Here is a 41,038-nt window from a genome sequence, read left to right as displayed (position 1 = left end):
GACAACGTGACCATGGACGTCGTGCTGATCGTGCCGGTGGCCATGGAAGAGAAGCTGCGCTTCGCCATCCGCGAGGGTGGACGCACCGTCGGTGCCGGCGTCGTCGCCGCCATCAACGACTAACCGCCACCGCAAGGCATCATCGTCAGGGGACGTAAGAGGGGCGGGCCCTCGCGCCCGCTCCGCAACGTTTCCGCCGAGGTCAGGTCATGAACGGTCAGAACATCCGCATTCGCCTCAAGGCGTTCGATCACCGCATCCTCGATGCGTCGACCAAGGAGATCGTCTCCACGGCGCGTCGCACCGGGGCGCAGATCCGGGGCCCGATCCCGCTGCCGACCCATATCGAGAAGTTCACGGTCAACCGCTCGCCCCACATCGACAAGAAGTCGCGCGAGCAGTTCGAGATGCGCACGCACAAGCGGGTGCTGGATATCGTCGACCCGACGCCGCAGACCGTGGACGCGCTGATGAAGCTCGACCTCGCCGCTGGCGTGGACGTGGAGATCAAGCTCTGAGCCCGCGTGGGGCTTAGAGCTTACCGTTTCATCGCGCGAGGAGAGTGACCTATGCGCTCAGGCGTCATCGCACGGAAGGTCGGCATGACCCGCGTCTTTACGGACGCTGGGGAACACGTGCCCGTGACCGTGCTCCAGATCGATCAGTGCCAGGTTGTGGCACACCGCACCACCGAGAAGGACGGCTACGTCGCCCTCCAGGTGGGCGTCGGCAAGGCCAAGGTGAAGAACGTGTCGGCCGCCGAGCGCGGTCGCTTCGCGGTCGCCAAGGTCGAGCCCAAGAAGAAGCTCGCCGAGTTCCGCGTGTCCGAGGACGCGCTGATCCCGGTGGGTGCCGAGATCACCGCGGACCACTTCATCCCGGGCCAGTTCGTCGACGTGACGGGCACCAGCTCGGGTAAGGGCTTCGCCGGCGGCATGAAGCGCTGGAATTTCGGCGGCCTGCGCGCCACCCACGGCGTGTCGATCTCGCACCGTTCGATCGGTTCGACCGGCGGCCGTCAGGATCCGGGCAAGACCTTCAAGAACAAGAAGATGCCGGGCCATATGGGCGTCGAGCGCGTCACGACCCAGAACCTCAAGGTCGTCCGCACCGATCCGGAGCGCGGTCTGATCCTGGTCGAGGGCGCCGTCCCCGGCGTCGCCGGCGGCTGGATCCAGATTCGCGATGCCGTCAAGCGCAAGCTGCCGGCCGAGGTGCCGCTGCCGGGCAAGTTCCGCGAGAACGGCTCCGCGAACGGATCGGCCCAGACCGAAGCGCCGGCTGAGGCTCCTGCGTCCGAGGAGAACGCGTGATGAAACTCGATATCACCACGCTCGACGGCGGCACCGCCGGCTCGGTCGAGCTCAACGAGGCGATCTACGGCCTCGAGCCGCGCGCCGACATCCTGCACCGCATGGTGCGCTACCAGCTCGCCAAGCGGCGCGCCGGCACGCACGCGGTGAAGAACCGCTCGGACGTCGATCGCACCTCGAAGAAGCTGTACAAGCAGAAGGGCACCGGCAACGCCCGCCACGGCGCCGCTTCCGCCCCGCAGTTCCGCGGCGGCGGCCGGGCCTTCGGTCCGGTGGTGCGCGACCACGGCCACGATCTTCCCAAGAAGGTCCGGGCCCTGGCGCTCAAGCACGCGCTCTCGGCCAAGGCCAAGGCGTCGACCCTGATCGTCGTGGACGACATCAAGATCGACAGCCACAAGACCAAGGCCATGGTCGAGCGGCTGGGCAAGCTCGGCTGGTCGAGCGCGCTGATCATCGGCGGCCCGGAGGTCGATGAGAATTTCGGCCGCGCCGCCCGCTCCGTTCCGAAGATCGACGTGCTGCCCGTCCAGGGCATCAACGTCTACGACATCCTGCGCCGCGACACGCTTGTGCTCACGCGCGCTGCCGTCGATGCGCTGGAGGAGCGTTTCAAATGAGTGCCGATCCGCGCCACTACGACGTGATCGTCTCCCCGGTCATCACCGAGAAGGCGACCAACCTCACCGAGCAGAACAAGGTCGTCTTCCGGGTCGCCCCGAAGGCCACCAAGCCGCAGATCAAGGAAGCGGTTGAGCGTCTGTTCGACGTCAAGGTCAAGGGCGTCAACACGCTCACGACCAAGGGCAAGAAGAAGTTCTTCCGCGGGCAGCGCGGGCAGCGTTCGGACGTGAAGAAGGCGATCGTGACCCTCGCCGAGGGTGATTCGATCGACGTCACGACCGGCCTCTGAGACTTGAAGCGTTAGGATCAAGCCGATGGCCTTGAAGACATTCAAACCGGTCACGCCGAGCCTGCGCCAGCTCGTGCTCGTCGACCGCCGTGAGCTCTACAAGGGCAAGCCGGTGAAGGCGCTGACCGAGGGCAAGAGCTCCTCGGGCGGCCGCAACAACCTGGGCCGCATCACCGTCCGCTTCCGCGGCGGCGGTCACAAGCGGGTCCTGCGCAACGTCGACTTCAAGCGTCGCGAGAACCTCAACGTGGCGGCGACGGTCGAGCGGATCGAGTACGATCCGAACCGCACGGCCTTCATCGCCCTCATCACCTTCCCGGAGGGCAAGCAGAGCTACATCCTGGCTCCGCAGCGCCTCTCCCCGGGCGACAAGGTGGTGGCCGGCGAGAGCGTCGACATCAAGCCGGGCAATGCCGGCCCGATCGGATCGATGCCGGTGGGCACCATCGTCCACAACGTCGAGCTGAAGATCGGCAAGGGCGGCGCGATCGCCCGCTCGGCGGGCAACTACGCCCAGATCGTCGGCCGCGATCAGGGCTACGTGACGCTGCGCCTGAACTCGGGCGAGCAGCGCCTCGTGCACGGTCAGTGCTTCGCGAGCGTCGGTGCGGTCTCGAACCCGGACCACATGAACATCTCGCTCGGCAAGGCCGGTCGCAACCGCTGGCTCGGTAAGCGCCCGCATGTCCGCGGCGTCGCGATGAACCCGGTCGACCATCCGCACGGCGGCGGCGAGGGTCGCACCTCGGGCGGCCGGAACCCGGTCACGCCCTGGGGCGTGCCCACCAAGGGGAAGAAGACCCGGTCCAACAAGCGGACCGACACCTTCATCCTGTCCAGCCGCCATAACCGCAAGAAGTAACAGCCATGGCACGTTCCCTCTGGAAAGGGCCGTTCGTCGACGGCTACCTCCTCAAGAAGGCCGACGCCGCCCGCGGCGGCAGCCGCAACGAGGTCGTCAAGATCTGGAGCCGCCGCTCCACGATCCTTCCGCAGTTCGTGGGCATCACCTTCGGTGTGCACAACGGACACAAGCATATCCCGGTCTACGTCACCGAAGAGATGGTCGGTCACAAGTTCGGCGAGTTCTCGCCGACCCGCACCTTCCCCGGTCACGCGGCCGACAAGAAGGCGAAGAGGCGCTGAGATGGGCAAAGCTGCCACCCCCCGCGCGCTCCCCGAGAACGAGGCGAAGGCCGTCGCGCGGATGCTCCGCGTGTCGCCCCAGAAGCTCAACCTCGTGGCGGCGCTGATCCGCGGCAAGAAGGTCGAGTCGGCGCTCGCCGACCTCGAGTTCTCCCGCAAGCGCATCGCCCGCGATGTGAAGAAGTGCCTCGAGAGCGCGATCGCCAACGCCGAGAACAACCACGACCTCGACGTGGACGATCTCGTCGTCTCCCAGGCCTTCGTCGGCAAGGCGCTGGTGCTCAAGCGCTTCCACGCCCGTGCCCGCGGTCGCGGCGCGCGCATCCTGAAGCCCTTCTCGAACCTCACGATCGTGGTTCGCGAAGTGCGCGCTGAAGCGGCCTGAGGAGTATCCCCATGGGTCAGAAGATCAATCCGATCGGCCTGCGTCTCGGCATCAACCGGACCTGGGATTCCCGCTGGTTCGCCGAGAAGGGCGAGTATGCCAAGCTGATGCACGAGGACGTGGCGATCCGCGCCGCCCTCATGAAGCAGCTCAAGCAGGCCGCCGTCTCCAAGATCGTCATCGAGCGCCCGCACCGGAAGTGCCGCGTCACCATCCACTCGGGCCGTCCGGGCGTGGTGATCGGCAAGAAGGGCGCGGACATCGAGAAGCTGCGCAAGCTCGTCGGCACGATGACCAAGGCCGACGTGACCATCAACATCGTCGAGGTGCGCAAGCCCGAGGTCGATGCCACGCTGGTCGCGGAGTCCATCGCGCAGCAGCTCGAGCGCCGTGTCGCCTTCCGTCGCGCCATGAAGCGCGCCGTGCAGTCGGCCATGCGCCTGGGCGCCGAGGGCATCCGCATCAACTGCGCGGGCCGTCTCGGCGGTGCCGAGATCGCGCGGACCGAATGGTACCGCGAGGGTCGCGTTCCGCTGCACACCCTGCGTGCGGACGTCGATTACGGCACCGCCACCGCCTTCACGACCTACGGCACCTGCGGCATCAAGGTGTGGGTGTTCAAGGGCGAGATCCTCGAGCACGACCCGATGGCTCAGGACAAGAAGGCCCAGGAAGAGGGCGGCCGTTCCGGCGGGCGCCGCGAGCGTGACGGCGACGACCGCGGGGGCCGTGGCCGCCGCGATCACGCCAACGCGTGACCCGGCCACCCGGAGGAATTGAGAGGCTGCCATGCTGCAACCCAAGAAGACCAAGTTCCGTAAGCAGTTCAAGGGGCGCATCCATGGCGCGGCCAAGGGCGGCTTTGAGCTGAACTTCGGCCAGTTCGGCCTCAAGTGCCTGGAGCCCGAGCGGATCACCGCGCGGCAGATCGAGGCGGCCCGCCGCGCGATCACCCGCGAGATGAAGCGTCAGGGCCGCGTGTGGATCCGGGTGTTCCCGGATCTGCCCGTGACCGCGAAGCCCACCGAAGTCCGCATGGGCTCCGGCAAGGGTGCCCCCGAGTTCTGGGCGGCCCGCGTGCATCCGGGCCGCATCATGTTCGAGGTCGACGGTGTCGCCGAGGACATCGCCCGCGAGGCCCTGCGCCTCGGTGCCGCGAAGCTGCCGGTGCGCACCCGCGTCATCCAGCGCATCGCTGATTGATAGGAAGAGATCATGAAGTCCGAACAGAGACTGTCTGATCTGCGCGCTCTGTCGGCGGATCAGCTTTCCGACGAGCTCGTCAACCTGAAGAAGGAGCAGTTCAACCTGCGCTTCCAGGGCGCGACGGGCCAGCTCGAGAACGTCGCCCGCGTCCGTGAGGTTCGCCGCGACATCGCCCGTGTCCGCACGCTGCAGCGTCAGAAGACGCTCGGCGCGGCCAAGGCCTGAAGGAGTAACTCATGCCCAAGCGCGTCCTTCAGGGTGTCGTCGTCAGCGACAAGACCGACAAGACCATCGTCGTGAAGGTGGAGCGTCGCTTCACCCACCCGGTGATGAAAAAGACGGTTCGCCGCTCGAAGAACTACCATGCCCATGACGAGGCCAATGCGGCCAAGATCGGGCAGACGGTGTTCATCGAGGAGTCCCGCCCCTATTCCAAGACCAAGACCTGGAAGCTGGTCGAGGATCAGGCGGCTGCGGCGGAAGCCGCCGGCACCGGCGTCGAGGCCTGAGGCCTCCGCACCGACCCCTCCGTTCGATCCGATCCACGCGGCGCGGGCCCTCCCGCGCCGCGTCGTCGTTTGGGCGCCTGCTTTTTCGGCCCGGTCCCGGCGTCCGCCGCCTCAGGCGAGGGCCGCGCGGATCGCGTCGAACCCGTCCGTGAGCGCCGCCGGCCCCGGCTGCAGGATGAGCGGCGACTTGATCTCGTGGATGCGCCCCTCAGCCACCGCCGGGATCGCCTCCCAGCCCGGCCGGGCGCGGATGCGCGCCACGTTGACCCGCTTGCCGCACCAGGAGGCGAGGATCACCTCGGGGGCGGCGGCGATCACCTGCTCGGGCGTGACGATGCGGCCCGCCGCGCCCTGCGCCCGGCTCACCGCCGCGAACACGTCCTCGCCGCCGGCATAGCCGATCAGGTCGGAGACCCAGCCGATCCCGGCGATCATCGGCGTGTCCCATTCCTCGAAATACACCCGCGTCCGCTGGTGGCCCGCGCCGGCGGCGGCCGCCGCGGCGAGGCGGGACTCGTAGGAGCAGGCGAGGGCCTCGGCCCGCGCCCCGGCGCCGACCAGGGCCCCCAGCGTGCGGATCATCGCGAGGCAGCCGGCCACGTCGCGCTGGTTGAACAGGTGGACGGCGATTCCGGCCCGGGCGAGATCGGCGACGATGCCGGCCTGGAGGTCGGAGAAGGCGAGCACGAGGTCGGGGGCGAGCGCCAGGATCTTCGGCAGGTCAGCGCTCGTGAAGGCCGAGACCCGCGGCTTCTCCCGCCGGACCTGGGGCGGGCGCACCGCGTAGCCCGAGACCCCGACGATGCGGTGGTCCTCGCCCAGCAGATACAGGGTCTCGACCGTCTCCTCCGTCAGGCAGACGATCCGCTCGGGCGGGAAGCGACGCATGCCGGGCGCGTTGGTGTCAGTGCTTGAGCCAGGCCAGCAGCCCCGCGCCGGGGGCCAGCATCACGAAGGCCCAGACGAAGGCGGAAGACCAGTTGGCGATCTGGAAGGGGAGGCGGTTGACGCCGAACGAGCCGGCCACCAGCGGGACCACCGCGCGGGCCGGACCGATGAACCGCCCGATCGCCACGGCGCCCGCGCCCCAGCGCCGAAGGAAGTCCTCGGCCCGGTCGGTCATCTCGGGATAGCGGCGCATCGGCCAGAAGCGTCGCACGTCGTTCTTGAAATAGTGGCCGGCCTCGTAGGAGACCCAATCGCCCAGACCCGCGCCGATGCCCGCCCCGATCACCATGGGCCAGAACGGCAGGTCGCTGGAGCCGATCAGCGCGCCGATCCCGAGCAGGATGAAGGTCGCCGGCACGAGCAGCGACAGGAAGGCGAGGGATTCGCAGAATGCGATCACCCCCGTCACCAGGGGCGCCCAGGCCCGGTGCGCCTCGATGAAGGCCAGCACGGACTGCTTGATCGTCTCGAAATCCATGCTGTCTCCGGAAGCGGCGATGCCTCATCTGGCGAAGAGGGCCTATGGCGGCAAGGGTGCGGGATGCGCGGCCCGGCCGATGCGGTATGAAAGCGGGGCACGCGGACATCCGGGAGCGTCATGAAGGTCCTGTCGATCCAGTCGCATGTCGCCTACGGCCATGTCGGTAACGCCTCCGCGGTCTTCCCGATGCAACGGCTCGGGGTCGAGGTCTGGCCGGTGCACACCGTGCAGTTCTCCAACCACACCGGCTACGGGACGTGGCGCGGCCGGGTCTTCGACGGGCCGGCGGTCGAGGAGGTGGTGCAGGGCGTGGCCGAGCGCGGTGCGCTCCGAGACTGCGACGCGGTGCTCTCCGGCTATATGGGCTCGGCCGATATCGGCACGGCGATCCTGCGGGCGGTCGCGGCGGTGCGGGCGGCCAACGCCGCGGCGGTCTATTGCTGCGACCCCGTCATCGGCGACACCCATGCGGGCGTCTATGTGCGCCCCGGCATCGCCGATTTCATGCGCGCCCAGGCGGTGCCCGCGGCCGACATCCTCACCCCGAACCAGTTCGAGCTGGATCTGATCGCCGGCCGGGCGACCGACACGCTGGAGGGCGCCAAGGCCGCCGTCGCGGCGGTGCAGGCGCTGGGGCCGCGGGTCGTGCTCGTCACCTCGCTGGCCACCGCCGAGACGCCTTCTGACGCCATCGACATGCTGGCCGGGGAGGGGGGCACGTTCTGGCGGGTGCGCACGCCGCGCCTCGACCTGAAGGCGGTCTCGGGGGCGGGCGATGCGGTCGCCGCGCTCTACCTCGTGCATTACCTGCGCACCCGCTCGGCGGCCCTGGCGCTGGGCATGGCCGCCGCCTCGATCCACGGCCTCCTGCGCCGCACGGCGGAGGCCGGCGCGGAGGAATTGCTGACCGTGGCGGCGCAGGAGGAGTTCGTCGCTCCGACCCGCGCCTTCCCGGTCGAGGCCGTCTGACCCAGAGCCCGAGACACCCGCTCCCCTCGTCCGGAAAGGAAGCCCGATGCCGCAACGCCGCTTCGCGACCCTCGACGTGTTCACCGACACGGCGCTCGCCGGAAACCCGCTCGCCGTCGTGCTCGACGCCGACGGGCTCGACGACGCGGCGATGCAGGCCATCGCCCGGGAGTTCAACCTCTCCGAGACCGTGTTCGTGGCCCCCCCGGCGGAGAGCCGACACCGGGCGGCCTTGCGGATCTTCACCCCGGCCCGCGAATTGCCGTTTGCCGGCCATCCGACGATCGGCACGGCCATCCTCCTGGCCCTGCACGACCGGGCGGCGGCGGAGCGGGCGGAGCGGGGCCTCGCCGACGCCGTCGCCTTCGGGCTGGAGGAGCGGATCGGCATCGTGGCCTGCGCGGTCGAGATCGGGGCGGACGGGCGCTCGGGCCACGCCCGGTTCAAGCTGCCGGTGATGCCGACCTATCTCGGCGCGGCGCCGGAGGCCGGGGCACTCGCCGAGGCGCTGGGCCTCAAGCCCCAGGAGATCGGCTTCCACCGTCACCAGCCGAGCCGGCACGGGGTGGGCCCGGCCTTCACCTTCGTGCCGCTGGCGAGCCGCGACGCCCTCGACCGGGCGCGGCTCGACGATGCGGGGCTGAGCCGGCTCTTCCCCCCGGAGACCTTCGAGGCGGCCGACGCGCTCTACCTCTATGCCCTCGATCCCGAGGGGCTCGGGCGGCAGTACCAGGCCAGGATGTTCGCCCCGCGGCTCGGCATGCCCGAGGATCCGGCCACCGGCGGCGCGGCGGCGGCCTTCGCGGGCGTCCTGATGCAGTTCGAGCCGCTGGGCAACGGCGAGCACGACGTGCTGATCCGGCAGGGTGTCGCCATGGGCCGACCGAGCGCGATCAGCCTCCAGCTCGTCGTCGCCGAAGGGGCGTTGCGCTCTGTCGAGATCGGCGGGGCCGCCGTGCGGGTGAGCGAGGGCGTGCTGCATGTCGATTGAGGCGGCCGACATCCTGTCGGCGCCGGGCTTCGCGCGGATTGCGCTCGGGCGGATCACCGCCCGGCTGGTGAGCCACGATTGGGCCTGGGCGCGGGACCATGCGGAGGCCATCGAGCGCCACTGGCAGCGGCGGCGCGCACGGACCCCGGGCCTGTTCGACGGCCCGGTCTACCTCGCCTCCGGCTGCCGCGTCGCGGACGCGGCCTGCGAGGCCGAGCTGTTCGAGGTGCGCTACTCGCGCTTCCTCGCGTTTCGCGACGCGGGCGGGCCCGATGCCGGCGTGGCCAACGCCTTCGCGGCGATCGTGCCGCACAGCGCCGACGGCGCGGTGGTGCTCGGCGTGATGGGCCCGCACACCGCCAATGCCGGCCAGATCTACTTCCCCTGCGGCACGCCCGATCCGGGCGATCTGCGCGCCGACGGCACCATCGACCTCCCCGGCAGCGCCGTCCGCGAATTTCACGAGGAGACCGGCCTGTCCCTGCCGGAGGGGGCGGCGGAGGAATGGGTCCTGCTGCGCGGCGACGGCCAGCTCGCCTTCCTGCGCCCGGTCCGCTTCGACCGCGACGCCGCCGATCTCAAGGCCCGCATCGAAGTGCACCGGGGCCATGACGACGCGCCGGAACTCGCCCGCAGCGTCGTCGTCCGCTCCCGCGCCGAGATCGACCCGAGCCGGATGCCGGGCTTCGTGCAGGCCTATCTGGCGAGCGTCTTCGCGGCGTGAGGGGCCGCGCCGCGCGGCCTCAGCGGTAGCCGTAGCGGCTCTTGGCGGCGGCGAGCAGGCGCAGAGCCTCGGCCCCGCGGCCGGCGGCGCAGGCGGCGGAGGCCTTGTCGAGATCGGCGCCGAAGCGCTTGCCCACCGCCTCCGAGAGGTCGCCGGTCCGCACGTCGCCCTCGACGATGGTCTGCATCTGCTCGATGGTCGGACCACAGCCGGCACCGGCCGGCGGGGCCGCGACGGCGGCGGCGGGCATCAGGAGCAGGGCGGCGGCGAGGAGGGCGAATCGGCAGGTCACGGGCAGGGTCTCCGGGGAGCCGGCGGCACTGGGGGCTTCGCGCAACGGCGAAGCTTGCCGCCGGTTTGTGCGATGCGAACCGCGTTCGGTCAATCCGGGCGCCCGGTCGGTCGTGTCGCGCCCCGGCACGTTCGCCGCCGCTGCGCGTTGCCCGCGGGCATGATCCGCGCCCTCGCCGCCCTTCTCCTCCTGTCGCTGCCCGCCGGGGCCGCCGAGCCGCTCGGGCCACCGGGGGCGCCGGCCGAACGCTTCCCGAAGCCCGACCGGCCGGTGGCCGAGATCGTGGCGGCGCAATGGGCGGACGACCGGATGCGGGACCGGGCCGACGAGGTCGGGCAGGTCGTCCGCCTGATGCGGATCGCGCCGGGCCAGACGGTGGCGGATATCGGCGCGGGCAACGGCTACTCCGTGCTCCGCCTCAGCCCCCGCGTCGGCGCGCAGGGCCGCATCCTCGCCCAGGACATCACGCCGGACTACCTCGCCGACCTGGAGGCGCGGGTGCGGGCGAAGGGGCTCGCCAACGTCACCGTGGTGCGGGGCGAGGCGCACGACCCGCGGCTGCCGCCGCGCGCCCTCGACGCGGCCGTGCTGGTCCACATGTATCACGAGATCGCCCAGCCCTTCGGCCTGCTGTGGAATCTCGCCGGCGCGATGAAGCCCGGCGGACGGGTCGGCATCGTGGACGCCGACGCGATTCCCTCGCGCCACGGCACCCCGCCGACACTCCTGCGCTGCGAACTCGCCGCCGTCGGCTACCGCGAGATCTCGATGACCCCGCTGAAGGGCGGCGTCGGCTATCTCGCGGTGTTCGAGGCGCCCGATCCCGACCGCCGGCCGGCCCCCGAGGCGATCCGCCCCTGCCGGGACGCGGCGACGCGGGGCGGGCGGTGAGGGGCCTTTACCGAATCGGAGGGGTTGGTCCCACAGGCTGAGCCCGCGCGTCCTTCTGCCGGTCGGTCCCCTCAATGATCCTCGGATTCTGGCTCGAACAGCCGGTCTGGCTGATGTTTGCCCTGCTGACCGCGGGCTTCCTCGGCGTCTGCCTCGTGCTGAGCCTGCTGGCCAACCTGCCGGGGACGCGAGCGGCCGGGCGTGTCCTCGCCACCGGAATCGTACCGCCTTACATCGGCGTCGTCGCGGTGCTCCTCGCGCTGCTGACGGGCTTCGTCGCCAACGATGCCTGGGAGCGCCAGCGTCAGGCCGGCCGGGTGGTGCAGAGCGAGCGCGCCCACGCGCTTGCCGTCTACGATCTCAGCATCGCCTCGACCCCGGACATGAGCGCCCTGCGCGGTCTGCTCGCGGCCTATCTCGACGCCGTGGTGCGGGAGGAATGGCCGTCCATGGCGGAGACGGGCGCCTCCTCCTCCGTGGCCGGCCGCGCCCTCGGGCAATTGCTCCAGGCGGCGGCGGACCCGCGCATCGCCGTGGAGGCCGGGCAGGCGACCCATGCGGCCCTGCTGGAGGCGGTGATGCAGCTCCGCTCGGCCCGGAGCGAACGCCTCGCCCTCAGCGCCTCCCACAGCGACGAGAGCAAGTGGTTGACCCTGATGGCGCTGGCCGTGCTGACGCTGATCTCGATCGCCCTGGTCCATTGGGAGCGCCCGCCCGCCCAGGCGGCGACGCTGGTGCTGTTCTCCACGGCGATGATCGTCACCTTCGGGGTGATCGGCCTGCACGAGCGCCCCTTCGACGGCCCCCTGGCGATGTCGTCCGAACCGATCCGGCTGGCCCGCATCGCCATGGTGTCCGGGGAGCGCTGAGGCCCCGCGCCGCGGCGGGGTCCGGCGTCTGCGGCCGCTCAGCCCGGATCGTCGGTGGGTTTCGGCCCCGGTGGAGCGAACAGATCCTCCGGCGGGTCGGCGACGACCTTGCCGCCAGCGATGTCCAGATTTGGCACGAAGGCCTTGGTGAAGGGCAGCAACGCCGTCGGACCGCCGGCGGCGGGCCGGACCTCGAGCAGGTCGCCACCGCCGTAATTCGGGACCGCGACGATGGTGCCGATCAACGTCCCGGCCGCGTCCTCGACGGACAGGCCGATGAGGTCGGTCAGGAAGAACTCGTCCTCGTCCGCGGCCTCGCCGAGGCGCGCGCGGGAGACCGCGAGGGTGAGGCGGTTCAGCGCTTCCACGCCGGTGCGGTCGGCGACGCCCTTGACCCGCACGATCAGCACGTCGGGCGCGCTGCCGGGGGCCGGCCGGGCCTCCTCGAGCTCGACCATGCGTCCGTCGGACAGGCGCAGCGGCCCGTACTCCGCGATGGCGGTGGGCTGTCCGGTATAGGATTTCAGGCGGATCTCGCCGTGCAGGCCGTGCGGACGGCCGAATTCGCCGAGCACAACGAGGTCGGGATCGGGGGAGGCGGGCGGGGCCGCCTTGGCCGTGGCGGGTTTGCGCGCCGAGGTCACGGCCTCGCGTCCCAACGGCTCGGGCCGGGCGGGTCCGCGGAAGGAGGCGCCGGGGCGGCGGGCCATAGGGAATGCCTCGACAGGAAGACCGCGGAAAAATCCCTCTCCCTCCGGCAAGCCGGAGGGGGAGGGGCGTTCGTGGCGCTTAGGCCGCGGCGTCCTCGGCCGGGGCGGCGGCCTTCTCGGCGCGCTTGGCGGCGCGCTCCTTGGACTTCTCGCCGGGCTCGGCCTTCTGCGGGTTGTTGCGCACGGTACGCTTGGCGAGGCCGGCGGCGTCGAGGAAGCGCAGGACGCGGTCCGTCGGCTGCGCGCCCTTGGCGAGCCAGGACTGGATCTTCTCGTTGTCGAGCACGATGCGGGCCGGATCGTCCTTGGCCTTCATCGGGTCGTAGGCGCCGACCTTGTCGATGAAGCGGCCGTCGCGCGGGGCGCGGGCATCGGCGACGACGATGCGGTAATAGGGGCGCTTCTTGGCGCCGCCGCGGGTGAGGCGGATCTTGAGGGACATCAGTCGTTCCTTTCGGTGTCGTGTGCGAGATCGGCGTTTTGCGCGATCGTCTGGTGGTGCCGGATCACTTCCTTGACCACGAAGGCCAAAAACTTCTCGGCGAAATCGGGGTCGAGCTTGGCCTCGACCGCGAGATTCCTCAGGCGTTTGACCTGACGCGCCTCCCGGTCCGGATCGGAGGGAGGCAGGCCCTTGCGGGCCTTCAGCTCGCCGACCCGCTGCGTGCAGCGGAAGCGCTCGGCGAGCAGATGGATCAGCGCGGCATCGAAATTGTCGATGCTATCGCGCAGGCGCGCGAGCTCGGGATCGACGCCCTGGGCGGACAAGATCGTCATTTCTTCCGGCCCGGCAGGAAGCCGCCGAGGCCCGGCAGCTTGGGTCCGCCGAGGCCCGGCAGGCCCGGCATCTTCCCGCCCCCCGCGGCGGGGGGCATCGGCGGCAGCTTGCCGCCGAATTGCTTCTCGATCTGCGCGATCTGCTCCGGCGTCGGCTCGGGCATGCCCGGCGGCAGGTTCATGCCCCCCGGCATTCCCCCCGGCATCCCGCCGCCCAGCCCGAACATGTTGCCGAGCGCCTGGCCGATGCCGCCGCGCTTGCCCGAGCCCAACGACTTCATCATGTCGGCCATGGTCCGGTGCATCTTGAGGAGCTTGTTGATCTCCTCGACCTTGACGCCGGCGCCCGCCGCAATGCGCTTCTTGCGCGAGTTCTTGAGGATGTCGGGGTTCTTGCGCTCCTGGGCCGTCATCGACGAGATGATCGCCCGCTGGCGCTTGAACATCTTCTCGTCGAGATTGGCGCCCTCGACCTGCTTCTTGATCTGCCCCATGCCGGGCAGCATCCCCATCAGGCCGCCGATGCCGCCCAACTTCTCCATCTGGGCGAGCTGCATCGACAGGTCTTCGAGGTCGAACTTGCCCTTCCGCATCTTCTCGGCGGTGCGCAGGGCCTGCTCGTGATCGATCGTCTCCGCGGCCTTCTCGACCAGCGAGACGATGTCGCCCATGCCGAGGATGCGGTTGGCCACCCGCTGGGGGTGGAACTCCTCGAGCGCGTCGACCTTCTCGCCGACGCCGACGAGCTTGATCGGCTTGCCCGTCACGGCGCGCATGGAGAGCGCCGCGCCGCCGCGGGAATCGCCGTCCATGCGGGTCAGCACGATGCCGGTGACGCCGAGGCGCTCGTCGAAGGCCCGGGCCGTGTTCACGGCGTCCTGGCCGGTGAGGGCGTCGGCCACCAGCAGGACTTCGTGGGGGTTGGTCGCCGCCTTCACCTCGGCGGCCTCGGTCATCAGGCCCTCGTCGACCGTGGTGCGGCCGGCGGTGTCGAGCATCACGACGTCGAAGCCGCCCAGCCGCGCCGCCTCCATGGCCCGCCGGGCGATCTGCACCGCCGACTGGCCGGCCACGATCGGCAGGCTCTCGACCTCGACCTGCTTGGCGAGGATCGCGAGCTGCTCCATCGCCGCCGGGCGGCGCGTGTCGAGGGAGGCGAGGAGCACGCGGCGCTTGTCGCGCTGGCTCAAGCGCCGGGCGATCTTGGCGGTGGTGGTCGTCTTGCCCGAGCCCTGGAGGCCGACCATCAGGATGGCGACCGGAGCGGGCGCGTTGAGGTCGACGACGCCGGCATCGGTGCCGAGCATCGCGATGAGCTCGTCGTTGACGATCTTCACGACCATCTGGCCGGGCGTCACCGACTTGAGCACGACGGCGCCCACCGCCTTCTCGCGCACCCGGTCGGTGAAGGAGCGCACCACCTCCAGGGCCACGTCCGCTTCGAGCAGCGCGCGGCGCACCTCGCGCAGGGCGGCGGTGACGTCCGCCTCGGTCAGCGCGCCACGGCGCGTCAGCCCGGAGAGAATGCCGGAGAGGCGATCGGAAAGGCCTTCGAACATGCGTCCCGTCAGCCCGTGCTACTGGTGGAGGCCGGCATTGGCCACGCGGCGCGCCCGGAGCGCGTCCTCGAAACTCGCGATCGCCCGCGCGAATTGGTCCCGGCACGCGGGATCGCAGAAGCCGACCACCGCGCCGTTGTAGAGCGTCAACGCGTCGGCCACGATCGGCTTGCCCGACCAGGGGCAGAGATCGTTGACCGCATCCTCGATGCGGAGGGGCGTCTCGTTCGCGGGCGCCATGGCAAAAGGCTCGCAAGGCAGTGGCTTCGGCGCATTCACGGCAACGACGAGCGCGCCCGAGGGCGCAGACGCGCTGTCGGACGTTGACCTCCGGCCTCTCGGACCGGTCGGCGGCTCTTCGCGACGATCGAAACGTCGAAATGGAGCCGCGGGCGATAGGCCCGATGGCGCGCCAAGTCAATCCCGGCCGAGGGCGCCCGTGCCGAAGGAGGACGGTGTTCGAACGGTTAAACTTTACCGTTCATTAAGCATGACAGGTCCAGATGAGCGCTCACGCACCGCATCAGGTGCCCGAGGACTGCTCCGATGTCGGAACCCGCGCGACAGACCCCGTCCCACGACTCCGCCCTCCGGACGCCCGGCCCTGCTGCCCCCCTGCGCGACTGGCTCGCCACGATGCTCGCCGCCGAAGCCCGGACGGTCGAGCCGCCGGTCGCAGCGCCGGTGGCTCCTGTGGCGCCCGAGCCCGAGATCCGCACCTGGGCGCCCCGCCTCGTCACCGCGGCGAAGCCGAGCGAGGATGCCGAGGACGAGCTGTCCGAGATCATGGCCGAGAACATGATGCTGAAGGCCCGGCTCCGGCTCGAGTCCGACCGGCGCGACGAGCTTCAGATCATCCTGGCCCAGGAAATCCGCGAGCTGCGGTCCCACATCGCCGAAGAGGTCGGCAAGATGGAAGACCTGCGGGCCGAGCGCGACCTGTGGCGTGCCCGTTGCGAGGCGTTGGCCGCCCCCCTGTTCCAGACCGCCACGCGCTGAGCGCGCGGGCCCGGTCCACACTCCGGGAAAAAGCGAAGGGCCGCTCCCTCGGGGGGAGCGGCCCTTCCATTGTCGAACCGGTCAGCTCGACGAAACCTGTCGTGATCCCGCGAATGCGTCAGACGCACACGCCGGAGGCAACGGTCCAGGTCTTGGTCGTCGGCGACGGCTGATGACAATGAGACACTGGATCACCTCCTTTCGTTGATGGCTGGGATCCCCAAGGTAGGGACGTTTTTCGGGCCGCGAAAGCCCCCGGCGGGATCATCGGCTGCGTTGTCTCGCCGCGGCGCACAAACAGGCGCGTCGCCGCCCGCTGGCACGCCGCGACCGGAGGGCCTAAACAGAGCGCCCGCCGCAACCGGGTGCTCCCGAAGCCATGTCCTCCGCCGCCGCCCCGCGCGCCTCCGACGACGTCCTCGACCCCAAAGCGATGCGCGAGCCGCTGTCCAACGCGTGGTACTGCGTGGGCCAAGCCGCCAGCATCGCGGGCGGCAGGATGCGCGCCGTGGCGCTCAACGGCGAGCAGGTGGTGGTGGGCCGGGGCCAGGACGGCGCCCTGTTCGCGCTGCGCGACCGCTGCCCCCATCGCGGCATGGCGCTCTCCAAGGGCATGTTCGACGGCGACACCCTGATGTGCCCGTTCCACGGCTGGCGCTTCGGCACCGACGGGCGCTGCCGCGACGTCCCGACCCTGTCCGAGCACGATGCCTCGGACTTCTCGCGCATCGTCGTCCAGCGCTTTCCCATTCGTGAGAGCGCAGGCTTCCTCTGGGTCAATCCGCATCTCGGCCCCTCCGACCCGGCCGCGGTGCCGGAGGTGCCCGCCCTGACCTTCGAGCCCGCGGGCTGCCTCGTGGTGGAATTGGAGGTCGAGGCCTCGTTCGATCTCACGACGCTCAGCCTCGTCGATCCCGGCCACGTGGCCTTCGTGCACGATTCCTGGTGGTTCCGCCCCTCGAAGGAGCTGCGCGAGAAGGTGAAGACCTTTCATCCGGTGCCGCACGGCTTCGTCATGTCGAGCCACGCGACGACGAAGAGTTCGCCGGTCTACCGGCTGCTCGGCGGGGTGCCGGAGGTCGAGATCGAGTTCCGCCTGCCGGGCGTGCGGCTGGAGCGGATCGCGGCGGGCGAGAAGCGGGTGGCGAACTACACCTACGCGACCCCGATGGGGGCCAACCGCACGATGCTGACCAACGCGCTCTACTGGAGCATGCCGGTCCTCAACCTGCTGAAGCCGCTCGCCCGGCCGCTGATGCGCCAGTTCCTGACCCAGGACCAGCAGGTGCTCCAGCACGCGCAGGACGGGCTCGACCGCAAGCCGACCATGGTCCTGCTCGGCCAGGGCGACCTGCCCTCGCAATGGTATTTCCGCTTGAAGCGCGAGGCGCTCGAAGCGGCCCGCGAGGGCCGGCCCTTCGCCAACCCGCTGACCCGGCAGGAACTGCGCTGGCGCTCGTGATCCGGGCGGACCGGCCGCCGCGTCATCGGGTCCGCGCGGCTTGACCGGGGACCGGTTCGGACCAATCTCGGCCATATGAAGAAGCGGGGCCTGCTCACGGTCGCCAGCGCGGCCACGATGATGACGCTGGGCGGCGTCGGCTACGCCGCGCGGCGGCGCGGCCGCAATCCCTATTACCAGGGCCCCAAGAGCGACCATTTCGACGGCTTGCGCTTCCACGCCCCGAATCAGCCGCCCGACAAGAACCTCTCGGATGTCGCCCGCTGGCGCATGACGGCGAAGCGGGAGGCATGGCCCGGCCGTGTCGCCAGCCCCTTTCCCGCCGACAAGCCGCCGGAGCGGGTCGATTGCCTGCGCGTCGTCCTGATCGGGCATGCGAGCTACCTGTTCCAGGTGGCCGGCCGCAACCTCCTGGTCGATCCGGTCTTCTCCCGGCGGGCGAGCCCGTTCCGCTTCGCGGGCCCCAAGCGCGTCAACCCGCCCGGGATCCGCTACGCCGACCTGCCGCCGATCGATGCGGTGCTGATCACCCACAACCATTACGACCATCTCGACGGGCCGAGCATGGCCCGGCTCTGGCAGGACCATCAGCCGCTGATCGTCGCCCCCCTGGGCAACGACGTGATCCTGCGCGGCTATGACGACACCATGCATGTCGAGACCCGCGACTGGGGCGAGTCGGTCGATCTCGGCGCGGGCATCACCGCCCACCTGACCCCCGCCCGGCACTGGTCGGCCCGCGGCCTCAACGACCGGCGCATGGCGCTCTGGTGCGCCTATCTGCTCACCACGCCCCGGGGCGTGCATTACCATGTCGGCGATACCGGCCTCGGCGACGGCGCGATCTTCCGCGAGATCCGCGCCCGGTTCGGCCCGCCGCGCCTCGCCACGCTGCCGATCGGCGCCTACGAGCCGCGCTGGTTCATGCAGCCCCAGCACATGAACCCGGCGGACGCGGTCGAGGCGTTCGGCCTGCTCGGCGCGGAGCGGGCCCTCGGCCATCACTGGGGCACCTTCCAGCTCACCGACGAGGGCGTCGAGCGGCCCGCCGAGGCCCTGGCCGCGGCGCTCGACGCGGCCGGGCTGCCCCCGGAGCGGTTCCTGGCCGTGCGGCCCGGTCAGGTCTGGGAAGGATAGGGGGTGGACCGGGGGCCGGCCGTCGCCTCGGCGCGACGCCGCGGCGCAGGGGGAGGGGGCCCCGTTCTCCTTTCAGGGCCAATCTCGGCGGCATTCGTCTTGGCCGGACTTGTCTTGGTGGCACTCGTCTTGGTGGCACTCGTCTTGGCCGAACCCGCCCGGGCCTTCGGCGGGCCGGGCGCGACCGTGGGGCTCCCCCTCGGCTCCCCCGACCCGTTCGGTGCCCTGACGGGACGCGCTCCGCCCGAGGCTGCGGCCGCCGGCCCCCCGGTGGCTGGGCCCGAGGTCGCCCCGCCTCAGCGCCACGTCCTGCGGAGGCCTCCGCCCGGCACGCGTGCCGTGACACGCCCCATGACACGCCCCATGACACGCCCCGCGACGCGACCGATGAAGAGCCCAGGCGCCGTGAGCGGGTGCGGACGCCGCCGTTGACCGTCTCGCCCCGCCCCGCCATCAAGCGGCATGCATGACGCCGCCGCTCCCGGCACGGTGGCCCCCTGGCGGGCCACCGTCCTGACCCTCTACCCCGAGATGTTCCCCGGACCCCTCGGCCTGTCCCTGTCGGGGGATGCCCTGGCGCGCGGCGCCTGGAGCCTGGAGGCGCGCAACATTCGCGCCCACGGCCTCGGCCGCCACCGCAGCGTCGACGACACCCCGGCCGGCGGCGGGGCCGGCATGGTCCTGCGCTGCGACGTGCTGGCGGCCGCGATCGACGCGGCCACGCCCGAACCGGATCACCGTCCCCGCCTGCTCATGTCCCCGCGCGGAACGCCGCTGACGCAGGCGCGGGTGCGGGCGCTGAGCGCCGGGCCGGGTGCCGTGATCGTCTGCGGCCGGTTCGAGGGGGTGGACGAGCGGGTGATCGCCGGGCGCGGCCTGGAGGAGGTCTCCATCGGCGACTACGTGCTCTCCGGCGGCGAGATCGCCGCCCTCGTCCTGATCGATGCCTGCGTACGCCTGCTCCCGGGCGTGATGGGCAAGCCGCAATCGGGCGTCGAGGAGAGCTTCGAGGGCGGCCGGCTGGAATACCCGCACTACACCCGGCCCCGGGACTGGGAGGGCCGGGCGATTCCCGACGTGCTGATGGGCGGCAACCACGCCGCCATCGCCCGCTGGCGGGCGGAGCGCAGCCTTGCGCTGACGCGGGCGCGGCGGCCGGACCTGCTGACGGAGCGCGAGGACCCGTAGCGCCGGGGCGTCACCCGCGCGACACGCCGTTCATCATGTCACGCATCGCCGCTTGTGTCGGAGCCCGACTTCGGTCATCCCCATCGGCGGGCCACCTCCCCCCAACGGGAGGCACCCATCTGGAAGGATGGACGACATGACGACACCCAAGCCTGCCGCGCGTCCGCGCGTGCCTTATTTCTCGTCCGGCCCCACGACCAAGCGTCCCGGCTGGACCCTCGACGCCCTCGCCGGCGCTCCCCTCGGCCGCTCGCACCGCTCCGCCGCCGGCAAGGCCAAGCTCGCCGAAGCCATCGAGCGGACCCGCACGATCCTGCGCGTTCCCGACGATTACCGCATCGGCATCGTGCCCGGCTCCGATACCGGCGCCGTCGAGATGGCGATGTGGTCGATGCTGGGCCCCAAGACCGTCGAGGTCATGGCCTGGGATTCCTTCGGTGCCGAATGGGTCACCGACGCCCTGAAGGAACTGAAGATCGATCCGATCGTGCGCACCACCGAGCACGGCGTGCTCCCGGCGCTCGACGCGATCGACACGCGGACCAACGACGTCGTCTTCACCTGGAACGGCACCACCGCCGGCGTGAAGATCCCGCATGCGGACTGGATCGCCGACGACCGCGCGGGCGTGACGATCTGCGACGCCACCTCGGCCGCCTTCGCGATGCCGCTGCCGTGGGACAAGCTCGATGTCGTGACCTATTCCTGGCAGAAGGTGATGGGCGGCGAGGCCGCGCACGGCATGCTGATCCTCTCGCCGCGCGCCGTCGCCCGGCTGGAGAGCCACAAGCCGGCCTGGCCGATCCCGAAGGTGTTCCGCCTGACCAAGGGCGGGCGGCTCATCGAGGGCATCTTCAAGGGCGACACGATCAACACCCCCTCCATGCTGGCGGTCGAGGACTACATCGACACCCTGAAATGGGCCGAGAGCCTCGGCGGGCTCGACGCACTGTTCGCCCGGGCCGACCGCAACGCGCGGGTGATCCACGACTGGGTGGCGCGCACGCCCTGGATCGGCCATCTCGCGGTGGACCCGGCGACCTACTCCAACACCGGCGTCTGCCTCGTGATCACCGATCCGGACGTGCTCGCCAAGGGCGACGCGGCGGTCAAGCGCCTCGCCGCCAACATCGTGGCCCGCCTGGAGCACGAGGGTGTCGCCTTCGACTTCGGCGCCTACCGCGACGCGCCGGCCGGCCTGCGGATCTGGTGCGGGGCCACTGTCGAGGCCTCCGACCTCGAGGCGCTCACGCCCTGGCTCGACTGGGCCTTCGCCCAGGAGAAGGCGGCCCTCGCCGCCGCCGCGGCCTGATCCTCCGCTGAGCCCCACGGCCGGTCATGTGACCGGCCGTTTCCTTATCAGCCCTGCGCGTTCAGCGATCCCGGCTCTTCGGCCGGCGATCCCGCACGCCTGCGCCACGGGTGCTCCCATGCCTCATCCGCCCAAAGTCCTCATCTCCGACGCCCTCTCCGACGCCGCCGTCCAGATCTTTCGCGATCGCGGGATCGCGGTCGATTTCCGCCCGGAGCTCGGGCGGGACAAGGACGCGCTCCTCGACGCCATCGGCGACTATGACGGCCTCGCCATCCGCTCCGCCACGAAGGTCACCGCCAAGCTGCTGGCGCAGGCCTCCCGCCTCAAGGTGATCGGCCGGGCCGGCATCGGCGTCGACAACGTCGACGTGCCGGCTGCCACGGCCAAAGGCGTGATCGTGATGAACACGCCCTTCGGCAACGCGATCACGACCGCCGAGCACGCCATCGCCATGATGTTCGCGCTCGCCCGGCAGATCCCGCAGGCCGACGCCTCCACCCAGGCGGGCAAGTGGGAGAAGAACCGCTTCATGGGGGTCGAGCTGACGGGCAAGACGCTCGGCGTGATCGGGTGCGGCAACATCGGCGCCGTGGTCGCCGACCGGGCGATCGGGCTGAAGCTGAAGGTCGTGGCCTACGATCCCTTCCTGACGCCCGAGCGCGCCTTCGAACTCGGCGTCGAGAAGGTGGAGCTCGACGCGCTGCTGGCGCGGGCCGACATCCTGACGCTGCACGTGCCGGTGACGGAGCGAACCCGCAACCTGCTCTCGGCCGAGACCCTCGCGAAGACCAAGCCGGGTGTGCGCATCATCAACTGCGCCCGCGGCGGCCTCGTCGACGAGGCGGCGCTCCGCGCGCTGCTCGAATCCGGCCACGTGGCGGGGGCCGCCTTCGACGTCTTCGCCACCGAGCCCGCGACCGAGAACCCGCTCTTCGGCCACCCCGACGTCGTCTGCACGCCCCATCTCGGCGCCGCGACCGCCGAGGCCCAGGCGAACGTGGCGCTTCAGGTCGCCGAGCAGATGGCGGATTACCTCGTCACCGGCGCCATCGCCAACGCGGTCAACGTCCCGGCGATCTCGGCGGAGGAGGCGCCGCGGCTCAAGCCTTTCGTCGCACTCTCCGAAAAACTCGGCTCGTTCCTCGGCCAGCTCACCGACGCGCCGATCCGGGGCATCCGCATCACCTACGAGGGCGCGGTCGCCGGCATGAACACCCGGGCGCTCACCGCCGCGGCGGTGACCGGCGTACTGCGTCCGATCCTCGCCGACGTGAACATGGTCTCGGCGCCGGCGATCGCCCGGGAGCGGGGCATCGTGGTGGAGGAGGTCAAGCGCGAGGGCGGCGCGAGCGACTACGAATCGGTGGTGCGCATCGCCGTGGACGCCGAGGATCTCGTCCGCGACGCCGCCGGCACGGTGTTCCACGACGGCAAGCCGCGGGTGATCGAGATTCGCGGCATCGGCATCGACGCGGTGCTGAGCCCGCACATGCTCTACGTGCCCAACCACGACCGCCCGGGCTTCGTCGGGAGCTTCGGCACGGTGCTCGGCGAGGCCGGGGTGAACATGGCGACCTTCGCCCTCGGTCGGGCGGAGAAGGGCGGCGACGCGATCGCCTTCGTGGCGGTGGACGGTCCCGTCTCCGCCGAGGTGCTGGAGGCCATCGCCGCGATCCCGCAGGTGAAGCGTGTCCGACCCGTCCGCTTCTGACCCCGCCGCCCTCCCGCCGGCCTCTGAGGGCGCGGACCGTCCCGCGCCGTCCCCCATCCCCACCCCCGTCAAGGATCGGATCATGTCGTCCCGCATCGTCATCCGCTGCGACTGGAACAAGGCGGCCGGCGTCTACTTCGTCTGCGGCTCGCCGGTGCCCGGCCTCGTCACCACCGCCCCGACCATGCCGGCGTTGCTGTGCAAATTGCCCGGCACGATCCGCGCCCTGCTGGGGCTGGAGGCGGACGCCTATCTCGACATCTACGTCGAGCGGGTGGCCCGCTGAGCCGGGCGCCGCAGCGCCGGCTTTCCCGCCGCCGCCATCGGCGCGCCGGCCCGCCATCCTCGGGATCAGGCTCCGGCGCGGGCATCGTCCCGAGCGGTGGCGTCCGACTTGTCAGCAAAAGACGCTGCGGGACAACAACCTAGAGACGCGTCAGGGATCCGCGATCCAAGACGCGTCTCGGGAACGGCCGCGCGGGTCGCATTCGGCTGCAGGAACATCGGTGCGCGCGGGCGGAAGATCTGTCGGTTGGCCTCGCGACCGGCTGCAAGAATTGAGCAGTCGAAAAACATTTGACGGATTCCCGCGGGCCGCTCCTCCTTTGTATTATTTTCGGTCGGGTTCAATCGACCGCGTTGGGAACGGTACAGGATTGTCCAGCGCCGCGACTTGTAGAGAGCATGTTCAGAATTTCTGAGGCATGAGTGACCGGAGTGTCGGGATGGATCGCTAGGGGGCGCGAACGATGGGCATGCCGGCAGGTCTTGCCGCTTGTATTCGGTCGACCTGGGTCTGGATCGCGCTCGGCATCGTGGCCAGCCTTGGGATGGCCGCCGTCTCCGTCGTGATGCTGCTCGAGTTGCGCCGGGACGCCTGGGAGAAGGCGGCCCAGACCTCCAGGAATCTGCTCCAGGTGATCGAGCGCGACGTCGCCCGCAATTTCGAGATCATCGACCTCGCGCTTCTCGGCATCGCCGACAATCTCAAGATGCCGAGCCTGTCGGCGATGAGCCCCGAAATCCGCCAGCTCGTGCTGTTCGACCGGGCCGTCAACGCCAAGGATCTCGGCGTGATGCTCGTCCTCGATGAGGACGGCAACACCGTCTACGACCTTGCCGGCTGGCCGCCCCGGCGGATCAACGGTGCCGCGCGCCCCTATTTCAAGCTCCACGAGGCCGATCCCCACCTCGGGCTCGCCATCAGCCAGCCCTTGATCTCGCGGTTGAACGGCCAAAGCATCGTCGTGCTGAGCCGCAGGATCGAGAAGCCCGACGGTTCGTTCGGCGGGGTTGTGCTCGGCAGCCTGTCGCTCGCCTATTTCCAGCGCCTGTTCGACCGGATCGAGCTCGGCCATGCGGGCACGATCAACCTGTTCCACGAGGACGGCACGCGCATCGTGCGCTACCCCCAGGCCGATCCCGTTCCGGCCCCGAACTTCGCGGAGGCGGAGAACTTCCAGCGCTTCCTGCACGAGGGCCAGGGCAGCTTCGTCGCGCCCACCACGAGCGACGGGATCGAGCGCGTCTACCGGTTCACCCGGGTCGCCGGCCTGCCCCTCGTCCTCAACGTCGCCCTGAGCACGCGGGAGATCGAGGCGGAGTGGCGCGCCAAGGCCGCGGTGATCGGCGGCATCGTGCTCGCCCTGTGCAGCCTGACGATCGGGCTGTCGCTGCTGTGCGGATGGGAACTCGGCCGCCGCGCGGCGGCGGAGAAGGAGCTGGCCCGGCTCTCGCGCACCGACGCTCTGACCGGGCTCTCGAACCGCCGCTGCTTCGAGGAGACGTTCGCGCAGGCCTGGGCGCAGGCCCACCGGAGCGGCGATCCCCTCTGTCTGCTGATCGTCGATGCCGACCACTTCAAGCGCTACAACGACCGCCACGGCCACGCCGCGGGCGACGCCGTTCTGCGGCGGCTGGCGGAGGCGCTGTCGGAGAGCGTGCGCCGGCCGAGCGATCGCGTCGCCCGCATCGGCGGCGAGGAATTCGCCATCCTCCTGCCGGGCACCGATCTCGCGGGCGGCGCCCATGTCGCGCAGCGAGTCCATGCCGCCGCCGCGCGCCTCGCCCTCGCGGTGGAGGGCGCCGAGATCGGGCCGGTCACGGTGAGCATCGGGCTCGCCGGGGCCGTTCCGATCCAGGGCGGCACCCTGGAGGCGCTCTACCGCCAGGCCGACGGGGCCCTGTATCGGGCCAAATCCGAGGGGCGGAACCGGACCTGCCAAGCGCCCCCCGGCCTGGAGCCTCCGCAGGCGCAAAAGCTCCAGAGGGTGGGCGGCGGGCGCTGACCGCCGCGCCGCCGGGACTGGCCGGCCGGCGCGCTTCGTGCGACAGGTCGGCCCCATGAAGATCGACGGCCGACACTACCGCACCATCTTCCCCGATGCCGACGGCCGCGCCGTCCTCGTCATCGACCAGACACGGCTGCCCTTCGCCTTCGACTTGAAGCGGCTCGCGAGCCTGACCGACGCGGCGGTGGCGATCCGCACCATGGTGGTGCGCGGCGCGCCGCTGATCGGCGTCACCGCCGCCTACGGGCTGGCTCTGGCGATGGCCGAGGATGCGAGCGAGGCCGGGATCGACCGGGCCTGCGCCACCCTCGCGGCCACCCGCCCGACCGCGATCAACCTGCGCTGGGCCCTCGACCGCGCGGCGGCCGTGCTACGCCGCGCACCGCAGGCGGACCGGGACGAGCTCGCCTTCGCCGAGGCCGCCCGCATCGCCGACGAGGACGTGGCGAGCTGCCGCGCCATCGGCGAGCACGGGGCCGCGATCCTCGCCGACATCGCCGCGAGGAAGGGCGGGACCGTCAACGTCCTGACCCATTGCAACGCCGGCTGGCTCGCCACGGTCGATTGGGGCACGGCGCTGGCCCCGATCTACGTGGCCCACGATGCCGGGGTGCCGGTGCACGTCTATGTCGACGAGACCCGGCCGCGAAACCAGGGCGCGGCGCTGACCGCCTTCGAACTCCACGCCCATGGCGTGCCCCACACCGTGATCGCCGACAATGCGGGCGGTCACCTGATGCAGCACGGGGAGGTCGATTGCTGCATCGTCGGCTCGGACCGCACCACGGCCTCGGGCGACGTCTGCAACAAGATCGGCACCTACCTCAAGGCGCTGGCGGCGTCCGACAACCGCGTGCCGTTCTACGCGGCCCTGCCGTTCTCGACGATCGACTGGACGCTCGAGGACGGGGTGCGCGACATCCCGATCGAGGAGCGCGACGCCCGCGAGGTCACGCATCTCACCGGCCGCACGGAAACCGGCGCGATCGCCACGGTGCAGGTGGTCTCCCCCGGCAGCCCGGTGGCCAACCCCGCCTTCGACGTGACGCCGGCGCGGCTCGTCACCGGAATCATCACCGAGCGGGGCGTGTGCGCGGCGAGCCCGGAGGGGCTGGCCGGACTCTATCCGGAGCGCCGGCGGGCGGCCTAGGCTTTACGGGCGCGCATCGGCCCGAGCGGTGGGCGGCCGGAGGCGACGCGGCCTCCGCACGGAAAGAGCCGTCCTGGCGACGATCGCCCGGGCGATGGGCTGACCCCCCCGGGAGACTCGGCGACAGCGCCCGAGGGTCAAACCCCTCTCCCCTCGGCCGCTTTGGCGCTCACCGCTCGGTCTCTCGGGCCCGCCTGGACGAGTTCCCGACTAATCCTTCAGCGGGTCGTGGCCCCAGTTCATCAGGGACAGCCGCCAGGGCGAGTCCTTCCGCTGCGCCGGGTCCTCCGGGCCGCCCTGCTTGAGGTGGCGGTGGACGTAGCCGACGACCTTCGTCATGTGCGCGTAATCGTCGTCCGAGAGGTCGGCCTTCTTCGTGTGGAGGATCGCGACGATCCGCCGGCCCTCCTTGTGGCCGGTCGCCTCGCCGCCGCTCGTCTTCTGGCCGACCGAGCGGCTCGCGTCGCTTTCCAAAAATGTTTCCAGCTCGGCGGCGGTCATGTTCACCGCCTCCTTGAACCCGCTCCAGATCGCCGCGTGGTCGTCCTTGTCCGCCATGTCGTCCTGCCGCTGCCTGGGGGAATGCGCCATCGGAACCGGAGGGTCGGCGGGCGGTTCCGCTCAGCCCGAAGCTGCGCCGAACGGACGCGGCGCCCGGCTCAGCCGCAGCCAGCGAGCGACGAGCAGGAGCGAAACGGCGAGCAGCCCGGCGCAGAAGCCCGCCCAGATGCCCTGGCCGCCCCAGCCCGCGCCCCAGGCGAGACTTGCGCCGAGGGGGACGCCGAGGCCCCAGTAGCCGGCGAGGGCGATCAGCATCGGCACCCGCGTGTCCTGGAGACCGCGCAGGGCCCCGAGCGCCACCGACTGGACGCCGTCCGAGACCGCGAACAGCGCCGAGAAGGCCAGGAGGCCGATGGCCACCGGCCGCACCGCGGCGGCGCCGGGCGCCTCGGCATCGAGGAAGAGACCGATCAGCGTGCCCGGCATGCCGAGTTGAAGGAGCGCGCAGGCCACCATGACGCCGAAGCCGAGCCCCAGGGCCACGGCGCCGGCCCGGCGCAACCCGTCACGGTCGCCCGCGCCGAAGGTCCGCCCGACCCGCACGGTGGCCGCCTGTCCGATGCCGTTGGGGACCATGAAGCAGGTCGCCGCGATCTGCAGCGTCACCGCGTGGGCGGCGAGCGGCACGGTGCCGAAGGTGCCCATCGCGACGGTGGCGGCCTCGAACAAACCGGCCTCGGCCACGCCCGCGACGCCCATCGGGGCGCCGAGGCGCACGAGGCGGCCGAGCGTTTCGGAGTCGAAGCGCCAGAGGCCGGCGAACATCCGGTGGCGGCGCAAGGCCGGATCGCGCCCGATCACGATCACCAGCGCGGCGAGGGCCAGGCTTTCCGTGAGGACGGTGGCAAGGGCCACGCCGACGAGGCCGAGTTCCGGCGGCCCGAAGGCCAGGAACGCGCCCAGCCCGATATTGAGCGGCAGCGCCGCGAGGCTGACGGCGAGCGGCGGGCCCGGCCGCTGCAGGGCGGCGAGCGCGCCTTTCAGCACCATGAAGGCGAGCGCGGGAAGCATCCACCATTGCAGCACCCGCATATAGGCGCCGGCCTCGCGCAGAACCGCCGGGTCCTGGCCGAGCGGGGCGAGCAGGCTCTCGGTGTGCCACAGGAGCGGCATCAGCCCGGCGGCCAGCAGCAGGCCGAGCCACAAACCGGCCCGGACGATGCCCCGCACCGCCCCCGCGTCGGATCGACCGCCGCCCGCCGCCGCCGCCACCAGGGGCGCCACCGCCGAGGTGAGGCCGATGCCGCCGATGTAGAGCAGCAGGTAGAGGCTGGTGGCGAGCGCGCCCGCCGCGACCGGCTCGGCGCCGAGCCGGCCGAGCAGGACCGCGTTCGAGGCGATCAGCCCGTGCTGGGCGAGGTTGATGAGGACCAGCGGCGCGGAGAGCGTCAGCGTCGCCCGCACCTCGTCCTGCCAGGGCGTGGCGCGGCGCGGGCCCGTCGCCGCGAGGCCTGATGTCCGGTTCACGCGTCTGGTCCCTTGTCCGGGGTCAAGGAACCGGCGCCGGCGCCCGATCTCCCAAAAAGCCGCCGGACTGGCGGCGCCAGAGGTCGGCGTAGAGGCCGCCGCGGCGGATCAGCTCGGCGTGGCTGCCCTCTTCGACGATGCGCCCGCCATCGATCACGATCAGCCGGTCCAAGGCCGCGATGGTCGAGAGGCGGTGGGCGATGGCGAGCACGGTCTTGTCCGCCATCAGCGTGTCGAGCGCCTCTTGGATCGCCGCCTCGACCTGACTGTCGAGGGCGCTCGTGGCCTCGTCGAGGATGAGGATCGGCGCGTCCTTGAGGATGACGCGGGCGATCGCGATGCGCTGGCGCTGGCCGCCGGAGAGCTTCACGCCGCGCTCGCCGACATGGGCGTCGTAGCCGCGCCGGCCGTGATGGTCGACGAGGTCGAGGATGAAATCGTGGGCATGCGCGAGCCGCGCCGCCCGCTCGATCTCGCCCGGCGTGGCGCCGGGGCGGCCATAGGCGATGTTGTCGCCGATCGAGCGATGCAGGAGCGAGGTGTCCTGGCTCACCATGGCGATGTGTTCGCGCAGCGAATCCTGCGTGACGCGGGCGATGTCCTGCCCGTCGATCAGGATGCGCCCGCCCTCGACGTCGTGCAGCCGCAGCAGCAGCGAGACGATGGTGCTCTTGCCCGCCCCGCTGACGCCGACGAGGCCGACCTTTTCCCCCGGGCGGATGCGGAAGGAGAGCGCCTCGATGATGCTGGCGTCCCCCCGGCCGTAATGGAAATCCACCGCCTCGAAGCGGATCTCGCCGCCCGTCACCGCGAGCCGTCCGGCATCCGGCGCGTCCACGAGCCCGTGGGGCCGCGCGATGGTCTGCATGCTCTCCTGGATCACGCCGACATTCTCGAACACGCCGCGGACGGTCTGCATCACCCAGCCCGACATCGCCATCAGGCGCAGGATCAAGGCGAGGCCGGCGGACGCCTCGCCGGTCGTCATCGCGCCCCGCTGCCACAGCATCAGGCAGGCGGCGGCGGTGGCCAGGATCAGCAGGCTGTTGAGGCCCCCGAGCAGGGTCGTGGTCAGGGTGGTGAGGCGGAACTGGTGGAGATAGGCGCCGTTATGGGCGCTCACCGCGTCCCGCACCGCGGCCCGCTCCTCGCGGTCGCGGGCGAACAGCTTCACGGTGAGGATGTTGGTGTAGCTGTCGACCACCCGTCCGATCAGGGTCGAGCGGGTCTCGGCGGTGCGGTGCGAGCGCTTGCGGGCGCGGGGCACGAACCACGCCGTGAGCCCGGCATAGGCCGCGACCCAGACGATCACGGGCAGCGCCAGCCACGGCGAGATCGACGAGAACAGGCCGATGGCGGTGATCGCGTAGATCGCGACGTAGAGCAGCGTGTCGATGAACACGACGGCGAGCTCGCGCACCGCCGGCCCGACCTGCACGACCCGGTTGGCGAGCCGGCCCGCGAAGTCGGCCTGGAAATAGGAGAGGGAATGGCCGAGCGTGTAGAGATGGGTGCGCCAGCGGATCTGGTTGGTCGCCTGCGGCACGATGAGCTGGTTCGAGGCGATCTCGTGCAGCCAGATCGAGATCGGGCGCACCACGAGGAGGAGCCCGGCGGCGAGCCCCAGCGGCAGACCGTGATCGGTGAGCAGGCTGGCCCGGTCGGCGGTGCTCATCAGGTCGATGAACCAGCGCATCAGCAGATAGAGCGAAGCCTCGATGCTGCCCGCGACCACCGCGATGAGGAACAGGAACAGGAGCGCGCCGCGGATCGGGCGCAGGTAGAACGCCGCGAAGCCGAGCACGGTCTTGGGCGGCCCGCGCCGCTCGTCGAAGGGCGCGAACGGGTCGATGCGGCGCTCGAGCCAGTCGAGGAACATTGTGTCTCTGGGAGCGGGAAGCGGGGAGGGGGGAGGCGCGGACGGGACGGGATTGAGGTAAGCCTCCGCGGCGACGGGCCAACCCCGCAGCCCTGCGGCACGGCCGCCCCAGCCCTGCACCGCCCGACCTCCCTCAATGCTGCGCCTCGCTCTCTACCAGCCCGATATCCCGCAGAACACCGGCACCCTGCTGCGCATGGCGGCCTGCCTCGGGCTCGCCGTCGAGATCGTCGAGCCCGCGGGCTTCGACGTGTCCGACCGGCACCTGCGCCGCTCCGGCCTCGATTACCTCGACCAGGTCCCGATCACCCGGCACCGCTCCTGGGCCGCGTTCCAGGCGTGGCGCCAGGCGGAGGGCATCCGCCTCGTGCTCGCGACCACGGCGGGGGCGCTGCCCTACACCCAGCACGCCTTCCGCGACGGCGATTGCCTAATGATGGGCCGCGAATCGGCCGGCGTGCCCGAGGCGGTCCATGCCGCCGCCGACATCCGGGTCGCGGTGCCGATGCGGTCCGGGATGCGCTCCCTCAACGTCGCGGTCTGCGCCGCGATGATCGTCGGCGAGGCGATCCGGCAGGTCGGGTGAGGGATCGGCGGGCCGCGTCCGCGTGCTCTCCCGCACCCGGCTTGCGCCGTCCGGTCGGTCCGCGCCACCCGAGGGTTGCGCGCGTCTTGAAAACACCGATTCGGTGTTTTAGCCTCGATTCGTGCCCAGATCCGGAACGCTCCCCTCTCGTCTGACCTACCGGCTCCTGCCCGGGCCGGGAGATCTCGACGCGGTGCGCGCCCTGCTCGGGGCCTACCGGCGGATGCTCGCCATCCTCGAGGAGGTCCGGCGGGAGCACGGGCTGCGGGCCAACGTCGTCGCCCTGATCGAGCACGGTTACGGGCGCGTGCGCGACGAGACCGGGCTGCCGGCCCGCCTCGTCACCCTCGGCATCCGCGATTTCGCCCAGCAGGCCGCCGGCCTCGACCCGGAGCGCGTCGTGTCGATGCCCCTGGACGACAAGCTCTTCAGCGTGAAGAGCGCCTCGGAGATCGCCCTCTCCACCCTCTGCGGCCGGCGCACCATGCCCTACCGCGTCGAGGGCTATGACGGTCCCTGGGGCGAACTCTCCAGCGCCCGCCTCACGCTCGCGGGCGACGCCCTCACCATCCAGGTGGGCGTCACCGTCACCGCCCCCGCCCCGAAAGAGGAGACCCGCATGTCCGAGACCATCCTGACCCGCGTCGGCCGGATCATCGGCGGCCTGTCCAACGCCGCCCTCGAGGCGGTGGAGGACCGCAACGGCCTCGCGGTCGCCGAGCAGGCCCTGCGCGAGATCGATGCGGTGATCGACGAGGCCCGGCGCGACCTCGGCCGGATCAGGGCGGAGGAGCACCGCCTCACCGCCCGCCGCGGCCAGCTCGACGGCGAGCGCACGGCGCTGCCGGAAAAGCTGGCCCTGGCGCTGTCGAGCGGGCGCGAGGATCTGGCCCGGGCCGGCATCAGCCGGCAACTCGACCTGGAAAGCCAGATCGAGGCGATCGATTCGAGCCTCGCCGACGTGGCCGAGCGGCACGGGGCGGCCGCCAAGGCGATGCAGGCGGCCACCGCCGCCCGGCGGGACGCCGAGCACCGGATCGCGCTCCTGCGCAATCCCCCGCCCAAGGCCACCGACCCGCTCACCGGCTATGGCGGCGAGGATGCCCAGCGCGCGCGCCAGCTCGAACACTCCTTGCGCACCATCGACCGGATCACCGGCACGACGTCCGCCGCCGCCGATCCGTCGGTCGAGGAGCTGGACCGGCTGCACCGCGACGACGCCATCGAGCGGCGGCTGGCCGCCCTGAAGCAGGGCCGCCCGTGATGAGCGGCCTCGTCGGCCCCGCGCTGTTTCCCTTCACCCTGGCGGCGGCGGTGATGGCCGGCTTCGTCCTGGTGGAGGCTCTCTCCCTCCTCGTCGGGCAATCCCTGTCGGGCCTCGTCGACGGCGCGATGGGCCACGAGGCCGCGGGCGGCGACCTCGCGACGGCGGCGGATGCGCAAGCGGGCGCCTCTCCGGCCGCGCTGATGTCGTGGATCAATCTCGGCCGCGTGCCCTTCCTGATCCTGCTGATCCTCGGGCTCGCCGCCTTCGCGCTCGCCGGCTTCGTCCTGCAGGGCCTCGCCGCCGCCCTCGTGGCGCCGCTGCCGGCCGCCCTCGCGGTGCTGCTCGCCGGGGCCGCGACGGTGCCGGCGCTGCGCGTCTCGACCCGGGCCGTCGCCCGCCTGATCCCCCGCGACGAGAGCTACGTCGTCAGCGCCGATGACCTGATCGGGGTCACCGCGGAGGTCACCCTCGGGCCGCTCGACCAGGGGCTTCCGGGGCAGGTGCGGGCGGTGGACCGCCACGGCAACACCCACTTCCTGCGCGCCCGTGCGGCTCCGGACGCGCCGGCCATGGAATCCGGCGCCCGCGTCCTGATCGTGGACCGGGCGGAGGCCGTCTACGTCGCGGTTCCCGCCGGGCCGGACCTCTGATCTCCCTGACACGAAGGGTCACGCCCGATGGATATGGTCGAATCCGGTCTCTTCAGCCTGCTGGTGATCGCCGGCATCATCGTCGTCGCGCTGCTCGGCATCGGCTTCGTCTTCAGCCGGCTCTACCGGCGCACCACGCGCGACACCGCCTTCGTCCGCACCGGGCTCGGCGGGCGCAAGGTCGTGGTCGACGGGGGCGCGGTGCTGCTGCCGGTCTTCCACTCCATCGCCATGGTGAACCTCAACACCCTGCGGCTGGAGGTGAAGCGCTCGGGCAACGAATCGCTGATCACCAAGGACCGGCTGCGGGCCGACATCACGGTCGAGTTCTACGTCCGGGTCGAGCCGAAGGAGGAATCGATCGCCCTGGCCGCCCAGACGCTCGGCGACCGCACCAACGACGCCATGCTGCTGCGCGAGCTGATCGAGGCGAAGTTCGTCGATGCCCTGCGTTCGGTCGCCGCCGGCATGACCCTGCCCGACCTGCAGGAGAAGCGCGCCGCCTTCGTGAAGGGCGTGCAGGAGGCGGTCTCGGGCGATCTGCGCCACAACGGCCTCGAACTCGAATCCGCCTCCCTGACGCGCCTCGACCAGACCTCGATCGAGCATTTCAATCCCGACAATTCCTTCGACGCGGAAGGGTTGGCCCGCCTGAAGGAGATCACCGAGCAGCGGCGCAAGGAGCGCAACGCCACCGAGCGCGACGCCGAGGTGGCGGTCGCCGAGAAGGACCGCGAGACCGCGCTCAAGCAGCTCGAGATCAAGCGCACCACCCGCGAGGCGGAACTCGCCCAGGAGCGCGACATCGCTAACAAGACCGCCGAGACCCGGGCCGAGACGGCGCAGGCCGAGCAGCGCGCCCAGCAGAGCGAGGAGACCGCGCGGATCGAGCGCGAGCAGGCGGTGCGCCTGCGCGAGGCCGAGGCGCGCAAGAATTCCGAGAGCGCCCGGATCGAGGCGGATCTCGCCATCGCCCAGCGCAACGCGGAGGCCGAGCGCGAACGCCAGCTCATCCTGCAGGACAACGCCATCAAGATCGCCGAACGCTCGCAGAAGGAATCGGAGGCGCGGGCCGCCGCCAAGGCCGCCGAGGCGCTCGCCGTCGCGGCCGAGGAACGGGTGGCGACGGCGCAGGCGAAGGAGATCGCCGAGCGCGAGCGCGAGGTCACCGTCATCGCCGCCAAGCGCGAGGCGGAGCGGGAGGCCACCGGCATCACCGTGACCGCGGAGGCCGAGCGCCGCGCGGCCGAGGACCGGGCCAACGCCATCACCACGCTCGCCGAGGCCGAGGCGACCGCCGCCGCCTCCAAGGCGGAGGCCATCGCCAAGCTCGGTCGGGCGGAGGCCGAGCGCGAGCGCGTCATGAACGAGGCCCGCAACGCCCTCTCGCCCGAGGCCCGCACCTTCGAGACCGGCCTGAAGCGGCTCGGCATCATCCCGGATGCCCTGCGCGAGAGCATGCGGGCGGTGGAGAAGATCGATTCGATCCGCATCTTCGACGCGGGCGGGATGATGGGCGGCGGCACCGGCACCGGCGTCTCGGCGAGCCTCGGCGACACCCTGTCGGGCCACCTGCTGCGCTATCAGTACAACAGCCCGATTCTCGGGGCGATCCTGAGCGAGGCGGGCTTTGCCGAGGGCCGGACCAGCCTCGACACCCTGGTCGGCGGCCTGCGGGACGGGGCGGCGACGCCCGTCGCAGACGGGGCGAACGCGGGGGCGAAGGCGGGGGCGACGGCGGCCCCCGGCGCCTGAGGCGCACGCGCCGAATTGACGGATCGCGGCGCGGGTGGGAAAGCCTGACACCATGAGCGACGCGACGGCTGCCCCGAACCCCGCCCCCCCGGCGACCTCCCTGCCGTCTCCCGACGACCTCGCCGCGCTGAAGGGCGAGGCGCAGGCCTGGTTCGCGACCCTGCGCGACCGGATCGTCGCGGCGCTGGAGACGCTCGAGGATCAGGCCGCCGGCCCGTTCCACCCGGACGCGCCGACGGAGGCGGGCACCTTCGTCAAGACGCCGTGGCAGCGCACGGATCACAGCGGCGTGCCGGGCGGCGGCGGCACCATGGCGATGCTGAAGGGCCGCGTCTTCGAGAAGGCGGGCGTCCACATCTCCACCGTCCATGGCGAGTTCGCCCCCGAATTCCGGGCGCAGATGCCGGGCGCCGCGGAGGATCCGCGCTTCTTCGCCACCGGCCTCTCGCTCATCGTCCATCCCTGGAACCCGAACGTGCCGACGGTGCACATGAACACCCGCTTCGTCGTGACGACGAAGGCGTGGTTCGGCGGCGGGGCCGACCTCACCCCGGTGCTCGACCGGCGCCGCACCCAGGACGACCCGGACACGCAGCATTTCCATGCCTGCCTGCGCGAGGCCTGCGAGGCGCATGCGCCGGCGGCGGACTACGACAAGTACAAGGCGTGGTGCGACGAGTATTTCCATCTCAAGCACCGCAACGAGCCCCGCGGCATCGGCGGCATCTTCTACGATTATCACTGGACCGGGGACCCGAAGGCCGATCTCGCCTTCACCCGCGATGTCGGCGAGGCCTTCCTGAAGGCCTATCCCGAGATCGTCTGGCGCAACTTGAGCCAGCCCTGGACCGAAGCCGACCGGGAGGAGCAGCAGGTGCGGCGCGGGCGCTACGTCGAATTCAACCTGCTCTACGACCGCGGCACCATCTTCGGCCTCAAGACCGGCGGCAACGTCGCCTCGATCCTGTCCTCGCTGCCGCCGACGGTGCGCTGGCCGTAGGCGCGCGGCCCGCGCGTCCCATGGCCGATTCCGTTCCCACCCGGTTCGCCCCGCAGCAGGACGAGGCGCTGAGCGCCATCGCCCGCTGGCGCAAGGAGGGCGGCGCCCAGGTGTTCCGCCTGTTCGGCTATGCCGGAACCGGCAAGACCACCCTGGCCCGCCGCATCGCCGACGACATCGACGGACCCGTCGTCTACGGCGCCTTCACCGGCAAGGCGGCCTCGGTCATGCGCCAGAAGGGCTGCCACGACGCGGCGACGATCCACTCGCTGATCTACCGGACCAAGGAGGGCGACGAGGGCGGCCCGACCTTCACCCTCAACCGCTCGGGCCCCGCGGCCAAGGCCGACCTCATCGTCATCGACGAGTGCTCGATGGTCGATTCGGACCTCGGCAACGATCTGCTCTCCTTCGACAAGCCGGTGCTGGTGCTGGGCGATCCCGCCCAGCTGCCCCCCGTGCGCGGCGGCGGCTTCTTCACGGAAGGCCAGCCCGACGTGATGCTCACCGACGTGCATCGTCAGGCCGCCGACGACCCGATCGTGCGCATGGCCATGACGATCCGCGAGGGCGGCCGGCTGGAGGCGGGCGTGTACGGCGAGAGCCGGGTGGTCCGCCGCCGCGACCTCGACCCGGCCGAGGTGCTCGACTGCGATCAGGTGCTGGTCGGCCTCAACCGGACGCGGCGCCTCTACAATAACCGCCTGCGCCAGCTCGCCGGCCACACCGATCCGATGCCGTCCGTGGGCGAGAAGCTCGTCTGCCTCCGCAACGACCGCACCAAGGGGCTCCTCAACGGCTCGACCTGGACGGTGCAGGCGCTCCGCGCGGCCCCGCGCCCCGACACGGTCCGCCTGGAGGTGGTGCCCGAGGACGATCCGTCGGTGCGCCGCCGGGCCGTCGACATCAAGGTGCTGCGGCAGGTGATCGAGGGGTCGGAGGAGGAGATCCCGCTCTTCCTGCGCCGCGAGACCGACGAGTTCACCTACGGCTACGCGCTCACCGTTCACAAGGCCCAGGGCTCGCAATGGGACCGGGTCGTCCTGTTCGACGAATCCTACGCCTTCCGCGAACACCGGGCCCGCTGGCTCTATACCGGCCTGACCCGGGCCGCGCAGGCGATCACGGTGGTGGTGTAGGGCGTCAGCGCGCCTCCACCGCCGCCAGCAGCGTGCAGAGCGCCACCGCCTCGGCGGCCTGCCGCACCGCCGCCAGGCTCGGGAAGGTCGGGGCGATGCGCAGCGTCCGGTCGTGCGGGTCCCGTCCGTAGGGATGCGTCGCGCCGGCCGGCGTGAGCGCGATCCCGGCCTCGCCCGCGAGCCGGACCACCCGCGAGGCGGTGCCGTCGGTCACGTCCAGGGTGACGAAGTAGCCGCCGAGCGGCCGGCTCCAGCGGGCGACCTCCCAGCCGTCGAGGCGGGCGGCGAAGGCCTCGTCCACCGCCGCGAATTTCGGGGCGATCAGGGCGCGGTGGCGCTCCATATGGGCGGCGATCCCGGCGGCGTCGCGCAGGAAGCGGACGTGGCGGAGCTGGTTGAGCTTGTCCGGCCCGATGCTGCGGCGGCCGGCCTGGGCGAGGTACCAGGCGACGTTCGCCGGTGAGGCGGCCAGCATCGCGAGGCCGGCACCGGCCAGCGTCACCTTCGAGGTCGAGGCGAACACGATCGGCCGGTCGGGGTGACCGGCGTCGGTGCAGGCCTCCAGGATGTTGGCGAGGGCGGGCCGCGCCTCCGTGAGGTGATGCACCGCGTAGGCGTTGTCCCACAGGATGCGGAAATCGGGCGCGGCCGCCGTCAGCCCGGCGAGCCGCCGGACGGTCTCTTCGGAATAGGTCTCGCCGCTCGGGTTCGCGTATTGCGGCACGCACCAGATCCCCTTCACGGCCGGGTCGGCGACGGCGCGCTCGACCGCGTCCATGTCGGGCCCCGCGCCGGTCATCGGCACCGGGATCATGCGGATGCCGAAGCCCTCGCACAGGGTGAAATGGCGGTCGTAGCCGGGCACCGGGCACAGGATCGCGATCGGCGCCTGCTGGCTCCAGGGACGCTCGCCCCCCGGCACGCCCTTCAGCAGGGCGTAGACGAGCACGTCGTGCATCAGCGCGAGGCTCGAATTGTTGGCGATGACGACCTGTTCGGGGGGCGCGCCGAGCACCGGCGCGAACAGCGTGCGGCTCTCGGGCAGGCCCTGGAGATTGCCGTAATTGCGCGCGTCGGTGCCGTCCTCGGCGGTGGTGTCGCGGTTGCCCGGCAGGGCGAGCATCCCGGCGGCGAGGTCGAGCTGCTCCGGGGCCGGCTTGCCGCGGGTCATGTCGAGCTTGAGCCCGCGGGCCTGGAGAGCCGCGTATTCCGTCCGCAGCCCGGCGCGCAGCGTCGCCAGATCCTCGGGCGGCAGGGTCGAGAGGGTCGGCATGGGATTCCTCGGGGCGCGGACGGGCGGGGATGGCGTCCTTCGATCCTGTCACGGGACGCCGGTCAAGGCGGCGCACCGGCCGAGTGTGGCCTGCAAGCCACGCGGTCCCGTCCCGGGACGGGGATCGGAGCCCTCAGGCGGGAGCCCTTAACCAGCCGTTAACCATTCCGACCAAAAACCTAAACCTGTCAGATGTTGTAGGAATCACCGGTCGGAAACGGACTTTGCCCAACCAGGCCAAGACGTTCCAAGCCGAGACCTGCGACGCGAGACAGATCCCCATTCGGAAACAGGTCATCATGGCCGAAGCGTCGCTTCGCGCCAATGGCCTGGTCGCGCAGATCTTCGGAGATCGCCAGGTGTACATCGTCGTCGATGAGCGTCAGAGCGTTGCCGATCCCTACGTCGCCGGCTTCGGTGCGGAGGGCGTCACCGCCCGCTTCCTCACGGCCGCGACGATGCGCGACTGGCTCGAGACGGCGCCGCGGAGGGACGTCGAGTCGATCGAGGGCTTCCTGATCGGCGACTGCGCCGGGCGCGAGACCTGCACGGTGGCGATTCGCTCGGCGAGCCGGGCGCCGATCATCGCCCTCAACGAGACCCGCTCCCTGGAGCAGACGCTTGCTCTGTTCACCGCGGGCATCGACGACGTGGTGCGCAAGCCCGTCCATGTGCGCGAGATCATCGCCCGGGCGAGCGCGATCCGGCGCCGGATGAGCCGCGGCCTTGAGAAGGCGCCGGCCCCGGACCGGGAAGGGCGCCTCACGGTGTTCGCCGACGGGCGCGATCCCGAGATCGACGGGCAGAGCCTGATCCTGCCCCGGCGCGAGCGCCACATCCTCGAATATCTGGCCAAAAACCGCGGCCGGCAGGTCACCAAGGGTCAGATCTTCTCGGCGATCTACGGCGACCTCGGCACCGACGTCGAGGAGAGCGTGGTCGAGGGCCATATCAGCAAGCTGCGCAAGAAGCTGCGCCAGCGCCTCGGCTACGACCCGATCGAGGCCAAGCGCATGGCCGGCTACACCTTCGTCGGCTGAGGTGCCGGGACGGCCGACGACGCGAAAAGGGCCGCGCCCGGGGGCGCGGCCCTTTCGTTTCGGCGTTCGCGTCCGGCCGATCCCTCGGCCGGACGGCGCTCGCTTAGCGGAACAGCGACAGGACGTTCTGGCTGCCGGAGTTGGCGATGGAGAGCGCCTGGACGGCGAGCTGCTGCTGGGTCTGGAGGGCCTTCAGCTTGGTCGACTCCTCCTCGATGTCGGCGTCGACCAGGATGCCGATCGTGCGGTCGTTGGCCTTCATCAGCGTGTCGACGAAGGTCTTCTGGCCGTCGATCTGGGTCTTGTTGGCACCGAGCTTGGTGCCGGCATCCGTCACCTTGGCGATGGCCTTCTCGACCTGGGTGATGATGTTGCCGAGCGAGGTGTCACCGGCGGTGCCGACGAGGTTCGAGATGTTGATCGTGGCGAGCGAGAAGGTGGTGCCGGAATCCACCGTGTCGAGGATGCCCTTGCCGGTCGCGGTGCCCGCCGCCGTGCCCTTGCCGGTGCGGGCGTCGGTGGCGGCCGGGGTGCCGGCGCCGAAGCCGACATCGACGAGCGCGTTGCCGGTGGACGCCGCCACGTTCAGGATCGTCACCTCGGCATCGGTGCCCGAGCCCGTCGCCGTCGTGGTGAAGGTGAGGCGGCCGGAGGTGTCGAGCGAGGCCGAAACCTTGCCGGCGAGCGGCGTGGCGGCCGTGTCGGCGGCGATCTGGTTGTTGATCGCGTCGAGGAACTCGGTGGTCGTCACCCGAGCGAGGTTCGCTGCGGCCGAGGCCAGGGTTCCGCTGTTGAGGCGGATCGTGGCGGTCGAGCCGTCGCCGAGCGACAGAGAGAAGGCCACCTCGTTGGTGCCGCTGAAATCGGCGGTGCCGCGGTTGGCCGCGACCGCGTCGGCCGGGCGGAAGGCGGTGGTCCCGGTCAGCGAGGTGGTGCCGAACACTTGGCCCGAGGTCGCCGCGGTGGTGATGCTGGAGGCGTTCACGTCGTAGAGCTTGATCGCGTTCACATCGACGCCGATCTTCGAGAACGTCACCGTGCCGGACGCCGCCCGCGAGAAGCCCGCCACCACGCTCTGCGTGGCTTGGTAGGCGGTATTGGAGGCCGAGGAATCGACCGAGAGCCAGTTCTGGCCCGAGGAGGTCGAGGAATCGGCCGTGGCCTTCATCTTGTCCTGGATGGCCTTGATCTCGGTCTGCACCTTGGCGCGGTCGACGCCGGGCTGCAGGGCGGTCTGGAGCTTGGCGCGCAGGTTCTGCAGGTCGGACAGGACGGAGTTGAGGCCGTTATAGGCGGTGTCGACCGCCGAGGAGCCGAGGCCGAGGGAGTCCTTGACCGCCGAGAGGGAGGCGTTGTCGGTGCGGACCGTGGTGGCGATCGACCAGTAGGCGGCGTTGTCGGACGCGGCGGAGACGCGCTGGCCGGTGGAGACGCGGTTGCTCGTGGCATCGAGCTGGTTGTTGATGCCCTTGAGCGTCGTCAGCGCCGTCATGGCGGAGATGTTGGTCAGGAGGCTGGTCACGGAGAAGCTTCCGGCAAAGGGAGGACAGGGAGGGTTCGTGGAGACCGGGCTCGCACCGGTGCGACCGCACGGGCCCCGTAAGGGACCGTGGCGGGCCCCGAAGGGACCCGTTGCGCCGCGCTTCACACCTCCGGACTCGCACCGGATCAGCGGGACCGACATCATGTCGATGGGTCCCGGTCGGAACCCACCCGCTGGCCTGTCTTCGGGAGGCGCCGCCATGGTCCGGCTGGCGCTCTCGATGTCGTGAGAATGGCGGGGTCGCGTTACGAAGCGATTAAGCGGCCGGGGACGGGCCTGTCCCGGTCGGTCGGCTCCACCGGGCGGCGAAATCCTGGGGAAAGACTGCGGCCGTGCCTGGGACGACTTCGAACGATGGGCGCGGAGGGGGCGACTTCTTAACCCTTTTCTTCGCGCCAGCCCGGCGGCCTCGCCTCATCCCTCGAAGGTCACGCCCGCGAAGTCGCCCCGCCGCCAGCGCAGCCGGACGGTCAGGGTGCGCAGGTCGTGCGCGGCGATGACGAGGGCGAAGGTCTCGGGCAGGCCGATCTCGGGCGCCACGCGGATCTTGGCACCGGAGCGGGACAGGTCGCGGACCACGCAGGCGACCAGACGCTCGGGGCCGAGCACGATCCGGCCCTGCTGGACGACGCGGTGGCGCTTGCCCACCCGCGCCACCGGCTCCGTCCGCTCCCCTGCGTTGTCCTGCGGATCGGCCATTGGGCACTCCGGCTCCGGTCGCCGACCTTATACAGGCGCCCGGCCGCGCGTCATCGCGCGGCGGCGTTAACGTTACGTCAAGCATGTTCGTTCACGGTTCGTGAACCGGAATCGGCCTGCCCGCGGGAGGCGGCCGGCGAGGCCTGCCATGACGACCGAGATCCGCTCCTCCGCTCCGCCGACCCTGCCGCGGGCGATGCCCCGGCCGGCGCCGCGCCCGCTCGCCCGGCCCCTGGCCGGCAC

46 protein-coding genes and 1 pseudogene are annotated in these 41,038 nt (G+C 71.1%); 33 read left to right on the top strand and 14 right to left on the bottom strand.

The window, feature by feature from the left end:
• From tuf to rpsQ, 12 genes and pseudogenes are all read left to right on the top strand, one after another.
• Nucleotides 1–123, top strand: a pseudogene (gene tuf / locus LW587_RS17360) (elongation factor Tu); the annotation flags it as partial.
• 86 nt (nucleotides 124–209) lie between these two features.
• Nucleotides 210–518, top strand: coding sequence for a 30S ribosomal protein S10 (gene rpsJ, locus LW587_RS17355; RefSeq protein WP_003597088.1), 309 nt, complete (start codon nucleotides 210–212; stop codon nucleotides 516–518).
• Between the two features lie 51 nt (nucleotides 519–569).
• Complete coding sequence (rplC, locus tag LW587_RS17350; protein ID WP_232630845.1) at nucleotides 570–1,313, top strand: 50S ribosomal protein L3; 744 nt, start codon at nucleotides 570–572, stop codon at nucleotides 1,311–1,313.
• Nucleotides 1,313–1,933, top strand: coding sequence for a 50S ribosomal protein L4 (gene rplD / locus LW587_RS17345; RefSeq protein ID WP_232630844.1), 621 nt, complete (start codon nucleotides 1,313–1,315; stop codon nucleotides 1,931–1,933). The genes rplC and rplD overlap by 1 nt, the downstream gene beginning before the upstream one ends.
• The gene (locus tag LW587_RS17340; protein WP_232630843.1) at nucleotides 1,930–2,226 is read left to right on the top strand and encodes a 50S ribosomal protein L23; all 297 of its coding nucleotides are present in this window, start codon (nucleotides 1,930–1,932) and stop codon (nucleotides 2,224–2,226) included. Before rplD ends, LW587_RS17340 begins: the two co-directional genes overlap by 4 nt.
• Nucleotides 2,227–2,251: 25 nt before the next feature.
• Nucleotides 2,252–3,088, top strand: coding sequence for a 50S ribosomal protein L2 (gene rplB, locus LW587_RS17335; RefSeq protein ID WP_232630842.1), 837 nt, complete (start codon nucleotides 2,252–2,254; stop codon nucleotides 3,086–3,088).
• 5 nt (nucleotides 3,089–3,093) lie between these two features.
• Nucleotides 3,094–3,372: a 30S ribosomal protein S19 gene (rpsS, locus tag LW587_RS17330; protein WP_003597098.1), complete on the top strand. Its 279-nt coding sequence runs from the start codon at nucleotides 3,094–3,096 to the stop codon at nucleotides 3,370–3,372.
• Nucleotide 3,373: 1 nt separating this feature from the next.
• Nucleotides 3,374–3,757, top strand: a complete 384-nt coding sequence (gene rplV, locus LW587_RS17325; RefSeq protein WP_056247407.1) for a 50S ribosomal protein L22 — start codon at nucleotides 3,374–3,376, stop codon at nucleotides 3,755–3,757.
• 11 nt (nucleotides 3,758–3,768) lie between these two features.
• Nucleotides 3,769–4,515, top strand: a complete 747-nt coding sequence (gene rpsC / locus LW587_RS17320; RefSeq protein WP_017485511.1) for a 30S ribosomal protein S3 — start codon at nucleotides 3,769–3,771, stop codon at nucleotides 4,513–4,515.
• A 31-nt stretch (nucleotides 4,516–4,546) separates the two neighbouring features.
• Nucleotides 4,547–4,960, top strand: coding sequence for a 50S ribosomal protein L16 (rplP, locus tag LW587_RS17315; protein WP_232630841.1), 414 nt, complete (start codon nucleotides 4,547–4,549; stop codon nucleotides 4,958–4,960).
• Between the two features lie 12 nt (nucleotides 4,961–4,972).
• Nucleotides 4,973–5,188, top strand: coding sequence for a 50S ribosomal protein L29 (gene rpmC, locus LW587_RS17310; protein WP_232630840.1), 216 nt, complete (start codon nucleotides 4,973–4,975; stop codon nucleotides 5,186–5,188).
• Nucleotides 5,189–5,199: 11 nt separating this feature from the next.
• On the top strand, nucleotides 5,200–5,472 hold the full coding sequence (rpsQ, locus tag LW587_RS17305) for a 30S ribosomal protein S17 (protein ID WP_232630839.1): 273 nt from the start codon (nucleotides 5,200–5,202) through the stop codon (nucleotides 5,470–5,472).
• Between the two features lie 111 nt (nucleotides 5,473–5,583).
• On the opposite strand, the gene LW587_RS17300 is transcribed toward rpsQ, so the two are convergent.
• Nucleotides 5,584–6,360 carry a cobalamin-binding protein gene (locus tag LW587_RS17300; protein ID WP_232630838.1) on the bottom strand — a complete coding sequence of 259 codons (777 nt, stop codon included), beginning with the start codon at nucleotides 6,358–6,360 and terminating at the stop codon, nucleotides 5,584–5,586.
• Between the two features lie 16 nt (nucleotides 6,361–6,376).
• Nucleotides 6,377–6,898, bottom strand: a complete 522-nt coding sequence (locus LW587_RS17295) for a DedA family protein (RefSeq protein ID WP_232630837.1) — start codon at nucleotides 6,896–6,898, stop codon at nucleotides 6,377–6,379.
• A gap of 120 nt (nucleotides 6,899–7,018) precedes the next feature.
• Between LW587_RS17295 and pdxY the strand changes: the two genes are divergently transcribed.
• From pdxY to LW587_RS17280, 3 genes are read left to right on the top strand one after another with little or no spacing between them, the layout of a single operon-like run.
• Nucleotides 7,019–7,870, top strand: a complete 852-nt coding sequence (gene pdxY / locus LW587_RS17290; RefSeq protein WP_232630836.1) for a pyridoxal kinase PdxY — start codon at nucleotides 7,019–7,021, stop codon at nucleotides 7,868–7,870.
• Nucleotides 7,871–7,916: 46 nt separating this feature from the next.
• Complete coding sequence (locus LW587_RS17285) at nucleotides 7,917–8,861, top strand: PhzF family phenazine biosynthesis protein (protein ID WP_232630835.1); 945 nt, start codon at nucleotides 7,917–7,919, stop codon at nucleotides 8,859–8,861.
• The gene (locus LW587_RS17280) at nucleotides 8,851–9,585 is read left to right on the top strand and encodes an NUDIX hydrolase (protein WP_232630834.1); all 735 of its coding nucleotides are present in this window, start codon (nucleotides 8,851–8,853) and stop codon (nucleotides 9,583–9,585) included. The genes LW587_RS17285 and LW587_RS17280 overlap by 11 nt, the downstream gene beginning before the upstream one ends.
• A 19-nt stretch (nucleotides 9,586–9,604) precedes the next feature.
• Here the strand turns inward: LW587_RS17280 and LW587_RS17275 are convergent, their stop codons facing one another.
• Nucleotides 9,605–9,835: a hypothetical protein gene (locus LW587_RS17275; RefSeq protein ID WP_232630848.1), complete on the bottom strand. Its 231-nt coding sequence runs from the start codon at nucleotides 9,833–9,835 to the stop codon at nucleotides 9,605–9,607.
• Between the two features lie 201 nt (nucleotides 9,836–10,036).
• On the opposite strand from LW587_RS17275, the gene LW587_RS17270 reads away from it, so the two are divergent.
• Together LW587_RS17270 and LW587_RS17265 are read left to right on the top strand one after the other, a co-directional pair.
• Entirely contained in the window at nucleotides 10,037–10,768 is a 732-nt protein-coding gene (locus tag LW587_RS17270; protein ID WP_232630833.1) for a class I SAM-dependent methyltransferase, read from the top strand.
• Between the two features lie 74 nt (nucleotides 10,769–10,842).
• Nucleotides 10,843–11,637 carry a bestrophin-like domain gene (locus LW587_RS17265; protein ID WP_232630832.1) on the top strand — a complete coding sequence of 265 codons (795 nt, stop codon included), beginning with the start codon at nucleotides 10,843–10,845 and terminating at the stop codon, nucleotides 11,635–11,637.
• Between the two features lie 38 nt (nucleotides 11,638–11,675).
• Here the strand turns inward: LW587_RS17265 and rimM are convergent, their stop codons facing one another.
• The 5 genes from rimM to LW587_RS17240 form a co-directional block, all read right to left on the bottom strand.
• Nucleotides 11,676–12,347, bottom strand: coding sequence for a ribosome maturation factor RimM (gene rimM / locus LW587_RS17260; RefSeq protein WP_232630831.1), 672 nt, complete (start codon nucleotides 12,345–12,347; stop codon nucleotides 11,676–11,678).
• A gap of 79 nt (nucleotides 12,348–12,426) precedes the next feature.
• The gene (gene rpsP, locus LW587_RS17255) at nucleotides 12,427–12,789 is read right to left on the bottom strand and encodes a 30S ribosomal protein S16 (protein ID WP_232630830.1); all 363 of its coding nucleotides are present in this window, start codon (nucleotides 12,787–12,789) and stop codon (nucleotides 12,427–12,429) included.
• Nucleotides 12,789–13,124 (bottom strand): chorismate mutase, encoded by a 336-nt coding sequence (locus tag LW587_RS17250; protein WP_232630829.1) that lies wholly within the window; start codon nucleotides 13,122–13,124, stop codon nucleotides 12,789–12,791. The genes rpsP and LW587_RS17250 overlap by 1 nt, the downstream gene beginning before the upstream one ends.
• A complete protein-coding gene (gene ffh, locus LW587_RS17245; RefSeq protein WP_232630828.1) occupies nucleotides 13,121–14,683 on the bottom strand; it encodes a signal recognition particle protein in 1,563 nt (520 codons plus the stop codon). Before ffh ends, LW587_RS17250 begins: the two co-directional genes overlap by 4 nt.
• Before the next feature lie 18 nt (nucleotides 14,684–14,701).
• Nucleotides 14,702–14,923, bottom strand: coding sequence for a glutathione S-transferase (locus LW587_RS17240; RefSeq protein WP_232630827.1), 222 nt, complete (start codon nucleotides 14,921–14,923; stop codon nucleotides 14,702–14,704).
• A gap of 306 nt (nucleotides 14,924–15,229) precedes the next feature.
• Between LW587_RS17240 and LW587_RS17235 the strand changes: the two genes are divergently transcribed.
• From LW587_RS17235 to mtnA, 9 genes are all read left to right on the top strand, one after another.
• Nucleotides 15,230–15,682, top strand: a complete 453-nt coding sequence (locus LW587_RS17235; RefSeq protein ID WP_232630826.1) for a hypothetical protein — start codon at nucleotides 15,230–15,232, stop codon at nucleotides 15,680–15,682.
• A gap of 379 nt (nucleotides 15,683–16,061) precedes the next feature.
• A complete protein-coding gene (locus LW587_RS17230; RefSeq protein WP_232630825.1) occupies nucleotides 16,062–17,144 on the top strand; it encodes an aromatic ring-hydroxylating oxygenase subunit alpha in 1,083 nt (360 codons plus the stop codon).
• A gap of 75 nt (nucleotides 17,145–17,219) precedes the next feature.
• Complete coding sequence (locus LW587_RS17225) at nucleotides 17,220–18,281, top strand: MBL fold metallo-hydrolase (protein ID WP_232630824.1); 1,062 nt, start codon at nucleotides 17,220–17,222, stop codon at nucleotides 18,279–18,281.
• Between the two features lie 462 nt (nucleotides 18,282–18,743).
• The gene (gene trmD / locus LW587_RS17220; protein ID WP_232630823.1) at nucleotides 18,744–19,469 is read left to right on the top strand and encodes a tRNA (guanosine(37)-N1)-methyltransferase TrmD; all 726 of its coding nucleotides are present in this window, start codon (nucleotides 18,744–18,746) and stop codon (nucleotides 19,467–19,469) included.
• Nucleotides 19,470–19,605: 136 nt separating this feature from the next.
• Nucleotides 19,606–20,781 (top strand): phosphoserine transaminase, encoded by a 1,176-nt coding sequence (locus LW587_RS17215; RefSeq protein WP_232630822.1) that lies wholly within the window; start codon nucleotides 19,606–19,608, stop codon nucleotides 20,779–20,781.
• Between the two features lie 118 nt (nucleotides 20,782–20,899).
• A complete protein-coding gene (gene serA / locus LW587_RS17210; protein ID WP_232630821.1) occupies nucleotides 20,900–22,495 on the top strand; it encodes a phosphoglycerate dehydrogenase in 1,596 nt (531 codons plus the stop codon).
• 82 nt (nucleotides 22,496–22,577) lie between these two features.
• The gene (locus tag LW587_RS17205; protein ID WP_232630820.1) at nucleotides 22,578–22,781 is read left to right on the top strand and encodes a DUF1902 domain-containing protein; all 204 of its coding nucleotides are present in this window, start codon (nucleotides 22,578–22,580) and stop codon (nucleotides 22,779–22,781) included.
• Between the two features lie 469 nt (nucleotides 22,782–23,250).
• Entirely contained in the window at nucleotides 23,251–24,783 is a 1,533-nt protein-coding gene (locus LW587_RS17200) for a sensor domain-containing diguanylate cyclase (protein ID WP_442919162.1), read from the top strand.
• A 55-nt stretch (nucleotides 24,784–24,838) separates the two neighbouring features.
• Entirely contained in the window at nucleotides 24,839–25,936 is a 1,098-nt protein-coding gene (gene mtnA, locus LW587_RS17195; RefSeq protein ID WP_232630818.1) for an S-methyl-5-thioribose-1-phosphate isomerase, read from the top strand.
• 210 nt (nucleotides 25,937–26,146) lie between these two features.
• Here mtnA and LW587_RS17190 read toward each other — a convergent pair whose 3' ends face one another.
• The 3 genes from LW587_RS17190 to LW587_RS17180 form a co-directional block, all read right to left on the bottom strand.
• On the bottom strand, nucleotides 26,147–26,494 hold the full coding sequence (locus LW587_RS17190; RefSeq protein WP_232630817.1) for a DUF3140 domain-containing protein: 348 nt from the start codon (nucleotides 26,492–26,494) through the stop codon (nucleotides 26,147–26,149).
• Between the two features lie 63 nt (nucleotides 26,495–26,557).
• The gene (locus tag LW587_RS17185) at nucleotides 26,558–27,964 is read right to left on the bottom strand and encodes an MATE family efflux transporter (protein ID WP_232630816.1); all 1,407 of its coding nucleotides are present in this window, start codon (nucleotides 27,962–27,964) and stop codon (nucleotides 26,558–26,560) included.
• Nucleotides 27,965–27,986: 22 nt separating this feature from the next.
• Nucleotides 27,987–29,843: an ABC transporter ATP-binding protein gene (locus LW587_RS17180; RefSeq protein ID WP_232630815.1), complete on the bottom strand. Its 1,857-nt coding sequence runs from the start codon at nucleotides 29,841–29,843 to the stop codon at nucleotides 27,987–27,989.
• Between the two features lie 136 nt (nucleotides 29,844–29,979).
• On the opposite strand from LW587_RS17180, the gene LW587_RS17175 reads away from it, so the two are divergent.
• The 6 genes from LW587_RS17175 to LW587_RS17150 all read left to right on the top strand — a co-directional run bounded on the left by LW587_RS17175 (nucleotide 29,980) and on the right by LW587_RS17150 (nucleotide 36,240).
• Entirely contained in the window at nucleotides 29,980–30,429 is a 450-nt protein-coding gene (locus LW587_RS17175; protein WP_232630814.1) for a tRNA (cytidine(34)-2'-O)-methyltransferase, read from the top strand.
• Between the two features lie 121 nt (nucleotides 30,430–30,550).
• A complete protein-coding gene (locus LW587_RS17170; RefSeq protein WP_232630813.1) occupies nucleotides 30,551–31,693 on the top strand; it encodes a PspA/IM30 family protein in 1,143 nt (380 codons plus the stop codon).
• On the top strand, nucleotides 31,693–32,346 hold the full coding sequence (locus LW587_RS17165; RefSeq protein WP_232630812.1) for an OB-fold-containig protein: 654 nt from the start codon (nucleotides 31,693–31,695) through the stop codon (nucleotides 32,344–32,346). Before LW587_RS17170 ends, LW587_RS17165 begins: the two co-directional genes overlap by 1 nt.
• Nucleotides 32,347–32,373: 27 nt before the next feature.
• Nucleotides 32,374–34,101 carry a flotillin family protein gene (locus LW587_RS17160; RefSeq protein WP_232630811.1) on the top strand — a complete coding sequence of 576 codons (1,728 nt, stop codon included), beginning with the start codon at nucleotides 32,374–32,376 and terminating at the stop codon, nucleotides 34,099–34,101.
• A gap of 52 nt (nucleotides 34,102–34,153) precedes the next feature.
• Nucleotides 34,154–35,101, top strand: a complete 948-nt coding sequence (gene hemF, locus LW587_RS17155) for an oxygen-dependent coproporphyrinogen oxidase (protein ID WP_232630810.1) — start codon at nucleotides 34,154–34,156, stop codon at nucleotides 35,099–35,101.
• A gap of 20 nt (nucleotides 35,102–35,121) precedes the next feature.
• On the top strand, nucleotides 35,122–36,240 hold the full coding sequence (locus LW587_RS17150; protein WP_232630809.1) for an ATP-dependent DNA helicase: 1,119 nt from the start codon (nucleotides 35,122–35,124) through the stop codon (nucleotides 36,238–36,240).
• 4 nt (nucleotides 36,241–36,244) lie between these two features.
• Here the strand turns inward: LW587_RS17150 and LW587_RS17145 are convergent, their stop codons facing one another.
• Nucleotides 36,245–37,513 (bottom strand): aminotransferase class I/II-fold pyridoxal phosphate-dependent enzyme, encoded by a 1,269-nt coding sequence (locus LW587_RS17145; protein ID WP_232630808.1) that lies wholly within the window; start codon nucleotides 37,511–37,513, stop codon nucleotides 36,245–36,247.
• A 359-nt stretch (nucleotides 37,514–37,872) separates the two neighbouring features.
• Here LW587_RS17145 and LW587_RS17140 point away from each other — a divergent pair, with 359 nt between their 5' ends.
• Nucleotides 37,873–38,553 (top strand): response regulator transcription factor, encoded by a 681-nt coding sequence (locus LW587_RS17140; protein ID WP_232630847.1) that lies wholly within the window; start codon nucleotides 37,873–37,875, stop codon nucleotides 38,551–38,553.
• 103 nt (nucleotides 38,554–38,656) lie between these two features.
• Here the strand turns inward: LW587_RS17140 and LW587_RS17135 are convergent, their stop codons facing one another.
• On the bottom strand, nucleotides 38,657–40,075 hold the full coding sequence (locus tag LW587_RS17135; protein WP_269780343.1) for a flagellin N-terminal helical domain-containing protein: 1,419 nt from the start codon (nucleotides 40,073–40,075) through the stop codon (nucleotides 38,657–38,659).
• A 435-nt stretch (nucleotides 40,076–40,510) separates the two neighbouring features.
• Nucleotides 40,511–40,795 carry a PilZ domain-containing protein gene (locus LW587_RS17125; RefSeq protein WP_232630807.1) on the bottom strand — a complete coding sequence of 95 codons (285 nt, stop codon included), beginning with the start codon at nucleotides 40,793–40,795 and terminating at the stop codon, nucleotides 40,511–40,513.
• Nucleotides 40,796–41,038: the final 243 nt, after the last annotated feature.

The sequence above is a fragment of the Methylobacterium sp. Leaf118 genome (assembly GCF_920984675.1).
Taxonomy (GTDB): Bacteria; Pseudomonadota; Alphaproteobacteria; order Rhizobiales; family Beijerinckiaceae; genus Methylobacterium.
The sequence above is the reverse complement of the archived record's forward strand: the minus strand, read 5'-3'. Positions and strand labels throughout refer to the sequence as shown.

Coding starts and splice junctions, on each gene's coding strand:
- rpsJ (WP_003597088.1), top strand. CDS start 210: ATGAACGGTCAGAACATCCGCATTCGCCTCAAGGCGTTCGATCACCGC.
- rplC (WP_232630845.1), top strand. CDS start 570: ATGCGCTCAGGCGTCATCGCACGGAAGGTCGGCATGACCCGCGTCTTT.
- rplD (WP_232630844.1), top strand. CDS start 1,313: ATGAAACTCGATATCACCACGCTCGACGGCGGCACCGCCGGCTCGGTC.
- LW587_RS17340 (WP_232630843.1), top strand. CDS start 1,930: ATGAGTGCCGATCCGCGCCACTACGACGTGATCGTCTCCCCGGTCATC.
- rplB (WP_232630842.1), top strand. CDS start 2,252: ATGGCCTTGAAGACATTCAAACCGGTCACGCCGAGCCTGCGCCAGCTC.
- rpsS (WP_003597098.1), top strand. CDS start 3,094: ATGGCACGTTCCCTCTGGAAAGGGCCGTTCGTCGACGGCTACCTCCTC.
- rplV (WP_056247407.1), top strand. CDS start 3,374: ATGGGCAAAGCTGCCACCCCCCGCGCGCTCCCCGAGAACGAGGCGAAG.
- rpsC (WP_017485511.1), top strand. CDS start 3,769: ATGGGTCAGAAGATCAATCCGATCGGCCTGCGTCTCGGCATCAACCGG.
- rplP (WP_232630841.1), top strand. CDS start 4,547: ATGCTGCAACCCAAGAAGACCAAGTTCCGTAAGCAGTTCAAGGGGCGC.
- rpmC (WP_232630840.1), top strand. CDS start 4,973: ATGAAGTCCGAACAGAGACTGTCTGATCTGCGCGCTCTGTCGGCGGAT.
- rpsQ (WP_232630839.1), top strand. CDS start 5,200: ATGCCCAAGCGCGTCCTTCAGGGTGTCGTCGTCAGCGACAAGACCGAC.
- LW587_RS17300 (WP_232630838.1), bottom strand. CDS start 6,360: ATGCGTCGCTTCCCGCCCGAGCGGATCGTCTGCCTGACGGAGGAGACG.
- LW587_RS17295 (WP_232630837.1), bottom strand. CDS start 6,898: ATGGATTTCGAGACGATCAAGCAGTCCGTGCTGGCCTTCATCGAGGCG.
- pdxY (WP_232630836.1), top strand. CDS start 7,019: ATGAAGGTCCTGTCGATCCAGTCGCATGTCGCCTACGGCCATGTCGGT.
- LW587_RS17285 (WP_232630835.1), top strand. CDS start 7,917: ATGCCGCAACGCCGCTTCGCGACCCTCGACGTGTTCACCGACACGGCG.
- LW587_RS17280 (WP_232630834.1), top strand. CDS start 8,851: ATGTCGATTGAGGCGGCCGACATCCTGTCGGCGCCGGGCTTCGCGCGG.
- LW587_RS17275 (WP_232630848.1), bottom strand. CDS start 9,835: ATGCCCGCCGCCGCCGTCGCGGCCCCGCCGGCCGGTGCCGGCTGTGGT.
- LW587_RS17270 (WP_232630833.1), top strand. CDS start 10,037: ATGATCCGCGCCCTCGCCGCCCTTCTCCTCCTGTCGCTGCCCGCCGGG.
- LW587_RS17265 (WP_232630832.1), top strand. CDS start 10,843: ATGATCCTCGGATTCTGGCTCGAACAGCCGGTCTGGCTGATGTTTGCC.
- rimM (WP_232630831.1), bottom strand. CDS start 12,347: ATGGCCCGCCGCCCCGGCGCCTCCTTCCGCGGACCCGCCCGGCCCGAG.
- rpsP (WP_232630830.1), bottom strand. CDS start 12,789: ATGTCCCTCAAGATCCGCCTCACCCGCGGCGGCGCCAAGAAGCGCCCC.
- LW587_RS17250 (WP_232630829.1), bottom strand. CDS start 13,124: ATGACGATCTTGTCCGCCCAGGGCGTCGATCCCGAGCTCGCGCGCCTG.
- ffh (WP_232630828.1), bottom strand. CDS start 14,683: ATGTTCGAAGGCCTTTCCGATCGCCTCTCCGGCATTCTCTCCGGGCTG.
- LW587_RS17240 (WP_232630827.1), bottom strand. CDS start 14,923: ATGGCGCCCGCGAACGAGACGCCCCTCCGCATCGAGGATGCGGTCAAC.
- LW587_RS17235 (WP_232630826.1), top strand. CDS start 15,230: ATGTCGGAACCCGCGCGACAGACCCCGTCCCACGACTCCGCCCTCCGG.
- LW587_RS17230 (WP_232630825.1), top strand. CDS start 16,062: ATGTCCTCCGCCGCCGCCCCGCGCGCCTCCGACGACGTCCTCGACCCC.
- LW587_RS17225 (WP_232630824.1), top strand. CDS start 17,220: ATGAAGAAGCGGGGCCTGCTCACGGTCGCCAGCGCGGCCACGATGATG.
- trmD (WP_232630823.1), top strand. CDS start 18,744: ATGCATGACGCCGCCGCTCCCGGCACGGTGGCCCCCTGGCGGGCCACC.
- LW587_RS17215 (WP_232630822.1), top strand. CDS start 19,606: ATGACGACACCCAAGCCTGCCGCGCGTCCGCGCGTGCCTTATTTCTCG.
- serA (WP_232630821.1), top strand. CDS start 20,900: ATGCCTCATCCGCCCAAAGTCCTCATCTCCGACGCCCTCTCCGACGCC.
- LW587_RS17205 (WP_232630820.1), top strand. CDS start 22,578: ATGTCGTCCCGCATCGTCATCCGCTGCGACTGGAACAAGGCGGCCGGC.
- LW587_RS17200 (WP_442919162.1), top strand. CDS start 23,251: ATGCCGGCAGGTCTTGCCGCTTGTATTCGGTCGACCTGGGTCTGGATC.
- mtnA (WP_232630818.1), top strand. CDS start 24,839: ATGAAGATCGACGGCCGACACTACCGCACCATCTTCCCCGATGCCGAC.
- LW587_RS17190 (WP_232630817.1), bottom strand. CDS start 26,494: ATGGCGGACAAGGACGACCACGCGGCGATCTGGAGCGGGTTCAAGGAG.
- LW587_RS17180 (WP_232630815.1), bottom strand. CDS start 29,843: ATGTTCCTCGACTGGCTCGAGCGCCGCATCGACCCGTTCGCGCCCTTC.
- LW587_RS17175 (WP_232630814.1), top strand. CDS start 29,980: ATGCTGCGCCTCGCTCTCTACCAGCCCGATATCCCGCAGAACACCGGC.
- LW587_RS17165 (WP_232630812.1), top strand. CDS start 31,693: ATGAGCGGCCTCGTCGGCCCCGCGCTGTTTCCCTTCACCCTGGCGGCG.
- LW587_RS17160 (WP_232630811.1), top strand. CDS start 32,374: ATGGATATGGTCGAATCCGGTCTCTTCAGCCTGCTGGTGATCGCCGGC.
- hemF (WP_232630810.1), top strand. CDS start 34,154: ATGAGCGACGCGACGGCTGCCCCGAACCCCGCCCCCCCGGCGACCTCC.
- LW587_RS17150 (WP_232630809.1), top strand. CDS start 35,122: ATGGCCGATTCCGTTCCCACCCGGTTCGCCCCGCAGCAGGACGAGGCG.
- LW587_RS17145 (WP_232630808.1), bottom strand. CDS start 37,513: ATGCCGACCCTCTCGACCCTGCCGCCCGAGGATCTGGCGACGCTGCGC.
- LW587_RS17125 (WP_232630807.1), bottom strand. CDS start 40,795: ATGGCCGATCCGCAGGACAACGCAGGGGAGCGGACGGAGCCGGTGGCG.